Below are 57671 nucleotides of genomic sequence, written 5' to 3' on the forward strand. Positions count from 1 at the left end.
CTGTAAGGTTTGGGCATGAAATGATTGCGATCGCGCCGAAGGAGGATTTGGGACTACTTCCAGTTTATGTCATAACCACCTTGGCGGTTGCTATACCTTTTGATGGATTGTATTTTTAAACTAAAAAATACATACTGCTAAAGCTAGGGGATGCCCACTCTTCAAATCGGTATTGTTTAGTTTTGAGCAGTGTATAAGATGCCAAATGTTGATAAAACTAACTTTCAAGTCACTGATGAATTAGCAGTTATGCGGCAGCGTGTGGCTGAGTTAGAGCAATCAGAAATATCTTATCAACAAAGGCAAGCAACGCTTGAGGAACAACTAACAAAACTTGAAACAGAACTGGCAATAGCAGTACAGAATTCTCAGATTAAAGTTGTCGAGTATGGCATTAAATCGCATCTTCAACAGGGAATATCTACAGCCTTCATGCCAACAGATGTGGCGGTGAGTTTACAGCAACTCCAACAAGAAATTGTCCAGCGACAGCAGGTAGAAGTCTCTCTGAGGGAGAGTGAAGAACGGCTCAGGCTAGCTCTAGATGCTTCCCAGATGGGCTTGTGGGATTGGAATATTGTTACCAATCAAGTTATCTGGTCTGAAAATCATGAAGTGCTTTTTGGTTTGCTTCCAGGGAGTTTTGAGGGCACTTATGAGGCGTTTCTGAAGTGCGTTCATCGTGAAGACAGGCAATCTGTAATGCAAGTTATTACCCAGGCTTTAAGACAAAAGACTGACTACAACAATGAATATCGCATAGTTCGATTAGATCAAAGTGTACATTGGATTTCTGCCAAGGGAAAATTTATATATGACGATCAGGGACAAGCGGTGCGAATGATCGGAGTTTGTATGGAAACTACTGTGTGCAAGCAGGCAGAAGAAAGTACTCGTGAACTAACAACCCAAGTCCAAGAACAGGCAAATATTTTAAATGCTATCCTCACTGCATCAGTAGATCATATTTATATCTTTAATCGCAGAGGTTGCTATCAGTATGTCAGTCGTGATGGAGCTACTCTACTAAGCTTAAAGCCCCAGGATATCATCGGAAAAACTTTGCAAGAACTGGATTTACCCACAGACCTTGTAGAGCAGGTAGATAATCAACGACAAGCTGTGATGAAAACTGGGCAGCCGATTAAGGATGAGTGTGAATATCTTACCGCCGATGGATTGCATTATTATGAATACATCCTCACAGCATTACGGAATTCTAATCAAACTATTGAAGGCGTAATTAGTGTTTATCACGATATTACCGAACACAAACGGGCAGAAAAATCATTACGTGAAAGTGAAGCGCGATTTCGGCGTTTATTTGAATCTAATCTGATCGGGGTCGCTTTTTGGAATGTGGATGGCTTTATTATTGATGCCAATGATGCCTTTCTTCAACTAGCTGGCTACACTCGTGATCAGTTTGCCACCTTAAGTAGAATTAATTGGAGAGAACTTACTCCTGTCGAGTATAAGGATTTAGACGATCACGCCCTCTTGGAAGTGCAAACCACTGGAGTTTCCAAAATTTATGAGAAAGAGTACCTCCACCCCAACGGGAAGCGAGTCCCAATTGTTTTGGGGATAGCCTTGCTGAATGACTCCCAGGATAATTGTGTTGCTTTTGTACTGGATATTACCGATCGCAAATCAGCCGAGAAAGAATGCGATCGCCTCCTCGAACGAGAAATGAAAGCACGCCAACAAGCAGAAATCGCCAACAAAATCAAAAATGAATTTTTGGGGGTTCTCTCCCATGAACTGCGAACTCCACTCAACTCCCTTCTGGGGTGGTCAAAAATGCTGCGGACTCGCAAGTTTGATGAAAAAACCACTAACCACGCCTTGGAAACCATTGAACGCAACGCCAAGTTACAAACCCAGCTAATTGAAGATTTGTTGGATGTGTCTCGCATCCTCCAAGGAAAATTAAACTTGAATATCTGTCCGGTAAGCTTGGTAATGGTGGTTGAAGCAGCACTAAAAACAGTACAACTAGCCGCACAAGCTAGGTCAATTCAAATTCAGACCATATTTGATCCCACTTTGCCAGAAGTGATGGGCGACCCAAATCGGCTTCAGCAAGTTGTGTGGAACTTGCTCTCCAATGCAGTAAAATTTACACCAACAGGAGGACAGGTAGAAATTCGACTCATGGAAGCTGGTAACCAAGCTCAAATTCAGGTCAGCGATACAGGTAAGGGAATTTCGCCAGACTTTTTGTCTTATGTGTTCGATTACTTTCGCCAAGCTGATGGCACAACTACTCGGACATTTGGTGGATTAGGTTTAGGATTAGCGATCGTGCGTAAGGTTGTAGAAATGCATGGGGGAAAAGTTCAAGCCGAAAGTCCTGGAGAAGGATCGGGTGCCACTTTCACTGTTGAACTACCGCTTTTAGTCAGAAGTGAACATGTCAGGTGTGAAGAGAATGAGTCTTTAGATTCTGAGCCGGAATCCTCGCTGCTCTCAAACACTCAAGTTTTGGTGGTGGACGATGAACCCGATATCCGCGACTTAATTACCTTTATTTTGCAAGACTACGGTGCAGAAGTAACCGCCGTATCCTCAGCACAGGAGGCATTACAAGCACTATGTGAGTCGATCCCAGATGTTTTAATTAGTGATATTGGAATGCCAAAGACAGACGGTTATATGCTGATGCGGGAAGTGAGGGCGCGATCGCCTCAACAAGGAGGACTTGTACCAGCGATCGCTCTGACGGCTTATGCAGGCGAAATGAATCAGCAGCAAGCGCTAGCAGCAGGATTTCAAATGCATATTTCTAAACCAGTAGATCCAGATACATTGGTGAAAGCGATCGCTGATTTAATTGAGCCAAGCTGATATAAGTAAGCGTCCCAAAGGCTTTCCATAACTTTAGTGTTGTATTAACATTGTCAGGCGATACAATCGCATTGTCAGCCGATACAATCACATTGTCAGCCGATGCAATCGCATTGTCAGCCGATACAATCACATTGTCAGCCGATGCAATCGCATTGTCAGCCGATACAATCTCATTGTCAGTCGATACAATCGCATTGTCAGCCGATACAATCGCATTGTTAGCCGATGCAATCGCATTGTCAGTCGATACAATAATTTGCTGGTGCTAGCGTTCTTCTACGGCGACGGTTCGTCTAGAACATCGATTCAGTAATCAAAAACCAACCCCCCAACCTTTGTAGGGTTGGGGAAGCCAAACTCCCCTCTCCGAAACGGAGCTACGGTGTATACACAAGTCTGAAATAGCTGATGATTAACCAAGGTTTTACCCCACCCTAACCCTCCCCTTTACAAGGGGAGGGAACGAGAATCTCTTATTTCCCACCTTTCCAAGGGGGGATTAAGGGGGGTAATTCGACTTGTGTGTACACTGTAGCAAAGAGAGGTTGAGGGAAAGGTTCTTCCAGGATTACTGAATTGGTGTTCTAGGAGTGTGAGCCACTGCTACCTCCAGAACCAATACAGTTGAGTTAAGCATTTTTTCCTTCTCTCTGTGTTCTCGGCACGGCAGTTGCTTCAAGTCGGGGAACCCGCCCAACGCACTGCCTTGCCTCTGCGGTACCCTGCGGGAAGCCGCTTTGCGTCTACGTTAAAAAAATTGACTTTGATAAAGAGTTTTAACCTTAACCTAAGCGTATTGCCTCCAGAACGCGATCGCCCAGATTTATAACACTACTAACGATACTGGTTATCATGCATGAGAATCGCTATAAAATGAGTAAAAAGGTCTTTTTTATCAACAATTTCAATCTTAAACACCATGAAGTGTCCTAAATTAAAGACAGCTATCTACCGTTTGCATAGAAATGACTGAGCAACGTGATGCTGACTCACCGTCAACTGATTCTCAGCAATTGAGTAAACCGACCGATGGAGCAACAACCAAGTCGGTCGATAATTCCTGGACAAACCGCATTGCTGGTGTCTGGAACAACGCAACAACACGCTTAACGCAACTCTTACCCGTAGAACAAGTGGCACAAACGGTTGTTGAATGGTTTAGTGTAAGCGAGGCTCAGGTTGCAGAGATTTTAGAGAAAGTCCGAGCCGAACTGCCAACCACAGAAGCCCTCGTGATTGGTAAACCACAAGCCGGAAAAAGTTCAATTGTCCGGGGATTGACAGGAGTATCTGCCGATATTGTCGGTCAGGGATTTCGTCCCCATACGCAACACACCCAGCGCTATGCCTATCCTTCCAATGACCTGCCGTTACTGATTTTTACTGATACGGTGGGACTGGGTGATGTTAAACAAGATACTCAGGCAATTATTCAGGAGTTAGTTGGCGATTTACAAAAAGAGACTCGTTCCGCCAGAATCCTGCTTCTCACCGTTAAAATTAATGATTTTGCAACTGACACACTACGACAAATTGCTCAACAGTTGCGCCAGCAGTATCCAAATATTCCCTGTCTGCTGGTAGTTACCTGCTTGCACGAAGTTTATCCTGGCAATATCGTCGATCATCCTGCCTATCCACCAGATTATCAGGAAGTCAACCGCGCATTTAGCGCAATGCAACAAGCCTTTGCCGGAATAACTGACCGCTCTGTACTAATTGACTTTACCCTAGAAGAAGATGGTTACACTCCGGTATTTTATGGCTTAGAAGCGCTGAGAGATTCCCTGGCAGAATTACTCCCAGAAGCCGAAGCCCAGGCGATTTATCAGCTATTGGATCAAGAAGAAACTGGTAAGCAACTTGGCAACCTTTACCGAGATGCTGCCCGCCGTTATATTTTGCCATTTTCGATTATGTCTGCCACCGTCGCGGCTGTACCTCTGCCATTTGCCACAATGCCCGTACTCACTGCCTTGCAAGGATCAATGGTGGGTCTGTTGGGCAAATTATATGGGCAGACACTTACGCCATCTCAGGCGGGAGGCGTTGTGAGTGCGATCGCCGGTGGTTTTTTAGCACAGGCAATTGCTCGGGAGTTAATTAAATTTATACCAGGTTTTGGTAGTGCGATCGCAGCCTCTTGGGCAGCCGCCTATACCTGGGCACTAGGGGAAGCAGCCTGCGTTTACTTTGGTGATTTAATGGGAGGTAAGAAACCTGATCCCCAAAAAATTCAGTTGGTGATGCAAGAAGCGTTTCAGGCGGCGCAAGAACGGTTTAAGGGAATCAAACGTTAAGACTCAAAATCCTTATCCAGCAGGTTTTTTGGAAATCCTGTGCGTTTACTTTGATCAACTATAGCAATCCTTTTGAGTTGTGAAAACTATCGAACCGCCATATCACTCTACGAGAGGCTTCTGCCAACGCGAAGCGTCTCCAAGAGTTGAGAAGAAAAGAAACAGAGAATTTCATAAATCATTTAGGACTGCTATATGGCTTCTAAAATTTAGCTGAAGAATTGTTCATTTAGTCGCTCGATTTAACATCTGTCCTACTTTCAATTGCTACTTGCTCTAAAGTCGGTTCTTCAAGCGTAAACTCATCAATTAGCGTAATTATCACCGCTGCCGCAGGCACTGCAAGCAGTATACCAATAAATCCAAATAGCTTACCCATTACCAGAAATGTCACAATTACCATTACCGGGTGAATATTAACTTGCTGACCCATTACCACAGGCTGAACAACATGGGCATCTACTTGATTCATTACAAAGAAAAGTATCAGCACAAATACTAGCTTTAGCGGTGAAATACTTAATGCTATTAATGCTGGTAAAAAAGCACCAATAATCGAACCAAAGTAAGGAATTATTTCAAATAAACCTGCAATAATCCCAAATGGCAGGGCTGACGGAATCCCCAAAATTAAAAGTCCAAAGGTTGCTCCAGCACCCAGAAATATCATTGCTATCCCTGTCCCAAAAATCCAGCCCCGCAATCTTGTCTCGCAAGCCTTAAGGATTCGTTTAAACCGCGGATGATGTCGCCTTGGTACTAATCTTAAAGTCCCTTTCACTAAGGAATTAGGATCGTAAGCCATGTAAAGCGCTAGAATTAACGTCGCTACCAACTCCACGGTTAAACTCAAAGCTTCACCTAAGAAAACTGGTACTCCAGCCAGTAACTGATCGGTCAAGTTCCGTAGTTGTATTAGTGCTTGGGAAATATCCGGAATAAAACTGAATCTCTGACGTAGTTGCTCAACATCTCCTGTCAATCTATTGAGATAAGTTGGTAATGTTTTTATTAATTTTTGAGACTCAAACGTTACACTAGGTAGGACTACAGTAGCTAATAATACAATAAATCCGACGATTAATCCAATTAATAACAGAACAGCCAGATCCTGTGATTTGACTAACTTTTGCAAAAACCGTAATAGCGTTCGCAAAATTAAAGCAATCAATGCTGCAATAGTTAAAAGTTCTAATACTGGTAAAAGTTGGTATAGGATGTAGAGTACCACAGCTACCATTACTGCCAATGGTGCACCACGAGTTAACTGCGACCATCCACTGTCTGTATCTCTAGGATTCGCCATTACTGTCACTTATTCTTCTGTTGATCATTATTTAAATTATGGTTCGATAAATTAAGTTTTTTACCGAGTTTTGCGTAATTCCTGTTACTGAAGTACACAAATTGGATCTCAAAGTTAGCTAAAAAGCCTGTTTTACTTCTGAATACTAGATTTGGACTGTCATGAGTTATTCCTTTACAGATTATGCACCTTGAAAACATTGTAAATTACAAGCTTAATAGCTATAAGTAATACTGCATGAATTAAATTTCCAGCAATATGAAATACCAATCTTGATACCCAAAAAGCAATCAGTGCAACAACAATACCCTAAAGTATACTCAACATAATATATTTCCTCTTGAGCAAGTGATTTTTATTGATTCAGATATTTTATCATCTAACTCGAGTCTTATTCCATTTGTCATAGGTCTAGAAATTTCAATCATCATTAATCACTTTCTTAAAGTTACAAAAAATTCTCCTACACTTTCTGCTTTGCTGCTGGCACAATGCCAAACTTATTTAAACCTGCATCAATGTTCTTAAGTGCTTTAAAATCCTCCTCTGGTAAGGGATAGTTGCTACTGCTGAACAAACCCCCACTGACAGCAGGCTGCTTTTCCAAAAAAGAGAAAGCTTGGCGAAACTGATGCGACTCCGCTTTAATCGGTGAATCAAAGTGGCAGGGAATAATCCACTCAAAGTCCCAACTAGCAACTTTATCAGCCCAGTCGATGGTTTCTTTGGGTGCGCGGTTGAGAATCAGCGTCTGTAAAATCGGTGCGACAAACAAACGCCCATTCCCTCGCAGCGCATCAAACGATCGCTGCCAATCTGACTGCCATTTAAAGGGATACAATCCAAAATAAGCTTTCCTTGAACGTTCTGGTGCTTTCAAGGCATCTTGCAACACCTGACTCCATTGAGGTATATCTAGTGCGTTTGGTTGAAAGTAAAAAGCAAACAGACAGATTCGCTGCCAACCCTTACGGCGATTTACTTCAATGTCTGCAACAATATCAGAAGCATGATCCTTGGCATGGAATAGCAAGGGATATGGATCTAATAGAACGATCGCAGGTGGATCTTCTGGGATAGAAAGCACAGAATCTGTTACTAAAAGAGTATGCGATCGCTTGTGGAAAAAAGCAACTTCCGCAAACCGACCAGGCCCAAGCTCGATGGGGCCCAGCATTACATAATCAAACTCGTCAGCAAAGGGTGTTTTGCTACTATCTTCTGGGAGTACTTGAGTGCGTTTTGAGGGTAAGCCAAGCCAGCTAAGGGGGAGATTTAGCGGGAAACTCCACTGATGGGGAGCCACAAACACCTGTGCAGTCCCAAAATATCTAGCGAAGGGACCGACGAAGACTTTGTGTTCTATAGCGGAGATAGTTGGCAGAATAATGTATTTTACGTTACCGTGTTCCGCCACCAACTCATTCACAAGCCGAATACACTCTGGGGTTGGTGCAACAGGCGCATAGACCAGAAGACCCCCGGCTTCGAGCTTAACCACAGTCATGCGAATCGGTACAACAACGTAGAGAATGCCCTGAATCTGGTCAAAATTCCAGATTGTGCCCTTAACCACTTCTTTGCGGATTGTCTGCCGCCTACCAAATGGGTAGAGTGGCACAACAGGCCATAATCTCCATGAAAAGTCTTTTGGATGTATCTGTTGTGCATTGACTATGCGTTGATCATCAGCCACTCTGCGACCCCCTCCAAATTCCCTGCTCAAATTGTTTTTATTTGCTCTCCACAAAGTTGGAGTTTAGCAAATTGTTGAGATAATCATACCAATTCCTAATTCGTAATGACGCACGTAAGTATTGCGGTAGCGACTGTACGTAGTATCTGAATGGCTAAGGTAATTCGTAATACTCGCCTTGTCTACGAGACGCTACGCGAATGGCGAGAAGGAAGCTACGTATTTATAATTCGTAATATCTCCGGCGTTGTTCATACACGATAAAAAATCATGAGCAAATATAAAATTTTAAAACCTGAGCAAAGTTACACTTTTAGTCAATATTTTTTGTTACCTAACCCAACAATAGATGTACTGGCTGAGTTTGAGTATGGCTACGATCGCACAGAGCTAGAATTACCAAGATACTTTGCTGATATTAGCTATTTAAAATTTTTACAAAATTATTTGCAGCGCAATATAAAGCTTTTTAACCCGATGGCTGAGATATCAATCAGAGAATTTTTGATTGCTCCTATCCTTGCTGAAATCTGCGATCAAACAAAAGCTCAACTATATAGTGAGTATCCACTTAATGTGAATGAAAAGCTCAAAGGTACTTTGGATTATTACTTACATAAATCTAACTCACTATTGGTGATTGAAGCCAAACAATCAGATATCAGAAGGGGGTTTACACAGCTAGCAGTAGAATTAATCGCTCTGGATCAGTCTCTAGATGATCAATCATCAATTTTATTTGGCGCAGTTACTAATGGAGATGACTGGAAATTTGGTACACTCAATAGACAACAGAAGCTCATTACAGAAGATATTAAACTTTTTCGTGTTCCTGAAGGTTTAGAAGATTTGGTACGAGTACTAGTAGGCATCCTTTCATCTGAGGTTTCACGGAATGACGGGAGTTGAAAAACAGCTTGAAGACTTATTGTTTAGGAAGATACTCTGACGCAGAGAGTTTTTTGTAGGAATGATTAGGCGGATATAATATGACTCATTACATTTTAAAAGCCTCAAAAGAAACCGTGCATTTGGGTGGTTTCTCCCATCTGCTAGAACCAGCACTTATTATTGATTCTGGCGATACGGTTGATGTAGAAACTTATACTGGTTACTACGTTTATGACAAAGCACCACCTGAGTTTGTTACACCAGAATTTCTCGATATCTGCCAAAATCTTCTACCAGAACGCAAAATTGCCGGGGGGCCGCATTTACTCACAGGACCAATTTATGTACGCGATGCCGAACCAGGGGATGTTTTGGAAGTACAATTAGATGCGATCGCACCTCGTTTACCTGTCGGCTTCAATGCTATTCGTACAGGTTGGGGAGCTTTACCACATCAATTTCCTCAACCTGCTTTGAGATTTATTTCTCTAGATTTAGCAAACAATATCGCTGAATTTCCGGCGGGTGCTGGCATAAAAATTCCCCTCAAACCGTTTTTTGGAATTCTTGGTGTCGCCACCCCAGAAACCTCTCGAACTTCTATCCCACCAGGTTCTTACGGTGGTAATATTGACAATCGGGAACTGCAAGCTGGTTCTCGTTTATTTTTGCCAATTTTTGTACCAGGTGCATTATTTTCTATTGGTGATGGGCATTCGGCACAAGGAGACGGCGAAGTAAATGTCACCGCCATTGAAACTTCGATGAACGGTAGAATCACCCTCAAAGTTCGCAAGGATTTACAACTGACAACACCAATTGCCGAAACTCCAACTCATATGATCACAATGGGCTTTGCTCAAACCTTAGATGAAGCCTTAGAACTGGCTTTAAAAAACATGATTTATTTTCTGGAACGCTTCATAAATTTGTCGCCAGAAGATGCTTATGTATTGTGTAGTTTAGCTGTAAATTTTCATATCACTCAAGTTGTGAACAGTCCTCAAAAAGGTGTGCATGGAATGCTACCAAAATCAATTTTCTCCGAAAATATTAATTTATAATTTGCAATTTAGCGACCATTTTTTATGTCTAATATCTTTATCCAACTGTTGTTAATCGGTTTAGTTTCTGGTGTTGCTGGCGGGATGTTTGGTATCGGTGGCGGTGCAATTATGATTCCGGCAATGGTGTTAGTAATTGGTTTGGATCAGAAGTTAGCTACAGGAACTTCTGTGGCTGCTCAAATTTTGCCAATCGGGATTTTAGCAGCCTTAGTTTACCACCGCAACGGTCATCTTAATATCAAATATGCCTTGATTATTGCAGTTGGTTTAATCGTGGGTAACTTCTTCGGGGCATTGTTTGCAAATCAGCCGTTTATTAGCACCGAGTTAATGAAAAAGCTGTATGGCATCTTTGTGTTAATCATAGGTATTCGTTATTTACTATCAAATTGAAGAGTTTAATTAAGCTTCAGCAATATCTTTGTTAAGCCATCGCCTAGCTTTTCAATGGATTGCTGCTGTTTAGGATCTTTTAACGTGTCATCAGCATTAAAGGCTTCATAAGCTTTGGGTACGGTTACCTGGTCGGGAAGTACCAAAACTTTCATGTTTCCCAAGATAGACCGCAGGTGAACCAACCCCCGCAAACCACCAAGAGCGCCTGGGGAAGCGCTCATAATGCTAGCAACTTTACCTACAAAAGCAGTCAAAGCCAAAGGCGCTTCATTTGGAGATGGACGAGATGCCCAGTCAATGGCGTTCTTCAAAACTGCTGTGAGGGAACTGTTATATTCCGGCGAAGCAATCAGCAATCCTTGATGAGAAATCATCAAGTCCTTAAAAGTGCGGGCGTTGGCAGGTAATCCTTCTTGAGCTTCTAAATTTTCATCAAAAAGAGGTAAGGGCAAATCGCGGAGGTCTATATAAGTCACTTCTGCGCCTGCTGCCTTCGCGCCAGCCGCCGCGATTTTTACCAATTTTTTGTTGTAAGAATCAATCCGGGTGCTGCCAGCAAAGGCGAGGATTTTGGGTGTATATGCCATAGTTCTCGGTTGAATGGGAAGGATTGGACAGTTCAGCTGCATTATCCTGTTTTCAGGCGATCGCTTTTTGCTACCTTTAGATTTTCTTTACAAACTTTCTCTAAGTTAAATTTGCATTTAATTACAAAATTACATAATTACACTAATCATAGTGAGGACTGAAAACCCTGCTTTTAGAGTCGAAATATGAACGCTCACAAGATAGAAGTCTTTTAAACTGAAGATGAAACTCTGATGCTGCGGGGTTTACCCTTTTATGCCGGGGATGCTGTGGAAGTGATTATTCTGGAAACTAAAACTCCATAGCACCAAGCAGCACCGAAACCCCAATTAAACCGCGTCCACCTTGAAAACTGTAGTTCTTTCCGTATGAACAGGAAAAACCCTCATCCCCCACCCTTCTCCCAATATTGGGAGAAGGGGAGCCAAAAATAAGTCCCTCTCCCTACTTGGGCTACGGTGTACACACAAGTATGACCAGCATAGGTTTCAACTCTTCTAGTTGTTTCGTAGGGTGCGTTATGGAGACGCCGAAATAACAAATGAGTTCGCCAAAATAACAAATGAGTTCGCCGAAATAACAAATGCGTTCGCTGAAATAACAAATGAGTTTGCTGAAATAACAAATGAGTTCGCCGAAATAACAAATGCGTTCGCTGAAATAACAAATGAGTTCGCCGAAATAACAAATGAGTTCGCCGAAATAACAAATGAGTTCGCCGAAATAACAAATGCGTTGGCGTAGCCCACCGCAGGCATCGCCATGATTGCAACAATTTAGCTTTGTAACGCCAGCGTAACGCACCCTTCTCCTATCGGAGACGCTACGCGTAGCTTGCTTCCCCGTAGGGTTATGGGTGACGCTCCTGCGTCGCTAACAGCAGTCGCCTGCTTCGGGAAACCCTACCAAGAGCGCTGCTTCATTGCAAATCTTTGGTGGATGAAGTTTTTCCGACTTGTGTGTACACCGTAGCCCTACTTGGGAGAGGGATTTAGGGTGAGGGCAAAAACTACAGTTCTCAACAACTTAGATACAACTGGAGTTTAGACTATATACTCTACTTATTGACATGATGCGGCCGCCCTGGCTTATACCCGACTGTGTGACCCAACTTTCGTTACCTTGGCAGACTACTAGCTTTGTCGCTCTAGTTTTTTTTAAATAGGAATAACTCTCCAAAGCACAGGTTGGTCTTTTGAGAATTTAGCAAATCCAAATATAATAGGTTCAAATTTATAATTTTGCTGTTTTGCTAATTCCTTAAGCCAGACCTTATTAGGATGATAGCGGTATAAAAAAACATCGCTAAAGCGCTTTAATTCTTCTACTGTTGGCAGATAAACTTTAAATGTGCTCGAAGGTTGAAGGAGAATTTGTACATTGGGGTTTAGTGAATGGCTTAAAGATAAAATATGACCTACTTCTGCATCGCTAATTAAAAGAGGATGAGTTGTCTGATTAACAATTTTTCCAACAGCTATATTTTCCCCATTATGCACTTTGTTATACCAACTTGTTGCTTGAGCGCTGATAGAACAGGACAAGATACTTCCCGAAAATAGGATAACTAAGAGTAATTGCCAAAATTTTTGATGCCAAGGTTTTAACGAAGGATTAGCTAAATTTCTTCCTAGCAAGTAAGCAATAGCTAGTTCAACTCCTAATAAACTAGGAATCATGTATCGTGCTGTTATGGAGCGCATTCCTCCAGAAATCAAATCTGGCACCATTAAAGGTAGTGTGCTAACGCCAGTCAGAAGGATAATCAATAACCAAACTGATATGGGTGTTTGACGACAGAGGCAATAAAAAGCATATACGACTAAGACTAATAACACTCGATGCACATAAAAATCCCACGGTTCTTGATTAATATCAAAAAAGATCCGACCAAGGTGCTGAATCCAGATATCCCTTAATTCTGAGTTTTTCGGATGGAATTTGAATGTCCAATCGAGATTTTTCTTAACTTGAGATTGATTAATGATCATAATCCAAGCCCAAGGAAGAAAAACCATAAAACCTAGCACAGATGCTACAAAGTAACCTTTGAGAATCTTTCGATGGCGAAATCCATAGATAAGTATTATATAAAGACCATGAGCGATCGCCACCAGTCCAGCCAGAGAAAATGTATAAAGGTTTATTATCAGAGTAAGTGTATAAATAACCCAGCTAATTCTAGTTTTTAGTCGTATTGCCCGCAGTAAAGCTGCGGTTGAAAGTAAAGTAGTTACAGTCCATAGGCTGTATTGTCTCGACTCCTGAGAGTAAAGCAGATGAAATGGCGAGACAGCAATTAGTCCTATTGTTAACCATGTAGGCAACTTGGAAGCGAAAACGCCTGTTTCAACAAATAGCTCTTGACACAGCCAATAAGTGCATGGGAATGCTAGGAGGCTAAGGAGCGCAGGTAACAATCTAGTTAATGCTACTGAACTACCAATACTATGGAACCAAAAATGTAGCAAACCATAGTATAGCGGTGGATGCTGCGGATCTTCTTTGGCTAGACTTTTGACTACATCAATAACGCTTCTTGTCCCATCAGGGTGCTGATATCGCTGGAGTTCCGTTACACTAACTACTGACTTTTCAAAAAAGTGTTGAGCAACTTCTTCTTCAGTATAACCAGAAGCTCGCAGAGATGTTATGGTTTCATCATACCAGTAGACTTTATACTCCAGGTGAGTAAAACGAAAAAATATACCCAATACCAGCACAATAACAAGTAAAAAACGCAATAAAAACTCCTATTTTCTACTGAATCAATTAGAAATATTGTCATGTTAGTAAGTAACTAACCATTATCTATAGGACTCCTATTTGGAGTTAGACAATATAAGCTGATTGCTATGAAAATAAACAGGGTCGGCAGGGCATAAATCCTCACATCTTACCAAATTAATCTCCTATTTAACGAGGGCTTTGTCAACCCCAGGGCAACGCATTATGTCAACAAGACTCTTTAATTATCAATAATCTTCAAGTTAGCCGCATTAATTGCTGCTTCTTGACAGAGATTTAGGCGTTGGCGTAGCCCGCACTTCTCTACGAGACGCTGCGCGAACGACAGAGCTCAGTGACCACCGCAGGCATCGCTTTGGGCTTGAAAAACAAATCAAACGAGAAACGCTGATTTTTTCGTTGATTTTTCAGATTGGTCGTGATCAACAGTAATTTAGATGCGTTTGCCCTGCCACATAACTATGGTATATGATTGTACTTGATACTCATATTTGGGTTTGGTGGTTCAGAACGATTCACGACTGACTAGATAACAGCAACATTGGTTGGGGGACAGTTTGATGCAGTCCTGTTATTCAGCTTCCGTTTAAAAGCAAAACCAAAACCAAAAGCAGCAACTGCCAGTGAACTGATTACTGAAGAAGATTCAGGGATGGGTGTTGCCTTAATGTTAGTTGCCTTAATGCTAGTTGTGTCACCTAAGAAAGTAGATTTGTCAGTAATTTTGTCATACAAAAAGAGGTTGTAATTAGTGCTACCATCTGCAACATTGTTACCACTGGGATCAACGTTGTTGCTGATGAAGTAGTACGAGTTCTGACTAGGTGTCTCTGTGCTGACATCTAATACTGGAAGGTTAGCAGTTAGAGAGTTATCGTAATCCAAACGCAAAAACATGTCATTTGAAATGCCGTTTATAACCGAACTACCACTTTGAAGAAGTGTATTAGTGGAGTCGAAAATGGATAGCGACTGAGATTCCAAAAATTGAGTTGAAAATGGAATATAGTCTGCACTAGTTTCTGAAAAAGAAGCCGGAGGATCAGTTTTAGTAGTAAACAAATCTTTGGCTGAATATCCATTGCTAAAATCCGCGCTGAATGCGAAATCAGCAGCCTGAACGGATGAAACTGCAAACACAAAGGGAATGGATGAACAAGTCACCATCGCAAGCAATACAGGGAATATTTGAAGTTTCATGAATAAACCTTGAATTATTGAATGAATAAACGCAATTTCGCAAAAAATCTCTCGAATGCCTATTCTTTCGTTAAATCCAGAGTCAGAATCTAGGGCTTCTGATCTCTGAATTTATTGTAGTATCGGTTATGAACCTTAACAAACTTGATTAGCAATCACTTAGATAAGTAGTAACGTAAGCTTGCTCTGAGCGTTTGAAAAGTTAAAGTGACAGAACAAATGTGAAAAACCTGTAGGCTCAACACAAATATGTTCTTTTATCCTTACTATTGGCTTGGTAAGAAACACTAAAAAAAACGTACCATAATCACATAAATATTTTATATAAATTTTTGATAAAGAAGTCGAGCAATGTATTAATAAATATTCCCGAAACCTTTATTTATTTTGTAATAACACAATACTTATATGTTAAAAACATGATTTTGTGAAATTAAAAAGTTTCAGGAATACAAGAAAAGTTGCAAATTTAAATTCTTTTAAAGCATTTTTTCCAGGAACTGCTTGGCGCGATCGCACTTAGGATTTTGGAAAAACTCACTAGGAGTAGTATCTTCTGCTAAAATTCCCTGGTCGAGGAACATAATCCGATTCGCAACTTCTCTTGCAAAACCCATTTCATGGGTGACGATCGCCATTGTGATTCCAGATAGCGCTAAAGCTTTCATCACTTCCAGCACATCTTTTACCATTTCTGGATCTAGGGCAGAGGTGGGTTCATCAAACAAAATCATCTCTGGTTCCATTGCTAATGCACGAGCGATCGCTACTCGCTGTTTCTGTCCCCCGGATAGTTTGGACAGATAGACAGACACTTTTTCCTCTAAACCTACCTTAGCAAGCAATTCTAAGCCATGTTCTTCTGCTTTTTGCTTGTTTATTCCTTTCACCTTTATAGGTGCGTAGGTGACATTTTGCAGCACATTCATGTGGGGAAACAAATTAAAATGTTGAAATACCATCCCCAACTGCTGGCGCACCTTAGCGATGTTTGCCTTGGGATTGGTGATTTCTTGCTCGTGAAAGTAGATTCTTCCTCTGGTGGGTTGTTCAAGTAAGTTTATGCATCGCAAAAAGGTAGACTTCCCTGAGCCAGAAGGGCCTAATATTGCAACCACTTCCCCCTGATAAAACTCAGTGGAAATATCTTTGAGTACATGGAGTTTACCAAAGGATTTACATAAGAATTCCGTGCGAATTACTACATTATTCACTTTGCCGTAACCTCCTTTCTAAAGCGGATGCACCCAAGGTCATACCCATTACCAAAACATAGTAGATTAATCCTGCAAATAGCAGTGGTTCAAAATAAATATACTTGTTTGCACCAACGATTTGGGCGCTGCGTAATATTTCCACCACTCCAATCGTTGACACCAGCGCAGAATCTTTGAGCAGTCCGATAGTTTCATTTACCAATGCTGGGAGAATGTTCTTCAATGCTTGGGGAAAAATCACATCCCACATCATCAACCAATAGGGAACACCCATAGACATCGCCGCTTCACTTTGCCCTTTATCCACCGCCTGAATCCCACCCCTGATGGTTTCCGACATATAAGCTCCAGAATTCAAGGTAAAAGTTAGCACCCCTGCCTGCAATGCTGAAATGTCATAGCCTGTAAGCTGGGGTGTTGCATAGTAAACCAACGCCAACTGCAATAGCAAAGGTGTGCCTCGAAAAACAGAAGTGTAGGCGTTAGCAACCCAGGTAAGCGGCTTGATGCCGATAATTTTTAATAGAGACAGGATTGTTCCCCAGATTAACCCCAAGGATACAGACAATAGCGTAAACAACAAAGTTAAAGGGATTCCCCGAAGAATAAAGGGAATGTCTGGAAGAATTCTGGTGAAGTCAAGATTCAATCCGCCTTTGGCAGGAGTTGAGGATGCAGGATTGGCGGTAGTGTTCTGTGAAAACCACTTGGCTACAAGTTTATTTAATGTGCCATTGTCCTTCATTTGTTGAAGGGCTTTGCTAAACGGTTCTACTAAAGAAGAACCTTTAGGAAAAGCGATCGCTGATCCACTTGCTTCCTCTGAGGGAATAATATTAAATTCTAAATCTGGGTTAGCTTGAGCGAATCCCTTAGCGACGGTATCCTCAACAATTGCTGCATCAATTCGCCCAGATTTGATTTCTTGAACTACTTCCGGCACTTTGTTGAGTTGTTTTAGCTGAATCCCCGCAAATTTTTTAGCAATTTTCTGGGCATTTTGTTCTTGTATCGTTCCTAGTTGTACCCCAACCTTTTTGCCTGATAAGTCTTGGGGTTGCTTCAGGTTGCTACCTTTAGGAGCGACAATCGTATCTTTAGCTTCGTAATAAATAATTGAAAAATCAATATTTTTCTGACGTTCTGGAGTCGGAGTCATCCCAGCCATGACAAAATCAGCGCGATTTGCTTGGAGTGCAGGAATTAATCCATTAAAATCTGATTCCATTATTTGAAGTTTAAACCCTAGTTTTTCAGCAAGGGTTTTGGCAATATCTATATCAAAGCCAACAATTTGGCGATCGCCTCCTTTAGTATCATAAAACTCATAAGGAGGATAATCTGGGGAAGTAATTATCGTCAGCGTGTCTTTACCTAAAGATGAGGCAGCTTTTAGAGAATTACTATGTCCTGTGATGATGCTGATTCCTACTACTGCTACAACCAGTATCGTTAATAGCCATACTTTTTTTTTCTTCATATAGGACTAATATTTGATTTCTGAAAAAGCTCTTTACATTTGAAGAGTGGCAAAATCAAAGGTAGTATATCGAATAAACCACTCAAACATCCACTTCAGATGAGAGAACAAAGGAATCAAAGCACAGAAACGCCGCACCCATGTTTTAGCTTGTAACCAAATATCCTCAATTTAATTTTGTGATAGGCAATTAGGAGCAAAGAGGACGCAAGTACTTAAGCTCGACTTTGTCCATTTTTTTAGCAAAGTGAACACTATTGCTGAAACCTCTGTGCAACAGTAGTTTTGCTTTTTTAACTTCATCGATAATCTGTGACGTGTAAAAAGTATTTGCCAAAAAGCCAGGGTTTTTGCCGGATAAAGAAAACCGAGTTCTTAATTTTGGATAAAGTCGAGCTAAGGTATTGATTGTTAGATTAGATAACTAAGTCGGCACGATCAAATCATGGTATGTTAAATTTTATGAAAACCCTGGATAATTTATAACCTTTTTTGCAGACTATAAACTACGCTATCTAGGTTGATTTTTTAACGCCAACTTACTTAAAATAATCGTTATTTCCTATAAAATAAAATGAAAATTCTTGTAGCTTCTGGTTTAGCTAGCCTATCGACCCTATCAGCCTTGACAATTGCTCCAGTGACTGGTGGTAATATGGATACCGTCTCGATCGATGACCAATCGTAATTTAACCCATAATTAAGATACAACAAAAATGGCATTATAATGCTTGGCATGTATCGCAAACCGATACTATTGGTAATCGTCGTTACCGTATTGCCAACCGTTGTTTTATTGATCATCTCTTATTTCCAGGCGATCGCCTATGCAAAGGGAAATTTAGAAGGCATCATCAAAATAGCAACGGTTAAGACTGATGGACTATTAGAAGATGCGGATGCAATCTTACATCGCAGTAAAGTGGATCTTCAGAATGCAGATACTCAAACCTCTGTCAAGATTCTGCAACGACAAATCTATAATGATTTTCGCTTTCGAGAAGCAGGCATCATCAATACAAAAGGATTATTGACTCTGTCCAGTTTGGGAGTTATGAATGCGCCCATACCTATATCTCCTATAAAAGCTCAATTTGACCCGAGAAATCCCGATCTGCAAATATTAGGACTGGGTAGAAGCCAGATCATGCAGGAACAATCCATTGTTTTTATGTTACAAGGTTCTGGAAAAATTGGCAGTATTTATCTGCTTGTCGATCCAGTCGTTCTCACCAGCTTTCTAGAAGCGATCCCCGATCTAGATTTAGGATCAAACGGCTTTATTGCCTATATAGCAAGCGATGAACGTCTTCTCAGTAAAATTGGTTCTTTGCCTCCAAACATTTATTCTGGCTTGCAAAATCCGTCTTTTAACACATTGCAAGTCACTAAATTGACTCGGAATGGCAGCATTACAATTGTGGGGGAGATCAGTCGTAAGTGGGTATTGCGATATTGGTTACAAGAATTGCTCGTTGGTACGCCGCTGACTGTTTTGATTAGTGGGGTTTTAAGCTATCTTTTTATCCACCAAATGCGTAAGGTTAACACACTAGATTATGAGTTAAAACGAGGACTTGCCCAAAATGAGTTTGAGATTTATTACCAGCCCATTATAGATTTAAACACAAAGCAGTGCGTAGGCTCAGAAGCATTACTGCGATGGCATCACCCTCAGAGGGGACTTATTAACCCAAGTCTTTTTATTCCCATTGCTGAGGAAACGGGTTTGATCGTGCCGATGACTGAATGGCTGCTTGAAAAGGTGATTCAAGATCAGGCCATTTTAGAACCTTTATTCCCATATCTGTACACCTCTGTGAATCTTTCACCCACTCAACTCAACACCGATGATGTAGACCGCCTGATTCAGATACTCAAAAAAGCTAACAATCACGATAAAGCCCCGATCACATTTGAAATTACCGAAAATAAACTGATTGAAGAACAGCTGCAAGTCGTGCAGGATGCGATTGCCCGCCTCAAATTGTGGGGAGCGCGTTTTGCAATTGACGACTTCGGAACCGGATACTCAAATATTGCCTATTTACAAAGTCTTAACATCGATCAACTGAAGTTGGATCAACTATTTATTAAGGGGCTAGAATACGGCAATCAAATGCCCCAGCTTGTGGATAGCCTGATCGATTTTGGAGATCGGGTTGGTTTAACCATCGTGGCCGAAGGTATTGAAACTGAATTACAATATCAGTACCTCAAAGCGCGCAGGGTTCGTTATGGTCAAGGGTGGCTATTCTCTCGCGCCCTACCTTTTGCAGAGTTTGAGCAATTTCTTCAGACCCAAGCTCCCTAATTTTTTTATTTGGAAGTCCGTTAGTTAATTCTTGGCGATCGCTAACTTTTTTGAGAAGACCTTTTTCTATAGAATTAATTTTAATATAGTAACCCAATGTACAACTTATTCTTAAAATCCCTCTCCAAACCTCTCCCCCACAGCGAGAGAGCCTTTGATTTTTACTCCCCTTCCCTTGCAAGGAAGGGGTTGGGGGTTAGGTTTGAGAGAAAGTTGCACATGGCGTTATACTAGCACTTTCAAGGTAACTCGTAAAATATCTTCTTTTCTCTGTGGTTCTCTGTGTCTCTGCGGTTTATAAGTTTTTTAACCACCGAGATGCAGAGTACACACAGTAAAGAGGAATTTTTTAACCAAAATTTTTACCCGCCATAAAAACTTCGGGATTGTCAAATTCTGACTTTGGTCGCCTCCAGCAGCTTGACGCTGGCATAAATAGCATCAATATAAGGTGTGGGAATTTGAGTGAGTTTTCCCAATTCTGCTACCGCGCCAACAATAGCATCTATTTCCGTTGTGCGTCCGGCTTCAATATCTTGTAGCATGGAGGTTTTGTGGGCACCAACATTTTCTGCCCCATTAATTCGCTGTTCCAAAGTGATGCCAAACTTAATACCCAAATTTTCAGCGATCGCTTGAGTTTCACTCATCATTTGCCGCGCTAGTTCACGGGTGAGGGGATAGCGACAAATATCCTCTAAAGTAGCACCAGTCAGCGCACTGATGGGATTAAATGCCACATTACCCCACAATTTGATCCAAATTTCCGTGCGAATTTGATTGCGGATTGGTGCTTTGAATCCTGCCTGTTTGAGAGTTTGCGCTAATAATTGGATGCGTTCGGTTTTAGTGCCGTCGATTTCACCGAGAGTAAAGCGATCGCCTTCAATATGTTTGATCACACCTGGTTCAATTATCTCAGTTGCTGGGTAAACAACACAACCGATGGCGCGGTCAGCACCGATACTAGCTTCAATAATCCCATCTGGATCAACAGATTGAATGCGTGTACCTTCATATTCACCGCCATGCTTGTGGAAGTACCACCAAGGAACGCCATTTTGGGCTGTTACCACCATTGTATGAGGATTGTAGAGCGCAGGGAGAGAGGGTGCGATCGCAGGTACACTGTGAGCCTTGACAGTTAAAATTACTACATCTTGTGGCCCCGCTGACTGAATATCACTAGTTGCCATCGGAGTGGCAATTTGGCTGGAACCGTCTGCCATGAGTAACTTCAGCCCATTTTTTTGAATTGCCTCCAAATGAGAACCACGCGCAATCAGCGTTACTGCTTCACCTGCCAGTGCCAGTTTTGCCCCTAAATATCCACCAATCGCACCCGCGCCAACAATACAGATTTTCATTTTTTTTAGGGATAGTTAGTAAATAATTAACTAGTTATTTACCCTCAAACAGCTAGGCTTTGCATCGCCGACAGCAGGTCTTGATGAACAGATTTTGAGGCAGCTACTATCAATCCAGGCAGGCTATAGTTTTTACAAGTGTGCAGTGGCGGTAAAGTCGAACCGTCCAAAGTAGTTACAATCCAGCCAGCCTCTTTCGCAATAAAAGCGAGTGCAGCACTATCAATAAATTTGCCCGATTTGATGACTGCTCCACTCAAGTCGCCACTGAGAATACCATTGAGATTGGGAATTTGAATATCACTAGAGTAATCAGTCGCTATATCAATTACTTTATATTGATCTTTTAGTAAAGGTGCGACAGAATTCATTCCCCATCCCAACAAAATAGAAGGTTTGGCAGATGTTATGTGTAATGGGGCACAGGCTTCTAAGTTCATCTCCAGCGTCCCTTTAAAAGCACCTTCGCCTCTAAAAGCGTAAAAATAAACATTTTTGGCAGGGGAAATGGCGAGTACTGCTTCAAAGTCATCCGAATTTAGAATACTGAGAATAATTTGGTAATTAGAATGTCCATCCATGTAAAACTTCGTGCCATCGATCGGGTCGAGCGTGACTAAATAATCACCTTCGGAACCGAGTTCTATAGCGCGAAAATACTTGGTGTTGTTAGAACTTTCATACTCTTCCCCAAAAAAGCGAATCTCTGGGAAAGTGCCCAGTAATACTACTTCTATTAGATTTTGAATAGCCACATCTGCATCAGTAAGGGCGGCAGCAAAAAAGTTTTTGCCTTGTTCTTTAGCCGGAAGTGCAGCAATTTTTGGTTGAAGAAAATTGGCATAAGCTGCTGCTACTTTGAGATGGGGAAGTAAAGTCTCCAAAATTAGTCGGGTAGTTGGTGTTGTGGACATTGCAGCAAACTCCTTTCAGAAATAATCTACCGTTGGCAGGGCGATAGAATTCTATATCTAGACAAAATTACGGGATCATTTGGATGCAATGATACCACCGTTGCTATATTATTCTAATCTGTGTGTCTCAAAGAGCCTATAGGTAAATTTCAAATCCCAATCGCTCTTTCAATAAGCCTCTATCAAGTTTGGTTGAGTAAGCTTCTACTTATCTAGCCTTTACCAGTTGTGCTAAAGCCTTGCTAAATTTATGATGGGGTAAGGCAGAGGTTAGACCTAGAAAAACAACCTTTTTGCAGGTATTTCAAGCTTTTCAATAAATTTTTACCCCAGTTAAAGCTAAAACAGCTTTAGTAACACAATTGAGAGAAGCGATCGCCCAAACCACAACATTCTGTATGCAAAAAGGCATTGATTTTGCTGTACTGGAGTCAGCACAAGGTTTTGCACGCACCAAATTTTGGGCAGATGCAGTGGAATCCATCATTATTAATAATGATGTCAAAAAAACTTATCTCTCCCTAACAGGTAACGCTAACAAACTTTACAAAGCCATCCTTCCAGATCCTGGTGCTAATGAGTTTACTCCTATCAATACTCATTTACAGGCAATCAAAGACCAAATTCTGGCAGAAGTACCAGAAGTTGATGTGTCCGAAGTGATGGAACAAGTGGAGGAACTGTTGGATCTGTCCATCACTGCTGGAGAGTTTGTTATTCAGGAATCCCACAGTCAACGCATCGACTTAAGTCAAATCGACTTTGTAGCGTTAAAAAATAAATTTGCTAGTACTGACTACCAGAGAACAGAGACAGAAAAACTCAAAACTGCGATCGCGCAAAAACTCCAGCAGATGGTGAGGTTAAATAAAACTCGCATCAACTACCTGGACAAATTCCAGCAGATGATAGCAGAATACAATGCTGACTCACGCAACGTGCAGATATTCTTCAATGATTTGATTAACTTTGCTCAAGAATTGGGTGTTGAAGATAAAAGAGCGATCGCAAAAAATCTCACTGAAGAAGAACTAGCAATTTTTGACTTACTGACTAAACCAGAAATTAAACTCACTAGGCAAGAGGAACAGGAAGTCAAACAAGTTGCAAGAGAATTACTGAAAACTCTCAAAAAAGAGAAATTAGTTTTGGATTGGAAGAAGAGACAGCAAACCAGAGCATCGGTGGAAGTGGCAATCAAGGATAATTTGGATAAGTTACCCCAGAGTTATTCTGCTGAACTGACTGTATGAACAGAAGTGTCAGGAAGTTTATTAGCATGTTTATGAGAACTATTCTGGGCAAGGAAGTATTTATGATGCTGGTGTGTAAATTCTGCAAATTTAAATTCCTGGCAATATACAATATATTAGGGGGTAAATGAGCAATCGATGCTGATACCGTTAGTGAAATATTTCTAAAACGCTGGAAGTCTTTGTGCTGTCCTGGGAACCCGCCAACGAAATTTTCCAAAAATTACCCTTCCAATAAATTCGCCAACGGCATCTTCAGTACTTTTGCCCCTAGTCATGGTTATTTTTTTGTATAAAGCTTTACAAGACAAAGCTAATAGGGATATAACTGACGAAGACAACATCAAGACAAAATAGATAAAATCAGTAGCACTTACCCGAATGTGTCTTTAAAGTAATGCACTACCTGCTACTATATACAGCGACAGAGTAAACAAACATTAACTAATAAAAACATAAAAATGCTAGATAGTCTTTCTTTAAAAAACTTTAAAGGTTTTCAGGATCTGGAAAATTTAAATACAAAACCAATAACCGTTTTGTGCGGAACTAATAGTTGTGGGAAGACATCCATTTTACAAAGTATTCTTTTATTAAAGCAAACTTTAGAAAGCCAAAACCCAAGCCAAACCCTACTTCTTAATGGTAGATTAGTTCATCTTGGTACTTTTGAGAATATAATTTTTGATAAAAATTTAGATAACAAAATAGAATTAAATTTGAGATTTAAAATTTCAAAAGATGACCAGCAATACTCATCTAGTTCTAACCGATTGAAGATGAGGATGTTTCTGGGAGAGTTTTTATCTACAAGAGAAACACAACTTGCTTCACATAATATTAATTTTAAAGTTGTATTAAAATCTCACAAAAATCAAAGTAAAAGCAAGAAAAGTTTAAAAACAGTTATTGTTGATCAAATCTACTTTAAATTAGAAACATTAATCCCTGATAAACAAATAATTCCAGGTGCTTTTATTAAATTAGAACTTATTGATAGTGATCTGTATAAAATCCAATGGGAAAACATCACTAATCGAATTATGTTAAGACAAGATAGTGAGAAAAAGGGAGAGGTTAATGTAAAAATAAAATTTACAAATTTATTTTCAATGAGAATAATTAATTCTGAAAACACTGAAGAAAAGGATGTACGAATACCAGATATAACTTTTCTTCTTTATACAATCAATAATATGTTACAGTCTATTTTTTCCTCATATACTTATATTGGTCCGTTAAGAGAGGAGCCATCAAGAAGATATATTTATGAAGATGAAATTTTAGAAATCGGCATAAAAGGTGAAAATGCAGCTTACATATATTCAACCGAACAAGATCAAGATGTCGTAAATCATTTTTTTTATGATATAAAAAGTAATTCATTTCAACAAAAACCTTTGTTAAAACTTTCAGTTGCTGTTCAAGAATGGTTGGACTTGATGAATATTAAAGGTTTTAGAACAGCAACTTTAAATGAAATAATTTACTTAGAACTTAATTCTAGTTCAGCATCTAAAACCCGTGTCAACATAGCAGATGTAGGATTTGGGGTAAGCCAAATATTTCCTATAATTCTAGAAGGATTGAGGATGCCTTGGAGAAGTACTCTCTTATTAGAGCAACCAGAAATTCATTTACATCCCAACCTTCAGATGCAAATGGCAGATTATTTTATCTCATTAGCACTATCTGGTAAAAAGGTAATAGTTGAAACCCATAGTGACCATATAATAAATCGCTTAGTTAGAAGAATAGTTGAAAGCGAAACAAATCAATTCAAAGATTTAATTGCTATCTATTTTATAAGTAACACTGAAAATGGCTCGATATACGAAGAAATTAATATTGATGAAGAACGTGGAGTTATCAATTGGCCTTCAGGATTTTTTGACCAGGTAGCAAATGAACAGGAAAACATTATAAGGGCAGGATTAAGAAAAAGGAAATTTAATAGAAATAGAAATTTGTAAAAATTATGAAAACTGTCTTTGAGCCTTCATGCTTATTTATCTCTGAAGTTAAATGGGAAAATGAAATAAAAAGAGATGAATTTTTAGAGCATTTATTGGATAATTTAAGCAATATTAATAACCATGAAATTACAGAAGTATACTGGACAGATAAATTAGAAGAATTGTTATGGGATTACCCACAATTACCACCTTGGCGACAAGACAAAGATTGGAGTAATTCTATTATTCCAGTTATATATAGTTTGTTCAGGAATACACAAGAATTTCTGCAAAACACCAAAAATTTACCTGCTTGCTTAGTGCAGCCAGATTTAACCAATGATTCTTTCAGAGAAATAATTCTGAATTCATTCTTAGAATTAATGGACATATTAATTGATAAAAACGAAAACGTATATATGTGCTTAGGTGTTGACAAAATTAAACAAGAATATAAATTTTTCTGTAACTGCCATAGTTGTCTTTTAAATCCAAGAATGATAGAAAAATCTGTAGATTGGCTTGAATGCATTGATTTAACAGCAACTTATTGGCCAACTAGTGTTGACGATATAGATAAAATATCTAAAGCCTTAGATGTTCTTTTTGAAAAAAATAATATTAAACCTATTTATGAATATGAATTTAGCAAAACTTTCTTAAAAGACTTAATAAATGTTAGAAATCATAAGAAAGATATTTTACATAGTATTGCTAAAAGATTAACATTGACGAAACAACAGGCTGCAAAAGATAATGCGTTGCAAGATGAATATATTAAGCAAAAAAAAGAGTATAGATTTAGAGTAACCCAAAGACCTTATTCTACCCGCATTCATTACAAGAGTGTCGCAAACAAAATTATATTTTTAAAATATTATGATGAAGGTGAACATGATAATGGTTTATAAACTTGATTAGGTATCTATTGGGTTGAACTGTCCTATTTTGAACCATAACATAGCACAGTCACTAACACAAACAACGAATTTTCGCTATTGCATAATTCTAATTAGTGATCAGCCAAATATAATAAATGGGATAGTTCATTCCGATGCCTAACTAACAACAAAACTTTTTCCGTTACTAAAATCAAGCCAAAACAAGAAAGAACTTTATCTACCAATTAATATAGGATAAACACGTATTATTTTTGGATTTTTCAATAGTATCAATTGTTGATTTTACGCCATATAGTTCTCGCGAACTACACCAGTAGAATTCAAAAATTTAACAAGACACCGAATAGAGCGCGATCGCATCCTTGTCTTATTTACACAAGTGCTAAGAGTTAATGAACAAGGTGATCATGAGTAGCAGCATTCGGTACAAAAGCTACTTTTATCAGATCACCGCATTTTTTATTGACACAATTGCTTTGTAAGCGATCGGCTATCTTTTAATTCAACAAATTTATAACTCTGGCACCTGTAGGTTACGTTTATTACCTGCGTAATGCTTGTAAATAATTTCTGGAGAGTTACCAACCCACCTTCCTACATCCTTCGCATCAATATCAGCTTCCAGGCAAAGAGTAATAAAAGTGTGTCTGCATTGGTAAGGTTTGCGATATTTGGTGACTACACCCTGTTTTACAAGTTGAGTTACGATTCCATCTATATGTGTACCACGATGATTTTTGTAACCTTTCCAGGCATGATTGAGAAAATCTCCAAAATCTACTATGCCGCCTTTCTTGCTTCTAAAGATAAAATCATCTGGGTTAAAGTTCTCAGGTTTGATAGACTCTAAAATTTCACGTTGCTGATTATTAATCGGAAAACGTCTTTGGCTTTGGGTTTTTAATCCATCTTTGAGGGCTAACCCTTTAGTACTGATAGTAATTGCTTGCTCAAAAGTAATGTATTTGTCGCTAATATGCTTCCATTGTAAGGCGATCGCTTCTGATGGTCTGCACCCAGTAAAAAATAATAATTTTACTAAAGGAGCATAGTAGCTGTAGAATTTACTCTCCTCAAATGCTTGAATTATGCTGTCCCGTTCTTCCTTAGTAAATGGATTGATTTCATATTCTGCCGATTCTGACTTCGGCATCTGAATATCTTTTGCCATACCCTGGAAGGGATTTGATTTAATTAGCTGACTCTTAAGTGCCCAATCACAGCAAGCATTTATGTTTGTCAAAGTACGTTTAGCTGCATTAGCACTGAGATTTGCAATCAGATAATCTCGAATTGCGATCGCATCATCTAAGGTTTTAGTTGGGAAACTGGCGATGTGATTGCGATACTTTCGATAGTCAACAGCGTAAGTAGAAGGACTAATCTGTGGTTTTTTAAACTCAGTGTATTTTTCCCATAATTCTCCCAAGTCATATTGGGGGTTAACTGAAGGACTAATGGGCGTAATTGGGCTAACAGTGCTTAATGAAGCTGCTGGTTTGTACTTAGCTAAACTGGCATCAAACTCTCCATAGTCAATATCTCTCTGAATTGTTGCCGCTAAAGTCGATGCTTGATGTCTTCCTAAAGTTGTATCGTAGTGCCTTGTCGAAAGGTAGAAACGCTTGGTTTTTAGCTCTCCCGTCGGCGTCACAATAGGATGAGAAAAAACTAATTGGAGGCTGCCGTTAGAGTTCTTAATCTGCACTGAACCCCGACGGGCAATACTTTGAGATTTTTGAGATTCCATAAGGGTAATTAACTGGGGTAAAGACCTTTATCCTTCCAGGTTACCCCAGTTTTACCCCAGAAATACCTATTGGGGTAAAAACCTCTATCTTACATTTTTACCCCAGTTTTACCCCAGTTGTTTCCCCAAACTACCCAAAATTACCCCAAAAGTCTCGAAAGTCTCTGGAAATAAGCTCCACAACTCCCATTAAAAAAGGACTTGGAAGCCCTGTAATGCTTGTATTTATTTAAAGGCGGCACCCGGATTTGAACCGGGGGTGGAGGTTTTGCAGACCTCTGCCTTACCACTTGGCTATGCCGCCACAGCGGAATTCCCTGAACTACTTTAATCTTCCTAAGGTATCTTAGTAGCCATTCAGTAGCCATAGGGCGCTAGTTAACCCATAATAGCATAGGATTCTGAGGTAGAGATAGTGGGTTAACTGGATGTTTCTGGTAGTCTTTAGGCGATCGCTAGGAAGGTTGACCATAGCACAAACAACCCTTAGCAGATTAATGGAAGCTCTGGAGTCTGCCTGGATTTCTGGTGATATATATTTATTTATCCATAAAAACAAATCACCGGGGTAATTTGTAACATCCTGGGTTGTTTCCGGGTTCTTCCTGAGCTTCCCTTAATAGCATTAATATGTCATAGCCAATACATAATATACACAAATAGCTATCAGCAAATAAAACCAAACTATCTGTATATTGACTAGGCTAAAATCCTCTTTCCTCCTACCTTATACCAACAACAAATGAGTTATAAGTTTTTATGTTTCACTCCTCAAGGTCACTTGTTACACCTTCACTTCATCGGCAAAATTACCCCAGCGAACAAAGTGAAATGGCCCGGCGATAGAACCCCACAGACGTTCATCAGTGTCTAAATCCCTTCCCCGGTCAAGGCTAAAAAATTCTTTAGCGTCAATCTCAAATTCGTTATCCAGATAAGTATTTTTGCCGTCACGAACCACAATGCAGCCTTTACCAGGTTCAACCCTGCCTTTGAAGCTATTACCTGTCCATTCTACAACCATGTTGCAACCTGACATTTTTTCCAATTGGTCAAGGGATAAAACTTTTAAACGTTCCCGGTCACGAGATGCACCATAAAATTTTTGTTCTTCTTTAACCGTGTAGTGTTCAATAACAATGTGGTTTTCTGCCGGAATCAACTTCATTACCCGCATCCGATAGGGTTGATTGAGCATAAAATCATAAGCTTGTTCGAGAAACAAACTTACCCCTGAGAATAATTCCAAGGGAAGGGGACGGATACATACGCGAATGTGGGCATAAAAAGGCGGATTTTCAAAAGCTTGTTCTTGATTGCTAAAATCAGCTGCCATCAAGCGGGCTAAGGTGGCGATATCAGTAGAATGAGTCATTACAAGATGATCAAGTAGTTGCTTAAAAATTATCTAAGATTATTTTGACACTTGCCAGACTGAAAAATCCTGGCTGCGATCACTTCTGGTGCGTCCGCTACACGTAGCAATCGCATCCGGTAGGGAAGGGTACGGTGGGCTTCTCTACGAGACGCTGCGCGAATGCCTATGCAATTTTTTAATTAGATATTACGATCGCTCTTAGTTCCAGAGTGGTTAAAATCCCATTGCCTCCGCTACTGCGCCCAGTTTTGCTGCAATACCCTGTTTAAATTGACTGTGATTGTGTTTAATGGCTGTATCTGGGTCTTTTAGACCATTCCCTGTGAGGACACAAACCACTGTCGCCCCTGTCGGAATTTGGTCTTTCACCTGCAACAACCCGGCTACAGAAGCGGCGCTAGCAGGTTCGCAGAAGATACCTTCTGATCCTGCCAAAAGTCGATAAGCGTCGAGAATTTCTGCATCGGTAACGGCGTGGAAATTTCCCTGACTTGCGGTTTGCGCTGCAACAGCTAACTCCCAACTAGCAGGGTTGCCAATGCGAATTGCTGTGGCTAGGGTTTCAGGATCTGCCACTGGCTGACCGTGTACTAAGGGGGCTGCACCTGCGGCTTGGAATCCCATCATCCGGGGTAGGCGATCGCACTTCCCATCTTGATGATATTGACAAAATCCCATCCAATATGCTGTTATATTCCCTGCATTGCCCACGGGGATACACAGCCAGTCTGGCGCATCACCCAGCACATCGACAATTTCAAAGGCTGCTGTTTTCTGCCCTTCTAGACGATAGGGATTGACCGAATTTACCAAAGTGACCGGATAGCTTTCGGCCATCTCGCGAACAATTTCTAGGGCTTGGTCAAAATTACCTTTAATTGCCAATACTTCTGCACCGTACACTAATGCTTGGGCTAACTTGCCCAGCGCCACATAACCGTCGGGAATTAGTACGAAGGTATTCATGCCCCCACGCCTTGCGTAAGCGGCGGCGGCGGCTGAGGTATTGCCGGTGCTGGCACAAATTACTGCTTTTGCCCCTGCTTCTTTGGCTTTGGAAATTGCCATAGTCATCCCCCGGTCTTTGAAGCTGCCGGTGGGATTCAGACCGTCATATTTTACAAAAACCCGCACTTGTCTGCCAATACGTTCTGCGATCGCTGGCACTGGGATTAGGGGTGTGTTTCCCTCCAACAGAGTCACAATCGGTGTTTTTTCGCTGACAGGCAAGTATTCGCGATAGGCTTCTATCAGTCCGGGCCAGGGTTGGCGATGAGATTTAGCAACAGACAGGCTCAAAGTCACAGGATTTAATATTTCTTAATGTAAGGATTGGATATTTAGAGAGGATGGTATAGGGAGGGAAGGGCAGAATGGGAAAGAGGAAGAAAGTGAATTTTTCGTTGCCAGTTAAGAGTTAAGAGTCCCCTAATTCCAAAAGAATATTATTTATTGTGGTGCAGGCGTTTGACTTGCCATTTCTATTTTATTTTGAATGTCAGTTTATCATAGACCGCCACGGCGACCTTCGGTTTAACGAATTAGCCTGGGGATGCTGACGGGATGAAAAATGATCGGCAAATGTATGGGACTTAGGTTAGAACTCTCTTAAATTCTTATTTCTACCTTACGCGATGTGCAACTTATTCTTAGAACCCCGCTTCCATTCCTCTCCCCGAAAGGTCGAGAGGCTTTGATTCTTGCTCCCCTTTTCTTGCAGGGAAGGGGCTGGGGGTTAGGTTTGAAAGAAAGTTGCACACGGCGCTACCTTGCAAAAAGCCACTTCTGTGCGAGATGCTCCGCGAACATGTCTATGTATATTTTCCCATGCTATTCGCTCCAACTGCCGGGGAAACTACATAACAGGCTGCCTTTCCTTTGCGGTAGTCTTCTTTATTACCTTCTCTACGGGACGCTGCGCCAAGCAAGCTTTAAGAGAAGGGGTGCGGCGAGTGCTGCACCTTACATCTTTTCATGATTTAGCGTAATTCTTGATATAGTCTACATGTAATTTCTTGCGTAAATTCCCAAAAAACCGCGATAATAATTCATATAACCATAATTGAATTGACAGATTCTGAATTAAGTATTGCTAAGTACCGTCGAGTGGACGGAAACTTTGCATACTTGGGGCGATGTTTTCTTTGGAACACAGCCATTATGATCACCGTCTCTTATGATTGAACCTAAAATCCATTAGAGTAATTGATTGAAAATATCCAATATCGTAATAAAGCTTAAAAGAGGATTATTATAATATTTCTAATGGTGTGAGTTAAGTTGTGGATTTAATTAGTGATGCCTACTTGTCTATCTAGTGTTTCCGATCGCGAGTCTCAGACTAACTGGGTCAGTAAGTTAACCAAGTCTTATTATCAAGACGATCAGCAAGCTAAGTTTATGCATTTACAAGCAGAGGTAGACTCCCTGTTGCAGCAGTTGGAAAACCTGAAGCACCAACGTCTAGCCGACAATAACCAAAAAGAATAAGTCAGTCTAGTAGAAAAGCGATCGCTTTTCCCCTCTCTAATTTAAATTTGAGAAAGGGTAAATTTGAGTAAGAGGCGTGTTATTCAAAGCGCTGATTTTTCTCTGACCAGCGTCTCAAACTGTAGTTATGAGCATTTTCTACTAATAAAGCTAAGGATTGCACGCCTGAAAGCTTGGCGATCGCAGAGAGTCTTTGGAAGTAATTTCCTGTAAAATCAGTGTAAATGACTTCATTGCGATCAGACAAAATTATAGTCCGGTCACGGTGTTGCTCTGTGTTTTTCTCCTGAATTCCAGATGTAGGCTGATTCAAGAATGCGATTGCTGCTGCTGAGATAGTCAGTATTATTTCTGGTTTAGCGTTATTTGTTAAATCAATCACTTGAACCGGCCAATCACCCAACTTTTCCTGCATCTGTTCAAAGCTAGGAATAGCACCAGCTGAAACTTCACTAGATTGTTGTAAAGATTGCCACACAGTTGATAACATTACCTTGACCGCTTGGGGATTTTGTTGATGCAGTTCTTGTAGAGTTATTGGAGATGGTTGCACCCATTCCAGTGCTGCATTTGTTAAGGCTAAAGGTTTGGGTTGAAGAACATCGTTTTGATTCTCTGGAATTTTTGGGCCAGCAGCTAATAGGCGCAAAACTTTACCCCGTAGTTGCACCGCTTTGATAGCGGCTATAGTAATTTGTTGTTCTCCATTTGGCAACCAGACCACAATCTGGATTTCAGGGTCAGAAGTGATTCCCAAAGTTTTCCAGAAAAATTTGGCGGCGTCAGTTTTGGGTGGGTTCAAATTCTCAAAGGGGGAATTTAGCCAGCGTTTCCCGTCATGAAAAGCACTCACTTCCACCTGATACCAAACTTGGTTATCTGTGAGTTTCAGGTTCGTTGGGGAACTTGGTTGCAGCCATTCGGTGCTGGTAACTTGAGTAATTGGTTGCACTGTACCGACAATTTGACTAGGGTGAGTAGAGGATATTTGCGACTTTATACCCTGATTATTGAGTCTTGCTAACAGACCTTGAATATAGGCAAGATTATCTTTTGTAATTTTTGGTTGCGCCTTTAACCAGGAATTAACATGTTCTTCTCCCTGCTGAACTGCTAAAATCAAAGCAAACCAAGCTTGCACCTCTAGTCTATTTGGGTTTACCCGCAACGCCGCCGCTGTGCGATTCCACAACCGTTTTTTATCAGCTTTGAGTAGGGTAGCAATTTCTTGGGCATTATGTGGCGACGCTTCAAACACCTGTAAAGCTTTCCCCCAACGACCATCAATCAAATCTGCTAACACTTCTTGACTAGGACTTGCCCAATTTTTATCAGCTTGGGTTTTAGTAAGTTGGGAATGCAAGCGAATCAAATCCATTTGCGCTTGCGCCACTGCTGGCAAAACTTCTTTGCGTTGTTTTTTGATGAATTTCAACCATTCAAAGGCTGGTGTCCACAGTCCACTACGGGCAATCGACAAGGCATTTTGGTATGCAGAATCCTTGAGGGCTGGTGATTGAAGAGTAATTGCCTCCAATTGAATTGGTTTGAGGAATAACTTCAGAGGCTTGACTTGGTAAACCTGTAAGTACGGTTCTAAACCTATAGTTTGATCAACAACTAACTCTTTTGTACCATCACCAGTTACCTGCTGCCATTTGGGCAATTGTCCGTTAGGACTAGTCCAAGACAACATTTGTAGTAAATTGGTGCGTTCTGGATTGTAGTATACGATGTCACCGTAGGCGAACGCACCAGTTCCTTGTTGGCGTTGACCCCGCAAATTAAACCAAACCCCTGATAATGGTGTGCCACCGTCAAAGCGTTGCACTTTAGTTAAAGGTAGGGGAATGCTGATATCTTGGGGTTCTGATGTCCCATCAAGTAAGGGAGAAATCACGAAGGATTCTTCTGGTTCAGTTACAGATAATTGAGTTGCTAAATAGTAGTAATTTTCTGACTGAGATTTAAACTCTAACTCTTCTGAGCGCTCGTAAACCCTGAGTTCCACAAGTTGTTTACAATCAGATTGACAATTAGCACGCTGTTGAAAGACTGGCAATAAAAATGAGTCTTTCGCATCCTGATGTAAAGGCAGAGTTTCCCCAAATATTTTGTTTTCTTTACTCAAATTGAGTTGAATTTGTTTGAGAGTTTGAGGACGTTCGTGCTTACCAAGGGGGATTTGTGCCCATGCGGGTAAAATTTTATTTAGCCAGCTTACCTGGTCTGGATTGAAGATGAAGAGAACGCTAATCCAGGCAAAAGCCATAATTAGACTAGCACTACTCAACAGAATTGCGATCGCTAGCGTTGACGACAACCAACTTCCCCGTTTGAGCTTTTTCTGGGGTTTTTTGGCGATGCGTTTCATCGCACCTGCATGAGGTTTATTTAGTTTAGAGGCTTTTGGCGTCAGCTTGCGTGAGCGGTTTGCCATATTAGTATTTCAATCAATCAAGTGGATATTTTTGGGTATTGAGCACTTGTACTGAGCGAACGCAAGAGCGTCTCGTAGAGAAGCCGTTGGCGCAGCCTCTCCAAGAGTTGTATTGGGTATGGGGCATAGGGCATTGGGCATTGGGTATTAGTTATTTCTCCCTCTATCCCCTGCCCCCTCAGCCCCTCTGCCTCTTAAAAGTCCCCAGTACTTAATACCCTGTTATACTCGTCCTTTCAGAAGTTGCCCAGAAGGATTAAGGGACTTCCAAATAAAAAAATGTCCCAAAACTGACGCAAAAACCCTCTCATTTCCCCTCTCTCTGTGTCGCGCCAGTTGCTTCAAGTCGGGGAACCGCAAGGGCGCACTGGCTTCTCTGTGTCTCTGTGGTAGCCTGCGGCAAGCCGCTGCGCGTCTACGTTTATTTGGATAATTTATTTCTTGGAAGTCCCTAAGTCTAATTTTGGACAAAATCCGTAAATCTCCCCATGTAAACGCTAGATGATCGCGAATACACTCTTCACTTAAGTATGTGAGCAGAGTGTAAAAAGTTGAAATGTAGACTTATTAACCGCAGTCATCGCAAAACCTGGATGCTCGCATGGTTACTAATTGCGGGAGTAAATGGAGTTGCACAAAAAGCGTTAGCACAAGAGTACACAGACACAGAAACTACTCAGGCGCAGGAGAGTATAGATTTAAATTCTCCTCCCCTCTCCCCAGAAAATTCGATGGCGCAAGTTATATCGGTTTCTCAACTCAAGGACGTACAACCCAACGATTGGGCATTCCAAGCATTACAGTCTTTGGTAGAACGCTATGGTTGTATAGCCGGCTATCCAGATAGCAGCTATCGCGGTAATCGTGCCTTAAGTCGCTATGAATTTGCCGCCGGTGTGAATGCTTGTTTAGATAGAGTCAACGAATTAATCACTACAGCCACCAGCGATTTAGTCACTCGCGAAGATTTAGCAATATTACAAAAATTGCAATCAGAATTTGCCCCTGAGTTAGCAACTTTGCGGGGTCGTGTTGATAGGTTAGAAGCCAAAACCGCCGAAATCAAAGCCAACCAATTCTCAACAACAACCAAACTCAGTGGACTATTAATAGTTGGCATTCAAGGACGGACAAGCAATCGTGGTGATGTGAATCCTAGAGATGGACAAAAAGATACAGATGATACAGCGACAAACACTAATGTCATATCCCTGGCGCAGCTGTATTTAACTAGTCAAATCACTCCCCGTAGTTACTTGTTTACAGGTCTTTTAGATGGTAAGGGAAAAAGTTCGCTTGGATTTACCAATAGTGTTTCTCGGAATAATGTTTTACTTGGCTACGAATTTCCTACAGATAGCTTGATTATAAGTGACCTCAATTTTCATTGGCTGGTGACAGATAAATTAGCAGTAATGGTGGGAACAGAAGGCGTAAGTATGCCAGCTGCTTTCCGAGGTCCCAATCGAGTAGAAAGTGCTGCAACAGGGTCACTGTCTTATTTTGCCCAAAGAAACCCAATTTTAAATATGGGATACGGTCACGGCGGTATAGCTATTGATTGGCAATTTGCTAAACGCGCTAGTTTGCAGGCAATTTATAGTAGTTATCAACCAGGAAATCCCGGTAAAGCTAGCGGTTTATTTGATGGAACCACCACTACGGGTGTGCAATTGCTGCTGACACCAACCGATGCTCTAGATTTAAGTTTGTATTATGTTAACAATTACTCTTCAGATGGTTGTTTACTAACCTTTGTTGGCGATGAATGCTTAACTACAGTTAATACCGCTACTGGAAAATCAGCACCCTTGCAAACTAACGCTGTGGGTGCGACTGTAACTTGGCAAATTTCCCCCCACATTAGCGCAGGTGCATGGGGTGGTTATACTAAATCTTACATTCCTGGACGATCAGGAAATGTAGAAACGACGAATTATATGGTGTTTCTAAATTTCCCTGATTTATTTGCTAAAGGAAATTTGGGAGGAATTTATGTTGGTCAACCTCCTAAAATCACCAGTAGCAATTTACCTGTAGGGAATAATGTCCCTGATTTTATCAATACTGGTTTAGGACGTGCAGGTGGACAACCAGGAACGACCACTCAAATTGAGGCATTTTATCGCTTCCAGCTAACAGATAACATCAGCATTACGCCAGGAATAATTCATATCATAGAGCCTGGTAACACACCAGATAGTGACTCAATTACTATCGGTCTTCTGCGGAGTACTTTTAGTTTTTAATTCTGCTTAATTCTGCTTGCACATAAATATTATAAAACTTAAGTATTGACCCAATAATTATTAATTATGTTGACAAGCGCTTATACCCAATTGGGTGCAACAAACAATGAAAATCTCTTTTCCAATCCCCCATACCTAATTTTAAAAAGATATAAAAAAAGGTTTGGCTCACCGCCAAACCTCTATATAAATCCAATGCATAACACAATACGCTTGGGTTAGTGATAATTTTGCCCCGGAAGATCCCCGACTTCCTAAAACTAGTCGGGGATCTGCGGGTTGCAATTTTCACAAATCAAATAGGATTGCTACACATCATAGTTTGGTTGTAATATAATGCCAAAATGCCAAATAATTAGCAACAAAAAAGACGGGGGTTAGCCCGTCCTCTGTATAATAAGTAAAAACATCTTGGTAATTTCTGCAATATATCAAAAGACTCTAATCACAATCTGCCAAATTGCCAAATACTTACCAATAAGACACGAATGTTAATTTGTCTGTAATTTCATATTTTTATCAGCTATAAATTTTACTATCAGCACAAATTAATCGTTACTTAAAAGGTCTAGTTATGAATTGCAGCAAAAAAATATAGTTTTATATTGTCGTTAATTAATATTGCATAAAGTGTGCCGCTTTGGGACATCAAAAAAAGCCTGTGTAGGCGTAGCCCATCGGAGACATCGCACCATGAATTGGATATACTTACGGTTTCTCTATATTGAATAATATTTTAGTTTTTCAAAAATATTTTTACAATGCTAGTGAATCATTTTGCCACTTGCCAAGCTCCAGCAAATACTGATTGAACTTTTGTAGGTAATACTATAGGAAAAATTACTGGCGACAAAGTTGATCATGAACCTAAGTATAGTTGATGATAAATTGCAGATAGAATTTACGTTTAAAGAGCAACTGCTAGCTGTTCGCTTGAATAAACTTTGGCAAATATCACTAGCTCATATTGAACAAGTTACAACAGCCGAATCCGAAAGTAATTGGCGAGAATTGCGTCCCCCTGCTAGCTTTAGACCTTAAGCGTCATTACGAATTACGAATTATTTTAATCAGCATTCCCAGTCTGAGACTGGGAACGAGGCAATCTCTCAAAGGTTTGTCTAGTCAGCCTTCTACTTTATTTGATGTTCTCTGTATTAACCACCAGCGACAGCGGGGACAATACTTACTTCATCACCATCTTTCAAGGCTGTGTTAATACCATCTAAATGGCGGATATCTTCGCTATCGACATAAAAATTTACAAACCGACGTAGCTTGCCTTCTTCATCGCACAACCGGGATTTAATACCAGGAAAGCTTTGTTCTAAGGAGTCCAATAATTCAGCAATGGTGCTACCGTTGGATTCTAGAGTAGCTTGATTATTAGTCAAATTCTGAAGAGTAGTAGGAACTAAAACTGTTACAGCCATACAAGTACAAAGTTAAGAGTGAAGAGTGAGGAATATAGTTAAGAGTTAGGAGTCATGAATAAAAAAACTTATAACTCCTAACTAAATCCTAACTAAACGAGGACTTGTTGCCATTCCAAGCGATCCAGAGTACGCGATCGCTCTAGCGCCCGTTCAAAACTATCGAGTTTGGCATCAATAGTCAAGGGTTCGCCAACGTAGCCTTGTAATGCTTCTTGGGTTTTCAGACCATTGCCAGTGATGTAAAGCACGGTAGTTTCATCTGGATCAATTTTGCCAGCTTCTACTAGTTTTTTCAGCACAGCCACGGTTGTACCACCAGCAGTTTCTGTGAAGATGCCTTCGGTTTCTGCCAGCAGCTTGATGCCATCAATAATTTCTGCATCATTGACTGATTCAATGTTACCACCAGTTTTCTGGGCTAACTCCACAGCATAAATGCCATCTGCTGGATTGCCGATCGCCAGCGACTTAGCAATTGTATTCGGTTTCACTGGCTTAATAAAGTCGCGTCCTTCTTTGAAGGCTTGGGCGATGGGTGAACAACCTTCAGCTTGAGCGCCACTGAAACGAACATTCTTACCTTCTACCAAACCAACTTCTACAAATTCTTGGAACCCTTTATAAATTTTTGTAAATAGTGAACCAGAAGCTAGGGGAGCAACAACATGGTCAGGTAGTTCCCAACCCAGTTGTTCTGCGACTTCAAAGCCTAGCGTCTTGGAACCTTCAGAGTAATAAGGGCGCAGATTAATATTGACAAAACCCCAGCCATGTGTATTAGCAACTTCCGAACAGAGACGATTTACTTGATCGTAGTTGCCCTTGACGGCCATCAGGGTGGGACTGTAGATCAGACTACCCAGAATTTTCCCGGCTTCTAAATCTGCGGGGATGAACACACAGCAGTCTAAACCGGCGTGAGCTGCGATCGCAGCTGTAGAATTTGCTAAGTTACCAGTGCTAGCGCAAGAAACAGTAGTAAAACCCAACTCCCGCGCTCTGGAGAGGGCAACTGACACCACCCGATCCTTAAAACTAAGGGTGGGCATATTAACGGCATCATTTTTTATATAAAGCTTATTTAGACCCAGGCGACGGGCAAGACGGTGGGAACGAACCAAGGGAGTCATACCCGTTCCCACATCTATAACATTGTCAGTTGCGACAGGCAAAAAGGGACGGTAGCGCCAAATTGAATTGGGCCCGGCTTGAATTGTTTCACGAGTGACAGTTAGACGTAGGGCGCTGTAGTCATACTTGACTTCTAATGGTCCAAAACATAACTCACAAACATTACTGGCTTTGAGTTCATATTCTGCACCACATTCCTTGCACTTCAAGGCTTGAAAGTAGGCAGTGCTGGTTTGAGTTTGGGTTTGGGTTTGGGTTTTGATTGCCTGAGTCATAAACTAGCTTTCCCTGTTTGTCTGTCGCCTGATAGTAACACGAGCAAAAATACCAGTCAAACATACCCGACAAAAATTGTCGGGTATGTTTGGTATTCAAAGGAATGATTATTGTAAAACTTTGATATCAGTAATGGCTTGCTTTACTTAGTATTTGCACTTCTATTTTCTATCTAATAAAAACTCAGTTTTAACACTGAGGAACAATATGATTAAATTGCATTTTAATTATCGTGAATTTGCATTTATTTCAATCATTATCCCATTTAAGTGATCTGAATCACTTAGTTAAGCTTCTATTTTTATTTTTTATCTAAATGACTCCACAGCATAGTATGCATATATGACAGCAAAAACTCAAAAGCATTTACATATATAAGTTGTAGTGCTTTGAGCGTCTGATTAAATCACTAAAATTGCTATGTGTATTGCCAAAAGAAAGTTAATTTTTCAGCTTTGATGCACTCATTCACAGCTAGAGAAGTTACTTATTTATACGGAAGTTTTTTTTTGCTGCAAAAGTTACATTGCTACTTGCATAGACAATTCAGCAGGACACAATAGTAAGTTACCCCTACTTGCGATTGCCAGCCTTGATAATCAACGGTAAGCATAAAACAAGTAGGCAATAAATTTTCTGCGTATTGCCTCAATATAGTTTTTTAGGAGTGTCAATAAGTTAACTCCTCAAATACGCACTCCCCGAAACATTAAGGTTTTGGGCAGGTCTAGTCGGTAATTCTTTAAGGAATTGCTGAACTTTATCCTGTCTCAAAACCCAAGATACAAGTTCAGCAAATAAACAAACTACTTCTATGGTAAACCGAAAGAAATCTGTCAACAAGCAGCGTCTGCCTTACCAATCTCTAGTAGCAACAGCATTATTAACTGGTAGCTTTTTCCAATTTATTGCACCTGTATTAGCTGACGGAACTGCTGCGGGTACACCTATAAGTAACACAGCCACAGCGACCTACGAAGATCCCAACGCGCCAGGGAGTCCCATCAATTCCACATCTAATACTGTCACCGTGACTGTAGCAGAGGTGGCTGGTATTACTGTTACAGGTTCTGGGATTGCAAATCAAACTAACCCAGGTCTTAGTACTAAGGCTGGTGATACACTGGTTTACACTTACACTGTAACCAACGTCGGTAACGACCTCACCAAATTCCAGATTCCTAACTTAGCGACAACAACAGGTCCAGCCACAGTTTCGGGGCTATTACCTGGTAGTAGTACATCTGGTAACTTGCAATATAGTACTGATGGCGGTACAACCTGGATAAATATCCCTGCTGGTGGACTAACTACAGGTGCGATCGCAGTTAATGGTACTGTATTGGTGCGTGTACCAGTTACCGTGCAAGCAGGCGCTCAAGCAGGCGATACTATCACTGCCAGACTAGGACAAACTCCTGGTGATGCTCAAAACCAACCCCGGATTGCTGATGGTGGCGACGTTTACACTGTAGATAATAACAACACAGCAGGAGCGCCAATCAATGGTGTGAGAGAAGCCAGTGCTACCCAGCAGATTCAAGTAGGAAATACTGCTAAAACTAGGGCGTTAGCAACTATCCTCAAAACTAAGACAGCCTATGATAATGCTGGCACTTCTACTCCCCTGACTGATGACCTGCTAACTTATGGTTTGAGCTTGCGGGTTGAGGGTAACGACGTAACTAATACTGGTGTGACTCCCGCAGCTTTGGCTGGTGAAAATATCAGTGTTGATGGTGCAACAGTTAGCCGCATCTTAGTTTCTGATGCTATTCCAGCAAATACGGTGCTTAATAGCACTCCAATTGCTCCGTCCGGCTGGAAAGTAGTTTATACTACTAGCGCTACTAGTACAAATGCTGAAGCTGCTACGTGGTCAACTACCGCCCCAGCATCCTTGAGTTCAGTTACACGGATCGGTTTTATTAACGATCCTAACCTTGTCACTTCAGTTGGTACAGGGACAACAGTTAGCGGTTTTAGCATCCAAGTTAAGACCACTGGTGCAACTGGAAATGGCCCAGTAAACATTTACAACATCGCTCAAGTGGCCGGTACAACTGCTGGAGACCCGACCACTAAAATCTATGACAACTCAGGAGACCAAAACCCAGATAACTTTAACTCCACTGGTCAAACCTTTTCTACTACACCAGATGGTGGTTTTGTTGCTAATGGCACGGTGGTTCCTGCAAATCAAACTGACGCACAGAATAATAACACTGGTACTAATAGTCCGACTGGGGATTACAACATAGCGACCATCTCAGTACCCAATGCCACCTCTGTGTTGAATGGCCCAAATGGAGTACCTGATGCCGTTGGACCCACCAGCAACAATGATGACTTTACCAATAAATCAGCACTAATTCCACCCAATATTGCTCCTGGCTTAACAGTTAATCCGGCTGCGGTATCTTTTACTAACACAGTTCAGAATAGTGGTACATCTCCTGCCAATATTTCTCTGGTACCTACACCACCAGCAACACCAGGTGATTTGCCTAGTGGTACAGTGGTGACGGTATCCTATCAAGGTTTATCAGCTGCTTACACGTACAATGGCACAATCTTTACATTCACAAGTGGTGCGGGTACAGTCGGGGGGAACCCAATTAGTGCCACTAATCCAGTGCGAATTGATGCAGTTGCAGCGAATGGTGGTAAAGCTAACTATGGTGTAAGCGTTGACCTGCCTGCTGGTACGCCACTCTCAACTGATACTACTGCTCAAGGTGCAGCTGTCACAACTACTATAGAACGCGGCTTCCCCACATCGATTACGGCTTTCATTGACACAAATAGTAGTGGTTCACCTGCTGGACAACCCAACAACATCAGCATTGACCGTGTATACACTGGCTTCTTGCAATTGCTGAAAGAGTCACGAGTTTTACCAGGAACTGGGCCAGCACTGCCAGGAGGTAGCACTGATGGCACATTTAGTACTACAGCCAAAAAACCTGCCCCAGGAAATATCATTGAGTATCGGATTACTTACAAAAATATTTCTACTCCTCAAGTGGGAAGTGGAAATGTAATTCTGAATGTTGACAAGATTGTGATTACTGAAGATGGCACGCAAAGTCCTAACAACTGGGCGAAAGACAACGATAACAACAGTCAAATTGATACTAGCAACATTGTCAGTTCAGCCAAGGATTCTGGGACATCAACTATTCAATTCTTCCCTGGTAATGACCAAACTGGAACTACGGCAAACACAGATGTAACTAAGTATGTGGATGCTGTGACTGGACAGGTTGCACCGGGTATTCAAAGAACGTTTACTTTCCAACGCAAGGTTAATTAGATAGTTTGACCTCATCCTCTTTGTTTGCAAAGAGGGATGCCATTCGACCTATGTGTTTGTAGTTGGCAATTTAGCCCGAAAGCGCTAACTACAAACTGATTATTCCCTAGCGAAAACAGGGAAATATAAATCAACAATCAACATTCTGAAAGTGTTTTTGAGGTTATTGATATGAAGCGTCTTTCTTTTGCAAGTTTAGGGGCGATCGCACTCATTGCGACAGTTCCATTTGTCAGTCAAGTGCCTGGAGTGGCTTCTCTATGGCATTCTACAAGTGCGATCGCTCAAAATGTCAAAATTCAAGGGCAAATACAATTGCGCTTAGAGGCTGAGAAGCAAGTGGTAGCACAGGATCAACAAGGCAAGCAAAGCAAGACATGGCAACCTTTGAAAGGTCAAGTTGTGGTGCGACCAGGAGATGTGTTGCGATATACCTTGAGTGGTGAAAATAAGAGCGATCGCCCAGTGAAGAATTTGATTCTCAATCAACCTATTCCTAAAGGAATGGTATACGTACTTCAATCAACCAATGTTACTAACAATGCCAAAATTATTTACAGCATTGATGGCGGACGCAGCTTTGTAGAAAATCCCACTGTTAAAGTTACTCTTCCTGACGGCAAAGTCGAAACCAAACCAGCACCAGCGAATCTTTATACCCATATCCGTTTGCAAGTGCCATTAGTTGCAGCAAAGACAACAGTTAAAGCGACTTATCAAACCCAAGTGCGTTGATTTAATTTAATAAGATACAAAAACTCCGAAATTTAGTAATTCGTAATGAGAATTTTGAATTATGAATTACTAATTCTTTGGCGTGGAAAATACCGCTTAATAGTTATGGATTTTCCCAAAAAACTAATTGCTTTTATTAATAAAATTGGCATCCCAGAGGAAATGTATTCAGTGAGCCATCCTCAAAAACAAAAGCAAATTACTTCTAACAATATCTGGTGTAAAAGGTTAACAGCAACCGTTATTTTGGTAAGTTTTTTGCATACTACTATATCTATACCAGCCAGAGCGCAATCGACTAACAATCTGGCTGCGTCTTTGCCAATAACTAATCAAGCTACTTATACTTATACAGATTCTGCCAGTAATTATGAATATCAAGGAAGTTCTAATCAGCTTAATGTTAACTCGAATCCATTAATTGACCCATTAGGGCGAATATTAGGTTGTGCTGGCGCTATTTTACCTGACTATACAGGTTTTTCAGTTGGGGTATACGAACTTAACCCTAGTGACCCAACAGGGACAGAATTGGGCAGCTTGCTTGCTTTGACTCGAACAGAGTTACCGGATATTTCTAATAACAACGTTATTGGCGGTAAACCGCCAAATACCGAGAATAGTAACCCATATTTCATTACAAATAACCCTGCGGGTTTCTACAATTTTCTATTCGACCCAAATAAAGGTCAAACTGCTCCAGGTAGAACTTACATTTTTGTAGTCAATCCACCGCCAAATTCTATCTACAAACAACGGCGTATCAAAATTGAAATCCTTGGTAGCACGGGCACACAAGGTAATAATGTGGTGCGATATGTCGCTACTTCTTTAGATGGTCAACCAATCAATATCACAGGTGAGACTAGGCTAGAGCAAACAGTTGTCTTAGTTCCCAATGCAGAAACAGTGGGACTGGACTTATTAGCCTTTGAATTCACTACAAATATGTGTCAAGCCAATCAGTTGCAGATTATCAAAACAGGCGATCGCGCTGCTGCTGAACCTGGAGATACGGTAATCTACCGCCTCTCAGTAAAAAATCTAGCTGATGCTGGTTTAAATAATATAGTTATCACCGACAACTTACCTTTAGGATTCCAGTTCTTGCCTAAATCTGTGCGGGGAGAGTTGGATGGTCAAGCAATCACTCTCACCTCAGAACGTAATGGAAACACGGTGACATTCCGCACAGACATAACAATTCTTACAGAAAAAATCCTGAATATTGCTTATGCAGCTCAACTAACAGCGGATGCTCTGCGTGGTAACGGTCGCAACAGTGCGATCGTTAATGCCCAACGGGCTGATAACCGTTTTAGCACCAAGGATGGCCCTGCAACACACCAGTTAAAAATTCGTTCAGGAATCGTTTCCGACTGTGGCACTATTATCGGTCGCGTGTTTATTGATAAAAACTTTGATGGTGAACAACAACCTGGTGAGCCTGGAGTCCCCAATGCAGTGATTTTTCTGGAGGACGGAAACCGGATCACCACAGATCCCAATGGTTTGTTTTCCTTAGCCAATGCCTTACCAGGAAACCATACGGGTGTACTAGACCTCAGCAGTGTACCTGGTTACACCCTAGCTCCGAACGAAAAATTCCGCGAACGCAATAGTCAATCTCGTCTAGTGCGTTTAGAGCCTGGTGGTTTGGTACGTATGAACTTCGCAGTTACCCCCGCCTTCCAGGAGCCAGTCAAGAAATGAAGCCCAGACTGCACCATGCAACTATATTTCACCTGAAGATGATCGGGGTAATGCCAGTAGCTCTCAGCCTCGTTTTGTATCCTGCCATAGTCAAAGCGGAACCTGCAAGTGAAAATCTCTTTTTCCTCGATTCGCCTTCGCAAGCAGACAAGGGTGCCGAAGATCCTCACTTTTCAGGGAATCTAGAAAACCTTTCCCCTCTTAGGGAAGAGGCTTTGAATTCTTCCCCTTCCTTACAAGGGAAGGGAGCTAGGGGGTTAGGTTTCGCTCCAGATCATGTAAAAAGTCAGGTTGAAGATCAAGCGAATTGGAATAAAGTTGCTGAAAAAAGTACGGATTCAAATTCTCCCCATCTTTTGGGAAGTTCAGACAAGCAAGTTTCACCTCTCGAACTTCCCTCAACTTCTTCAGCACCAGTTACTGATACTTCAATTCCAGATGTTCAGTCAAGTGAAACAAAAATACAACCATTTCAACCAGCAACTTCTATTGATTTACCCACAGGCTTACGCAAAATAGCCGGAATCAAGAACGACGGGCGCAGAGACACTAAGACACAGTTTCAAGCTTCTCCAACAGAAATACAACCATTTCAACCAGCAACTTCTATTGATTTGCCTAGAGGCTTACGCAAAATAGCAGGAGTAGCTGAGGATGCAAAGGCGCAAGGACGTGGGGACACGGAGATACAGGAACAAGGGAAAAATCTTCCTGTGTCTCCCACTCCACCCATCTCCACAGCAATTAAAATTTTGACTCCAACGCCTGACACCGTAGTAGATGTACCAGCTACTACGGTGATTGTGCAATTTCCCGCTGGTAGTCAAGTGGAATTGCGAGTGAATGGCGCGTTGGTAGACCCCTCCTTAGTTGGACGGACGGAAACTGATACCACTGCTAACTTGGTAACGCAGACATGGTATGGTGTCTCGTTAAAAGAAGGTAATAACACCATCTCTGCACAAGTAATCGGAGGAACAGAACCTGCTGTAACGCTGCAAGTCGCAGTCCGAGGAGCGCCACAGCAACTAACCTTAGAAACTGTTGAGTCTCGGATTCCAGCAGATGGACGTTCTACGGCTACAATCCGGGGTCAACTCATCGATGCAAGTGGTAATCGCTCTAACCGTGATGCTATTATCACTTTGATACCCACTGCTGGGGAGTTTGTTGGCAAAGATTTCAAACCCGATGAACCCGGATTTCAAGTAGAGGCGAAAGCGGGGCAATTTACAGCGATTTTACGATCGCAACTGAAGGCGGAAACTGTCAGAATTCGCGCGATCGCTAATGATTTAGAAGCCTTTACCCAACTACAATTTGAAACAGCACTACGTCCGAGTTTGGTGACTGGGGTAATAGATTTACGTTTGGGCGCTAGAGGTACAAATTATTACGGCAGTTTCCGTGATTTCCTCCCACCTGATAAAGACAATAGAACGCAATTAGATTTCCATTCAGCGATATTTGCAACTGGTGCGATCGGGGAATGGTTGTTTACAGGTGCATACAACAGTTCTCGTAACCTCAATGAAGATTGCGACTGCGATAATCGCCTGTTTAAAACTTACCAATTCAGCGAGCAAAATTATCCTGTCTACGGCGACAGCTCCAAAGTTGATGCCATCGCTCCTTCCATTGACAGCTTCTTTCTGCGTATTGAGCGTTCAACTCGTATCCCCGGATCTGATCCTGATTATGCCATGTGGGGTGACTACAACACAGAAGAATTTGCGCGGCGATCGCAGCAATTTACTTCTATCACCCGTCAACTTCACGGTTTTAAAGCTAACTACAACTTAGGGAACTTACAAATTACAGGTTTGTATGGCAACCACTTAGAAGGGTTTCAACGGGATACTATTCCTCCCGATGGCACTAGCGGTTATTACTTCCTCTCTCGCAGACTACTACAACCAGGTAGTGAAAATGTCTTTATCGAGTTAGAAGAACTCAATCGTCCTGGGACTGTACTAGAACGCAAGCAACTTAACCGAGGCCCAGACTACGAAATCGACTACGATCGCGGTACCTTATTATTCCGCGAACCCATTCTTCGCACTGATATTGATCAAACTGGACAAGTCTTGGTACGCCGGATTGTTGTTAGCTATCAATATGACAGCCAAGACTCTGATGGCAATATCTTTGCAGGTCGCCTGCAATATAACCTTTCCCGCAAACTTAATCAGGAAAGTTGGATAGGTGCAACTTACGTCCAAGAAAATCAGGGGGTGCGTGACTTTCAACTCTACGGCGCAGATGCACTGATTGCTTTGGGTGATAAAGGTAAGTTAATTGCAGAATATGCCCATTCCAGTAATGATTCTGATCTGGTGGGAAAAGTCAGGGGTGATGCATATCGGTTGGAAGCTGAGGGACAAATTGCCAATGGGATTCTAGGTCGTGCCTATTATCGCTTTGCTGATACAGGTTTTGCGAATAATGCCACTATCAGCTTTGTCCCAGGACAAACCCGTTATGGAGCGCAGGTTACAGCTAAACTCACCTCAAGTACCAACGTCAGGGCGCAATATGACCACGAAGACAACTTTGGGATTGCTCCCCAACCCCTAGACACCTTTGAAGAACTGTTTGCACCGCGTTCTGAGGCCATACCTGGGAGCAATGTTGATAATTCACTGACGACGATTTCCGCTGGGATTCAACAACGCTTGGGTAGCGCTACCCTTGATGTGGATTGGATTCATCGTCATCGGGAAGACCGCATCCCCGACAGCGCCCTGAGTGGTAATTCTGATCAATTGCGATCGCGCTTTTCAGTTCCCCTTGCTAAGAACCTGACTTTTCAAGCCCAAAATGAACTGAGTTTATCTTCCCAAAAAGATCCTGTTTACCCAGACCGTACCATCTTAGGGTTGAATTGGGCAGCAATTCCTGGTGTCAATATTAGTCTGGCCCAACAGTTTTACACTAGCGGTCAATATTCGGGTAATTCCATCACCAGCTTGAGTGTCAACGGTGAACACAAACTCGGATCAGATACTACCTTGACCGGTCGTTACTCAATTTTGGGTGGTGCTAACGAAATGACTACCCAAGGGGCGATTGGTCTAAATAATCGCTGGACTATTGCTTCTGGATTGCGGCTCAACCTCGCTTACGAACACGTATTTGGCAACTTCTTCGGACGAACTGCGGCGGGTCAACAATATGCCCAACCCTTCGCTTTTGGTCAATCAGCATCTGCGATCGGATTTGATGGTGGCGATAGTTACAGTGTGGGGCTGGAATACTCTGATAATCCGCAGTTTCAAGCCAGCGCTCGTTACGAACATCGCTCCTCTTCTGGTGGTGGTAATACAGTAATTACCGCAGGTGTTACGGGTAAAATTTCTCCGGCTATCACAGCTTTGGTACGTTATCAACAAGCTGGTTCTTCCAATCAAAAACTTTCAGGATTGGGAGATACCGCTAACCTAAAGCTAGGTTTAGCTTACCGCGACCCCAATAGTGATAAATTTAATGCTTTATTGCGTTATGAATATCGCCAAAATCCATCAACTATCCCTGACACCATCCTCTTAGGTAGTGGTACGGGTTCCCAAGACCATACTTTTGCCTTAGAAGCTATTTATGCTCCTAATTGGCGATGGGAATTCTATGGCAAATATGCCTTGCGTAACAGCACCTCTTATATAGCCAGCGATTTGGCTGGTACTAACACAGTAAATCTGGCCCAATTCCGGGCAACCTATCGTTTGGGATATAGCTGGGATTTGGTGGGTGAGGCTCGTGTGATTAGTCAGTCTAGCTACAGCGAAACAGGGTTTGTCATAGAAACAGGCTACTACCTCACGCCTAACCTGCGCGTTTCGGCTGGATATGTGTTTGGTAAAGTTGATGATCGGGATTTCTCAGGAACACGTTCCGCGGGCGGCGCGTATTTGGGTATAAGCGTCAAGCTCAACGAATTATTTGATGGCTTTGGACAGCAAAAACCTGTGCCACGTCAGCAACAGCAGCCAAATCAAACAGAAGCGCAGGTGAAAAAAGATGGAGCAATTTAAATTTATTAATTATTACTTTTAGAATGACATCTTTATTTAGGTATTTAAAAGCGATCGCCACACTAAATCTGAATAGAGATGGTAGATTATCTACGACTTTGGGCAAGCTAAAGACTGAAGATTTGTTTGAGGTTAATCAGCCCTCATTGATGATTAGGGTTAGGGTAATCAACATCTTTTAAAGGTTATTTTATGGTGATTTACTAATGAAGAATTTATGGCAAAATTTTAATATTTTTGGCTGGGGGCTGCTCAGTGCGACATTAGTACTTCAACCTACGTCAGCCCAAGCTCAATATATCCAGCGATCATTCTTAAATCCCAGTTTTGAGCAACCTGTTTTTGGTTCTCCTGGTCAACAATGTTACGTTCAAGTGGATAAAAGTCTTATCCCTGGTTGGGAAACAACTCATACTCCAGTAACAGGAACAGGCAGCTGTTCAGGTTTTGTACAAACAACATCCAATCTCATCGAAATTTGGACTTCAGGATTTATTGGTGTTAGTACAGCAACCAATGCAGGGAATCAATTTGCTGAGTTAAATGCTGAACAAGCTTCTGAGTTGTATCAGAATATATGCCTAATTAAAAATGAGACGATCACATTCTCTCTTTTACATCGTGGGCGGTCAAGTGCAACTGTTGCTGATGTAGCCAATTTTTTAATTGGACTAAATACTGATTCAACATCAACTGTTTTTGGCACTTTTTCAACAACTAGTGATGGAACAGTTACGGCACAACCTATAGCACAGAATGGTGCAATTATTCCTAATGTAACTAACAATAATGCAGCAAATGGCTGGGTACGATACACTGGCACAGTGCCTTATACTGGTGCTTCTGGTAATCAACCTGTAGGATTTGCGGCTGTTTCCACAGCGGGTGGGAACAATACTGTAGGTAACTTCCTTGATGACGTGCAATTTGCTGGTAAACCTGTGCTTGAGTTTACAGCCAGTTCAGGTGGTGCAGCAGAATCGGAAACTACCCCTACTAGCAACCCACCTAAACTTAGGATTGTTGGTTTAGTGCCAACCGGGGGGATCAGTGTTCCGATTTCTGTCTCTGGTACAGCGGCTTTAGGTACAGACTACAATACGACATCAGGCACATCCACTTTTAATATCACTATTCCTGCGGGCAACTACGATGGTAATGATGCCACTAGTGTCTTTACCATTCCCTTTACTGTCATTAATAACAACATTCCTCAAGGTACGAGGACAATCGTATTCACCGTACAACCTTCAACTAGTTTTTTCGCCAGTTCGACAACGACTTGTGGTGCTTCCCCAACAATCGTTTCTAACTATACAATCTATGACGATGATTTTCTCAGCGGTAAGGTTTGGAATGATCTAGACAATAGCGCTAACAATACTTTTACTAATATCAATACTGGCTCAGAAACTGGTACTAATGCCGGTGGATTGTTAAATGCTATTCTCGTGGATTCTAACAATAAAGTTTTAAAAACAACACCTGTTGCAGCAGATGGTACTTACACCTTTCTCGATGTTCCCTTGAATCAAAACAATGTTAAAATTCTCTTAAGTACAATTGCTGGCACAGTAGGTAATACTGCGCCTACAGCATCGCTCCCTCCTAACTGGGTCAATACTAGCCCACTAACGACAGCTACTTTTAATACTGGTACAAACATCTCTAGTAAGGACTTTGGGATTAGGTCGACAACACCTAATGTCTTGCTTGTGAAACGGATTACAGCGATAAATGGCGGCACTACCACATTTGGGGGGGATTCTTTGGGCAGTTATATTGATGCCCCAACTAATCCCTACGATGATAATAACATCACCATTCCAACCCAACCCACACCAACAGACCCGCCCCAGGACACTGACAATTGGCCATCCTTAAATAGCTTCATGCTCGGTGGCATCAATGGTGGTTATGTCAAGCCGGGTGATCAAATAGAATACACTATCTATTTCCTATCCGCAGGTAAGGCAACAGCAAATAATGTTTTGATTTGCGATCGCGTTCCTGATAATGTCACTTTCCTACCAACTGCATTCAATAATTTCCCAACCAAAAACACAAGTGGTCTTGCAAGTGGCGATCGAGGGATCATTTGGCAAAACAATGGTGTAACTGAATCCTTAACTAATACCAAAGATGGGGATACAGCAGAATATTTATCCCCAGGCGTTGACCCCACGAATAATTACCCTAGTATCAAATGTGATGGTAGTAATATTAACGGTGTGGTGGTTGTGAATTTGGGAAATGTGCCAAATGCAACTGCACCAGGTACACCAATTAATTCCTACGGGTTTATCCGTTTCCGGGTTAAGGTGAAATAGATATCTGGTGACAAAGAATGTAAAGACTTAGCAGTGCTACGTCTCTACAAGGGTTCTGGATGATGCATATTTAATTTCACCAGATGTCTAATTCTTAGACAGACAAGGCTTGTCTCACTTCAATTGGTTCACCCGTCAAGCTAAAAGGGCGAACTTCGGTAATTTTTACCTTCACTAACTGCCCTTTCAATTCTTGGATATTGCCACTGAAGAATGTCAGACGATTACCGCCAGTGCGTCCCATGACTTGAGTTTGATCTTTGGGGTTTTGGTCTTCTACTAAAACGGATTCAATGCGTCCGAAGTAACGTTGCGATCGCTCTGCTACTTTCAAGTTTACTAAATGATTCAGGCGTTGCAGGCGATCGCTTTTAATTTCTTCACTCAGCTGAGTGTCCCACAAAGCAGCTGGTGTCCCTGGACGCGGCGAATATGCTGCTGTATTCAACATGTCAAAGCCAATATCTTCCACCAGTTTCAGGGTATTTTCAAATTGTATTTCTGTCTCCCCAGGAAAACCGACAATCGCATCAGCACTAATCGAAGCATCTGGCATATACTGCCGAATGGTATCGATGATCCGGCGATATTTCTCATGGGTATAACCCCGCGCCATCGCCTTTAAAAGTTCATTATCCCCAGATTGAAAGGGAATGTGGAAGTGTTTGCAGACTTTGGGCAATTCAGCACAAGCCTTAATTAATCTCTCTGTAAAATAACGGGGGTGGCTAGTAGCAAATCTTAACCTTTCAATCCCCGGCACATCATGCACATAATAAAGTAAATCTGTGAAGTTGTACAGATGCCGACCTTCTGCTGTTGTTCCTGGCAAATCTCTGCCGTAAGCGTCAATATTTTGACCGAGTAGAGTAACTTCCTTGTAACCTTGGTGTCCTAATTTTTCCATCTCAGCCCGGATAGCTGACGGTATGCGAGATTGTTCCACACCGCGCACATTGGGAACCACACAGTAGGTGCAACGTTCGTTACAGCCGTAAATTACATTTACCCAAGCTGTCACTTTACTATCCCGTCGCGGCTGGGTGATATCTTCAATAATATGAACCGACTCGGTTGCTACAACTTGGTTGCCTTCAAAGACTGACTCCAGCAAATCTTTGAGGCGGTTGGCGTGTTGTGGCCCCATTACCAAGTCTAATTCTGGGACTCGCCGCAACAGCGCTTCACCTTCTTGTTGGGCAACACAACCAGCAACAATCAGAGTTAAATCAGGCTGTTCATGTTTGCGCTTCGCCTGTCTGCCAAGGTAGGAGTATACCTTTTGCTCGGCATTATCCCTTATTGTGCAGGTATTGTAGAGAATCACATCTGCATTATTCGGATCTTCTGACCATTCAAAGCCCATGTCTTCCAAAACGCCAGCCATGCGCTCTGAGTCAGCTTTATTCATCTGACAACCGAAGGTAGTGATGTGGTAGTGGCGTTTAGAGGAGGTCATGGGCAATTATGCTTAATCAGCGTAATGTTGTATATAAGGTTTATTTTTATTCTATGTGCGTTACGTTGTCACTAACGCACCCTACGAAGACAAAATCTTGGAGTTATTAGTAACTTTTTACTTTCTACTAGAACGGAGGCAAATTATTCGGGTCAATACCGTGAGATTGCAAATAAGCAATCAGTTGTTCTTTTTGCTGACGTTCTTGTTCAGCGCGTTGACGTTCTTGTTCAGTGCGTTGACGTTCTTGTTCAATTTGTTCCACAGCCCAAGGTAACAAATTACCAGCTTCATTCCACCAGCGCAACCAATAACCAGTTCGAGCTTCTTTTGTTCCTTGCCAAGTTCCCAAAAATAAGCCCATTGTCTCAACCCAATGACGACCATTTTCGTCAGGTTGCTTTAACTCATAGCGTCTATTTTCTAGGTGATAAAATTCTAATAAACCGCTATCTGGTTCAAAAATCGCGTAGATGGGAACTTGCAAAATTTGCTCATAGAAAAACCATTTTCCTGGTGGATAAGTTCGCTTTACCGAATATTCCCCACCCTCAGTGTCGGATAGGAATTCTATAACAATCGCCGGGATATCACCTTTTAAATTGGGTGTATAACTTTTCCGATTACTTACAACTTCATTAACCGACGGCACATAAACCCAGTCAGGTGCTTTCGCAATAAATTGCCCGTTGACAGTCGCACAAAGACCAAAATTCGAGGCTATTAACATCTGGGGTTGAATGAATCCACTGATTTCTAGACTTTCACGCAAAGCACCAGCCAAAATTGGCTGACTCGTATTCTCCACTGGTTCATCCTCTAGTTGAAAGTCGTCGGGCAACGCTTCCCAAGATATTACCAGTTCTGTTGGTGATTTGGCTTTGCTGAGTTGGGTTGCCATAAACACAGCATGAATGTAAGTTTATTTTTTATTTTATCGTTTCCAGCATAGGGATGGGGGAGTATCCCAATTTTGCCAAAATACTTATCTTTAGATGATTTTGAAGAGATTGTATACACATCTTTGCTAATTGCTAAGTACAGTTTTGCATAATAATCGTAGCGTTTTTAAATGCAGAGGGACGCATTGGCCTTGCAGGGGGAGACATTGCCATTGCAGGGAGATGCATTGGCATTGCAGAGAGACACATTGCCATTGCAGAGGGAGACATTGGCATTGTAGAGAGACGCATTGGCATTGCAGAGGGATACATTGCCATTGCAGTGAGATACATTGGCATTGCCAAATTTAATTTTAAGACTTACGCAATAACTCTCTGAAACTCTTGTTCCTTTATGAGTTAAAAGTAAGTATTGAATTCTTCGCTTATAACTCATAACTTATAACTTTTATGCTGGGTTCCAAGTGCCGTGGAAGCTGTGGGGAATGACGCTAGGTAATCCTAGTTTGCAAACAGGTTCGGCATCCAGGCGATCGCTATCAAATACCCAAACTTCACTACTATGAGAATTACCATCGTAGACAACGGTTAATACCCAACTTTGCTCAGGATTTTGGCTGTCTTGGGCGTGGATGGGTTCTGAAGGATAACGGTTTTCTCCAAAGTCTGCTTCGGTGAGGGTTTCAGTTTTGTGATCAAAACGAGCGATCGCATTTAATATTTCTTGACTAATATCTGTTCCTGAGCGGAATGTTGACATATATGTGTACCGAGAAGCTTGCCCCACGTTTTGCTGTGGTACATTCGGAAATTCACAATGTCCGTTTAATAGTTGCTGAATTGACGTAACTTTGCCAGTTTGAGGATGCAGATGAACTCGCGTTAGTGTACTTTTAGCGGGGGTGTGAGTCTCACCTGTAGCTACTTCCTTGAGATATTGGTTAGTTTGAAAATCTTCATAACGGGCGATATCCACAATCACTGAACCGCTAGTATCTACATAACCGTTAGCAAAATGCCATTGATACCAAGGTTCGGTTTCTCCACGACTCACTACAGATAGAGTTTCCCGGTCAATAACTAAAATCTGAGTTCCTAATTTAGGTTGCCACTCTAGCGAATCACTATAGTTGTTTATCCCTATTAGCACGGGTAAGACATTCAACCGCACTGGCGGAAGGAAAAATACAATATACTGTCCTGCTAAAACAAAATCATGCACCAATGGTACACCATCTAGCTGGTATGCGGCTTGTTGGATAATCCGCCCAGTCGAATCGCTTTTGTAAATATTAAGCGTCGCATTTTGTCCAGGGCTGATGCCAAAGTTAAAAATCTCCCCTGTTTGCTCGTCACGCTTACAATGTGCGGAATAGCTTAATCCTTTAGTTAACCCCCCTAAATCATCTTCGCCCCAAGTTTCTAAAGTTTGTAAATTGAGGGCGTGGGGTTTACCACCTTCCCACAGTGCCAAAAGTTTATCTGGAAGTGCTAGCACCGAGGTGTTGGCAGCATTCTTGATCGGCTTTTGCCATTGATTCCAAATTGGCCCTGGTGCAGTCATACCATAATTGCCGTAGACTAGTTTACCTGCTGCGGCTTCTTCTTGATAGCCAGAGGTTTGCACGTAGCGATAAACCCCGGTTGCGACTGCATCGGTAAAATTTACAGCCAGAATTGCCCCATCTCCGTCAAACCAGTGTCCCATGTGAATGTCACCGCGTTCTAGCCGTGCTGCGCCATTGCGGTAAAGTGTGCCACGCAAGCCATCTGGGATTTTGCCAGAAAGAATTGGCAATTGCGTAGAGGGAAATTTTTTTGCTGGTTGTGCGATTGCACCTGCCCAGCCTTTTGTTGTTGACTTTCTCTCAATGGTATGCATATAAAATTGTTGCTTGCTAAATTATCGATGTACATAGCTACATTCTTACATTTTCATCTTTGCTGCAATTTTTCAACAATGCCTCTAGCTGTGGATGTATAGAGGCTTTGACATGATATTACTCGTTAACTGAGCTAGCTCATAGTAACCAATAAAAATAACCACTAAATTGGAATCAATCAACATTGCAAGTGGTTCAAAAAACTATGATTAGCCAACAAACAATAGATATCGTCAAATCTACAGCACCTATCTTAAAAAAGAACGGTAAGCAAATCACAACTCGGATGTATGAAATTATGTTTCAAAATCATCCAGAAATCAGAGAACAATTTGATATGTCTGCTCAAGCAAATGGTTCTCAGCCTGCGAGGTTGGCTACAGCAGTTTATGGCTATGCTACCCAAATTGATAATTTGCCTGCTTTAAAATCGATGGTGGAAAAGATTGCCCATCGCCATGTGCAGACGCATGTTACACCAGAACAATATCCTATTGTTGGAGAAAGTTTACTGCAAGCAATGAAAGATGTTTTAGGGGAAGCAGCTACAGAAGAAGTAATGGCGGCTTGGAGTGAAGCTTATCAGGCATTGTCTCAAGTTTTTATTCACAGAGAAGATGAGATATATATAGGTGAAGAGAGAAAACAACAACTTGTGCATTCCTAACCACAGAACTTAGTGTCATAACGACAGAACTGAGTACAGTATTTCATTAATACGTAGCAAATGAAATTTGGCAATACCCTACAATGCCAATACAAGCTGACACATTGTTGATGCATCGGCTTGCATTGTTAATGCAAGCTTTTACGCAAAACTGTACTTCGTGTTGTAAATCGAGCTTTAATTTTTCTAATAAAAGTTTTTGGTGTAGTGGCGACTAAAGATTTTCCAAAAACTCCTCAACAGAGACTCCAGATTGACTCAAAATACTCTTTAGCGTTCCAACAGCTATAGTTTTGCGATGCAATGGTACAACACAACCTACTTCAATCACTTTCTGTTCTTCACCTTCCTCTACAAGTTGTTTTTTCAAAATCACATGACTGCCACGTTGTCGTACCTGAACAAAACCTAAGCGTTCCAAAACACGTATAACTTCAGAAGCTCGAACTCTTGGTAGCTTAGGCACTAGTTACCTCAAATGTGGTTAGCAACCGACGAGGTGCTATCTCAAAAAGTGGGAACTCTTCTAAATAAAGTTCCGTTGCTTCCCGCAAATTAGCGATCGCTTCTTCTATCGTCTCTCCTTGGCTGGCGGTTCCCACCTCTGGACATTCAGCTACATAAACATCCTCTTCCCAGTGCAAGATTGCTGTAAAGGTTCGAGTTTTTGTATTCTTAGCCTGTTGTAATGAACTCATGGAGCGTTTATTTGGCTATCTTTTCATTTTTATATTGTTGCTTAATCACCTGGAACCAACAACATTCGCGCCTCAATTGCTTCCCAGGTTTGGGGTGACACCCGGACTGCTGCTTGTTTGCACTGGATAATGAGATGATTAGCGTAGAGATAATCGCCGAGTGCTTTCGCTTCTGCCTCAGATAAGTTGACCATTTCTTGGGTGAGATTGAAAGCATTAAGTAAGGTTTGTTGGAGGTTTTCCGCAAATGCTCGAAGTACTTCCCGTGACTGTTGCTTACCAGGAACTTTAACTTTCAGTGCTTCTAGTCGAGCAATTAGCACAGTAAAGTTGATGTTAT

At 41.4% G+C, this 57671-nt stretch carries 44 protein-coding genes, 1 tRNA gene and 1 pseudogene (1 of these 46 running past the window's edge); 21 read left to right on the forward strand and 25 right to left on the reverse strand.

Annotated features, from left to right (window positions below; all coding sequences use genetic code 11):
* Nucleotides 1–198 precede the first annotated feature (198 nt).
* From V7K49_RS24490 to V7K49_RS24500, 3 genes are all read left to right on the forward strand, one after another.
* On the forward strand, nucleotides 199–2850 hold the full coding sequence (locus V7K49_RS24490; RefSeq protein WP_335207922.1) for a hybrid sensor histidine kinase/response regulator: 2652 nt from the start codon (nucleotides 199–201) through the stop codon (nucleotides 2848–2850).
* Nucleotides 2851–2962: 112 nt separating this feature from the next.
* Nucleotides 2963–3166 (forward strand): hypothetical protein, encoded by a 204-nt coding sequence (locus tag V7K49_RS24495; protein WP_442948690.1) that lies wholly within the window; start codon nucleotides 2963–2965, stop codon nucleotides 3164–3166.
* Between the two features lie 652 nt (nucleotides 3167–3818).
* Nucleotides 3819–5153 carry a GTPase family protein gene (locus V7K49_RS24500; protein ID WP_335207925.1) on the forward strand — a complete coding sequence of 445 codons (1335 nt, stop codon included), beginning with the start codon at nucleotides 3819–3821 and terminating at the stop codon, nucleotides 5151–5153.
* A 229-nt stretch (nucleotides 5154–5382) separates the two neighbouring features.
* Here V7K49_RS24500 and V7K49_RS24505 read toward each other — a convergent pair whose 3' ends face one another.
* The 3 genes from V7K49_RS24505 to V7K49_RS24515 form a co-directional block, all read right to left on the reverse strand.
* The gene (locus V7K49_RS24505) at nucleotides 5383–6459 is read right to left on the reverse strand and encodes an AI-2E family transporter (RefSeq protein WP_335207926.1); all 1077 of its coding nucleotides are present in this window, start codon (nucleotides 6457–6459) and stop codon (nucleotides 5383–5385) included.
* Nucleotides 6460–6633: 174 nt separating this feature from the next.
* Nucleotides 6634–6765: a DUF5670 family protein gene (locus V7K49_RS24510; protein WP_335207998.1), complete on the reverse strand. Its 132-nt coding sequence runs from the start codon at nucleotides 6763–6765 to the stop codon at nucleotides 6634–6636.
* Between the two features lie 157 nt (nucleotides 6766–6922).
* Nucleotides 6923–8155, reverse strand: coding sequence for a DUF4336 domain-containing protein (locus V7K49_RS24515; RefSeq protein ID WP_335207927.1), 1233 nt, complete (start codon nucleotides 8153–8155; stop codon nucleotides 6923–6925).
* A 270-nt stretch (nucleotides 8156–8425) separates the two neighbouring features.
* Here V7K49_RS24515 and V7K49_RS24520 point away from each other — a divergent pair, with 270 nt between their 5' ends.
* The 3 genes from V7K49_RS24520 (at nucleotide 8426) to V7K49_RS24530 (ending at nucleotide 10506) form a co-directional block, all read left to right on the forward strand.
* Nucleotides 8426–9064, forward strand: a complete 639-nt coding sequence (locus V7K49_RS24520; RefSeq protein ID WP_335207928.1) for a hypothetical protein — start codon at nucleotides 8426–8428, stop codon at nucleotides 9062–9064.
* Between the two features lie 80 nt (nucleotides 9065–9144).
* Nucleotides 9145–10110: an acetamidase/formamidase family protein gene (locus tag V7K49_RS24525; RefSeq protein WP_335207930.1), complete on the forward strand. Its 966-nt coding sequence runs from the start codon at nucleotides 9145–9147 to the stop codon at nucleotides 10108–10110.
* 24 nt (nucleotides 10111–10134) lie between these two features.
* Nucleotides 10135–10506 (forward strand): sulfite exporter TauE/SafE family protein, encoded by a 372-nt coding sequence (locus V7K49_RS24530; protein WP_335067774.1) that lies wholly within the window; start codon nucleotides 10135–10137, stop codon nucleotides 10504–10506.
* A gap of 5 nt (nucleotides 10507–10511) precedes the next feature.
* On the opposite strand, the gene V7K49_RS24535 is transcribed toward V7K49_RS24530, so the two are convergent.
* From V7K49_RS24535 to V7K49_RS24560, 6 genes and pseudogenes are all read right to left on the reverse strand, one after another.
* The gene (locus V7K49_RS24535; protein ID WP_335207931.1) at nucleotides 10512–11096 is read right to left on the reverse strand and encodes an NADPH-dependent FMN reductase; all 585 of its coding nucleotides are present in this window, start codon (nucleotides 11094–11096) and stop codon (nucleotides 10512–10514) included.
* A 1158-nt stretch (nucleotides 11097–12254) separates the two neighbouring features.
* Nucleotides 12255–13841 carry a glycosyltransferase family 39 protein gene (locus V7K49_RS24540; RefSeq protein ID WP_335207932.1) on the reverse strand — a complete coding sequence of 529 codons (1587 nt, stop codon included), beginning with the start codon at nucleotides 13839–13841 and terminating at the stop codon, nucleotides 12255–12257.
* 529 nt (nucleotides 13842–14370) lie between these two features.
* Nucleotides 14371–15045: a hypothetical protein gene (locus V7K49_RS24545; RefSeq protein WP_335207933.1), complete on the reverse strand. Its 675-nt coding sequence runs from the start codon at nucleotides 15043–15045 to the stop codon at nucleotides 14371–14373.
* Between the two features lie 479 nt (nucleotides 15046–15524).
* Nucleotides 15525–16259: an amino acid ABC transporter ATP-binding protein gene (locus tag V7K49_RS24550; protein WP_335207934.1), complete on the reverse strand. Its 735-nt coding sequence runs from the start codon at nucleotides 16257–16259 to the stop codon at nucleotides 15525–15527.
* Complete coding sequence (locus tag V7K49_RS24555; protein ID WP_335207935.1) at nucleotides 16252–17742, reverse strand: ABC transporter permease subunit; 1491 nt, start codon at nucleotides 17740–17742, stop codon at nucleotides 16252–16254. The genes V7K49_RS24550 and V7K49_RS24555 overlap by 8 nt, the downstream gene beginning before the upstream one ends.
* A 33-nt stretch (nucleotides 17743–17775) precedes the next feature.
* Nucleotides 17776–17952: pseudogene (locus V7K49_RS24560) on the reverse strand (IS630 family transposase); the annotation flags it as partial.
* Between the two features lie 517 nt (nucleotides 17953–18469).
* Here V7K49_RS24560 and V7K49_RS24565 point away from each other — a divergent pair.
* On the forward strand, nucleotides 18470–20056 hold the full coding sequence (locus V7K49_RS24565) for an EAL domain-containing protein (protein WP_335207936.1): 1587 nt from the start codon (nucleotides 18470–18472) through the stop codon (nucleotides 20054–20056).
* Between the two features lie 389 nt (nucleotides 20057–20445).
* Here the strand turns inward: V7K49_RS24565 and V7K49_RS24570 are convergent, their stop codons facing one another.
* Nucleotides 20446–21423: a 2-dehydropantoate 2-reductase gene (locus V7K49_RS24570; RefSeq protein WP_335207937.1), complete on the reverse strand. Its 978-nt coding sequence runs from the start codon at nucleotides 21421–21423 to the stop codon at nucleotides 20446–20448.
* Between the two features lie 44 nt (nucleotides 21424–21467).
* Nucleotides 21468–22337: an inositol monophosphatase family protein gene (locus V7K49_RS24575; protein WP_335207939.1), complete on the reverse strand. Its 870-nt coding sequence runs from the start codon at nucleotides 22335–22337 to the stop codon at nucleotides 21468–21470.
* A 362-nt stretch (nucleotides 22338–22699) separates the two neighbouring features.
* Between V7K49_RS24575 and V7K49_RS24580 the strand changes: the two genes are divergently transcribed.
* The 3 genes from V7K49_RS24580 to V7K49_RS24590 all read left to right on the forward strand — a co-directional run bounded on the left by V7K49_RS24580 (nucleotide 22700) and on the right by V7K49_RS24590 (nucleotide 26456).
* Entirely contained in the window at nucleotides 22700–23590 is an 891-nt protein-coding gene (locus V7K49_RS24580) for a type I restriction enzyme endonuclease domain-containing protein (RefSeq protein WP_335207940.1), read from the forward strand.
* A 461-nt stretch (nucleotides 23591–24051) separates the two neighbouring features.
* Nucleotides 24052–25563: a DUF3696 domain-containing protein gene (locus V7K49_RS24585; RefSeq protein ID WP_335207941.1), complete on the forward strand. Its 1512-nt coding sequence runs from the start codon at nucleotides 24052–24054 to the stop codon at nucleotides 25561–25563.
* Nucleotides 25564–25568: 5 nt separating this feature from the next.
* Entirely contained in the window at nucleotides 25569–26456 is an 888-nt protein-coding gene (locus V7K49_RS24590; protein WP_335207942.1) for a hypothetical protein, read from the forward strand.
* 502 nt (nucleotides 26457–26958) lie between these two features.
* Here the strand turns inward: V7K49_RS24590 and V7K49_RS24595 are convergent.
* Complete coding sequence (locus tag V7K49_RS24595; RefSeq protein ID WP_335207944.1) at nucleotides 26959–28197, reverse strand: tyrosine-type recombinase/integrase; 1239 nt, start codon at nucleotides 28195–28197, stop codon at nucleotides 26959–26961.
* A 233-nt stretch (nucleotides 28198–28430) separates the two neighbouring features.
* Nucleotides 28431–28501: transfer RNA gene (locus V7K49_RS24600), tRNA-Cys, on the reverse strand.
* Between the two features lie 124 nt (nucleotides 28502–28625).
* Between V7K49_RS24600 and V7K49_RS24605 the strand changes: the two genes are divergently transcribed.
* The gene (locus tag V7K49_RS24605; RefSeq protein ID WP_335207946.1) at nucleotides 28626–28769 is read left to right on the forward strand and encodes a hypothetical protein; all 144 of its coding nucleotides are present in this window, start codon (nucleotides 28626–28628) and stop codon (nucleotides 28767–28769) included.
* A gap of 212 nt (nucleotides 28770–28981) precedes the next feature.
* On the opposite strand, the gene V7K49_RS24610 is transcribed toward V7K49_RS24605, so the two are convergent.
* Both V7K49_RS24610 and thrC (V7K49_RS24615) read right to left on the reverse strand, forming a co-directional pair.
* Nucleotides 28982–29572 carry a chromophore lyase CpcT/CpeT gene (locus tag V7K49_RS24610; protein WP_335207948.1) on the reverse strand — a complete coding sequence of 197 codons (591 nt, stop codon included), beginning with the start codon at nucleotides 29570–29572 and terminating at the stop codon, nucleotides 28982–28984.
* Nucleotides 29573–29788: 216 nt separating this feature from the next.
* On the reverse strand, nucleotides 29789–30880 hold the full coding sequence (thrC, locus tag V7K49_RS24615; RefSeq protein ID WP_334871235.1) for a threonine synthase: 1092 nt from the start codon (nucleotides 30878–30880) through the stop codon (nucleotides 29789–29791).
* Nucleotides 30881–31873: 993 nt separating this feature from the next.
* Between thrC (V7K49_RS24615) and V7K49_RS24620 the strand changes: the two genes are divergently transcribed.
* Nucleotides 31874–32065: a hypothetical protein gene (locus V7K49_RS24620; RefSeq protein WP_273767555.1), complete on the forward strand. Its 192-nt coding sequence runs from the start codon at nucleotides 31874–31876 to the stop codon at nucleotides 32063–32065.
* A 79-nt stretch (nucleotides 32066–32144) separates the two neighbouring features.
* On the opposite strand, the gene V7K49_RS24625 is transcribed toward V7K49_RS24620, so the two are convergent.
* Nucleotides 32145–34505, reverse strand: coding sequence for a hypothetical protein (locus V7K49_RS24625; protein WP_335207949.1), 2361 nt, complete (start codon nucleotides 34503–34505; stop codon nucleotides 32145–32147).
* Nucleotides 34506–35098: 593 nt separating this feature from the next.
* Between V7K49_RS24625 and V7K49_RS24630 the strand changes: the two genes are divergently transcribed.
* Both V7K49_RS24630 and V7K49_RS24635 read left to right on the forward strand, forming a co-directional pair.
* Nucleotides 35099–36754, forward strand: a complete 1656-nt coding sequence (locus tag V7K49_RS24630; RefSeq protein WP_334871250.1) for an iron uptake porin — start codon at nucleotides 35099–35101, stop codon at nucleotides 36752–36754.
* 861 nt (nucleotides 36755–37615) lie between these two features.
* Entirely contained in the window at nucleotides 37616–37795 is a 180-nt protein-coding gene (locus tag V7K49_RS24635) for a hypothetical protein (RefSeq protein WP_334871238.1), read from the forward strand.
* Nucleotides 37796–37911: 116 nt separating this feature from the next.
* Here the strand turns inward: V7K49_RS24635 and V7K49_RS24640 are convergent, their stop codons facing one another.
* Together V7K49_RS24640 and thrC (V7K49_RS24645) are read right to left on the reverse strand one after the other, a co-directional pair.
* Nucleotides 37912–38187, reverse strand: a complete 276-nt coding sequence (locus tag V7K49_RS24640) for a ubiquitin-like small modifier protein 1 (protein ID WP_273767553.1) — start codon at nucleotides 38185–38187, stop codon at nucleotides 37912–37914.
* Nucleotides 38188–38279: 92 nt separating this feature from the next.
* Nucleotides 38280–39596, reverse strand: coding sequence for a threonine synthase (gene thrC / locus V7K49_RS24645; protein WP_335207951.1), 1317 nt, complete (start codon nucleotides 39594–39596; stop codon nucleotides 38280–38282).
* Nucleotides 39597–40411: 815 nt separating this feature from the next.
* Here thrC (V7K49_RS24645) and V7K49_RS24650 point away from each other — a divergent pair.
* The 6 genes from V7K49_RS24650 (at nucleotide 40412) to V7K49_RS24675 (ending at nucleotide 51722) form a co-directional block, all read left to right on the forward strand.
* The gene (locus V7K49_RS24650; protein ID WP_335207952.1) at nucleotides 40412–42913 is read left to right on the forward strand and encodes a beta strand repeat-containing protein; all 2502 of its coding nucleotides are present in this window, start codon (nucleotides 40412–40414) and stop codon (nucleotides 42911–42913) included.
* Nucleotides 42914–43084: 171 nt separating this feature from the next.
* Nucleotides 43085–43648 (forward strand): hypothetical protein, encoded by a 564-nt coding sequence (locus V7K49_RS24655; RefSeq protein ID WP_334871240.1) that lies wholly within the window; start codon nucleotides 43085–43087, stop codon nucleotides 43646–43648.
* A gap of 162 nt (nucleotides 43649–43810) precedes the next feature.
* Nucleotides 43811–45361: a hypothetical protein gene (locus V7K49_RS24660; RefSeq protein WP_335208000.1), complete on the forward strand. Its 1551-nt coding sequence runs from the start codon at nucleotides 43811–43813 to the stop codon at nucleotides 45359–45361.
* Nucleotides 45358–49392 carry a TonB-dependent receptor gene (locus tag V7K49_RS24665; protein WP_335207953.1) on the forward strand — a complete coding sequence of 1345 codons (4035 nt, stop codon included), beginning with the start codon at nucleotides 45358–45360 and terminating at the stop codon, nucleotides 49390–49392. Before V7K49_RS24660 ends, V7K49_RS24665 begins: the two co-directional genes overlap by 4 nt.
* 23 nt (nucleotides 49393–49415) lie before the next feature.
* Nucleotides 49416–49574 carry a hypothetical protein gene (locus V7K49_RS24670; RefSeq protein WP_335207954.1) on the forward strand — a complete coding sequence of 53 codons (159 nt, stop codon included), beginning with the start codon at nucleotides 49416–49418 and terminating at the stop codon, nucleotides 49572–49574.
* Nucleotides 49575–49598: 24 nt separating this feature from the next.
* A complete protein-coding gene (locus V7K49_RS24675; RefSeq protein WP_335207955.1) occupies nucleotides 49599–51722 on the forward strand; it encodes a hypothetical protein in 2124 nt (707 codons plus the stop codon).
* Between the two features lie 94 nt (nucleotides 51723–51816).
* Here the strand turns inward: V7K49_RS24675 and miaB are convergent, their stop codons facing one another.
* The 4 genes from miaB to V7K49_RS24695 all read right to left on the reverse strand — a co-directional run bounded on the left by miaB (nucleotide 51817) and on the right by V7K49_RS24695 (nucleotide 55965).
* Nucleotides 51817–53181: a tRNA (N6-isopentenyl adenosine(37)-C2)-methylthiotransferase MiaB gene (gene miaB, locus V7K49_RS24680; protein WP_335207957.1), complete on the reverse strand. Its 1365-nt coding sequence runs from the start codon at nucleotides 53179–53181 to the stop codon at nucleotides 51817–51819.
* A gap of 127 nt (nucleotides 53182–53308) precedes the next feature.
* Nucleotides 53309–54082 (reverse strand): Uma2 family endonuclease, encoded by a 774-nt coding sequence (locus V7K49_RS24685; RefSeq protein ID WP_335207958.1) that lies wholly within the window; start codon nucleotides 54080–54082, stop codon nucleotides 53309–53311.
* Nucleotides 54083–54215: 133 nt separating this feature from the next.
* Nucleotides 54216–54422 carry a hypothetical protein gene (locus V7K49_RS24690; RefSeq protein WP_335207959.1) on the reverse strand — a complete coding sequence of 69 codons (207 nt, stop codon included), beginning with the start codon at nucleotides 54420–54422 and terminating at the stop codon, nucleotides 54216–54218.
* A gap of 109 nt (nucleotides 54423–54531) precedes the next feature.
* Complete coding sequence (locus tag V7K49_RS24695; protein WP_335207961.1) at nucleotides 54532–55965, reverse strand: carotenoid oxygenase family protein; 1434 nt, start codon at nucleotides 55963–55965, stop codon at nucleotides 54532–54534.
* Between the two features lie 206 nt (nucleotides 55966–56171).
* Between V7K49_RS24695 and V7K49_RS24700 the strand changes: the two genes are divergently transcribed.
* On the forward strand, nucleotides 56172–56633 hold the full coding sequence (locus V7K49_RS24700) for a globin domain-containing protein (protein ID WP_335207963.1): 462 nt from the start codon (nucleotides 56172–56174) through the stop codon (nucleotides 56631–56633).
* A 214-nt stretch (nucleotides 56634–56847) separates the two neighbouring features.
* Here V7K49_RS24700 and V7K49_RS24705 read toward each other — a convergent pair whose 3' ends face one another.
* The 3 genes in view from V7K49_RS24705 to V7K49_RS24715 are tightly spaced (at most 41 nt apart) and all read right to left on the reverse strand, a layout consistent with a single transcriptional unit that may run on beyond the window.
* On the reverse strand, nucleotides 56848–57099 hold the full coding sequence (locus tag V7K49_RS24705) for a type II toxin-antitoxin system HicA family toxin (RefSeq protein WP_335207965.1): 252 nt from the start codon (nucleotides 57097–57099) through the stop codon (nucleotides 56848–56850).
* On the reverse strand, nucleotides 57092–57331 hold the full coding sequence (locus V7K49_RS24710; RefSeq protein WP_335207967.1) for a type II toxin-antitoxin system HicB family antitoxin: 240 nt from the start codon (nucleotides 57329–57331) through the stop codon (nucleotides 57092–57094). The genes V7K49_RS24705 and V7K49_RS24710 overlap by 8 nt, the downstream gene beginning before the upstream one ends.
* Nucleotides 57332–57372: 41 nt before the next feature.
* Nucleotides 57373–57671, reverse strand: partial view of an NACHT domain-containing protein gene (locus V7K49_RS24715; protein ID WP_335207969.1) — the end only. It continues 1846 nt past the right edge of the window; the window shows 299 of its 2145 coding nt (coding positions 1847–2145); its start codon lies beyond the right edge, outside the window — the gene reads right to left on this strand; its stop codon occupies nucleotides 57373–57375.

It is taken from the genome of Nostoc sp., assembly GCF_036919675.1.
GTDB lineage: Bacteria > Cyanobacteriota > Cyanobacteriia > Cyanobacteriales > Nostocaceae > Nostoc.

What these genes read in the sequence shown, in the direction of transcription:
- V7K49_RS24565 (WP_335207936.1), top strand. Translation starts at nt 18,470, where the DNA reads ATGCTTGGCATGTATCGCAAACCGATACTATTGGTAATCGTCGTTACC.
- V7K49_RS24590 (WP_335207942.1), top strand. Translation starts at nt 25,569, where the DNA reads ATGAAAACTGTCTTTGAGCCTTCATGCTTATTTATCTCTGAAGTTAAA.
- V7K49_RS24500 (WP_335207925.1), top strand. Translation starts at nt 3,819, where the DNA reads ATGACTGAGCAACGTGATGCTGACTCACCGTCAACTGATTCTCAGCAA.
- V7K49_RS24695 (WP_335207961.1), bottom strand. Translation starts at nt 55,965, where the DNA reads ATGCATACCATTGAGAGAAAGTCAACAACAAAAGGCTGGGCAGGTGCA.
- V7K49_RS24660 (WP_335208000.1), top strand. Translation starts at nt 43,811, where the DNA reads ATGTATTCAGTGAGCCATCCTCAAAAACAAAAGCAAATTACTTCTAAC.
- V7K49_RS24605 (WP_335207946.1), top strand. Translation starts at nt 28,626, where the DNA reads ATGTTTCTGGTAGTCTTTAGGCGATCGCTAGGAAGGTTGACCATAGCA.
- V7K49_RS24655 (WP_334871240.1), top strand. Translation starts at nt 43,085, where the DNA reads ATGAAGCGTCTTTCTTTTGCAAGTTTAGGGGCGATCGCACTCATTGCG.
- V7K49_RS24595 (WP_335207944.1), bottom strand. Translation starts at nt 28,197, where the DNA reads ATGGAATCTCAAAAATCTCAAAGTATTGCCCGTCGGGGTTCAGTGCAG.
- V7K49_RS24490 (WP_335207922.1), top strand. Translation starts at nt 199, where the DNA reads ATGCCAAATGTTGATAAAACTAACTTTCAAGTCACTGATGAATTAGCA.
- V7K49_RS24665 (WP_335207953.1), top strand. Translation starts at nt 45,358, where the DNA reads ATGAAGCCCAGACTGCACCATGCAACTATATTTCACCTGAAGATGATC.
- V7K49_RS24670 (WP_335207954.1), top strand. Translation starts at nt 49,416, where the DNA reads ATGACATCTTTATTTAGGTATTTAAAAGCGATCGCCACACTAAATCTG.
- V7K49_RS24505 (WP_335207926.1), bottom strand. Translation starts at nt 6,459, where the DNA reads ATGGCGAATCCTAGAGATACAGACAGTGGATGGTCGCAGTTAACTCGT.
- miaB (WP_335207957.1), bottom strand. Translation starts at nt 53,181, where the DNA reads ATGACCTCCTCTAAACGCCACTACCACATCACTACCTTCGGTTGTCAG.
- V7K49_RS24635 (WP_334871238.1), top strand. Translation starts at nt 37,616, where the DNA reads ATGAACCTAAGTATAGTTGATGATAAATTGCAGATAGAATTTACGTTT.
- V7K49_RS24525 (WP_335207930.1), top strand. Translation starts at nt 9,145, where the DNA reads ATGACTCATTACATTTTAAAAGCCTCAAAAGAAACCGTGCATTTGGGT.
- thrC (WP_335207951.1), bottom strand. Translation starts at nt 39,596, where the DNA reads ATGACTCAGGCAATCAAAACCCAAACCCAAACCCAAACTCAAACCAGC.
- V7K49_RS24535 (WP_335207931.1), bottom strand. Translation starts at nt 11,096, where the DNA reads ATGGCATATACACCCAAAATCCTCGCCTTTGCTGGCAGCACCCGGATT.
- V7K49_RS24520 (WP_335207928.1), top strand. Translation starts at nt 8,426, where the DNA reads ATGAGCAAATATAAAATTTTAAAACCTGAGCAAAGTTACACTTTTAGT.
- V7K49_RS24640 (WP_273767553.1), bottom strand. Translation starts at nt 38,187, where the DNA reads ATGGCTGTAACAGTTTTAGTTCCTACTACTCTTCAGAATTTGACTAAT.
- V7K49_RS24625 (WP_335207949.1), bottom strand. Translation starts at nt 34,505, where the DNA reads ATGGCAAACCGCTCACGCAAGCTGACGCCAAAAGCCTCTAAACTAAAT.
- V7K49_RS24700 (WP_335207963.1), top strand. Translation starts at nt 56,172, where the DNA reads ATGATTAGCCAACAAACAATAGATATCGTCAAATCTACAGCACCTATC.
- V7K49_RS24530 (WP_335067774.1), top strand. Translation starts at nt 10,135, where the DNA reads ATGTCTAATATCTTTATCCAACTGTTGTTAATCGGTTTAGTTTCTGGT.
- V7K49_RS24610 (WP_335207948.1), bottom strand. Translation starts at nt 29,572, where the DNA reads ATGACTCATTCTACTGATATCGCCACCTTAGCCCGCTTGATGGCAGCT.
- V7K49_RS24555 (WP_335207935.1), bottom strand. Translation starts at nt 17,742, where the DNA reads ATGAAGAAAAAAAAAGTATGGCTATTAACGATACTGGTTGTAGCAGTA.
- V7K49_RS24585 (WP_335207941.1), top strand. Translation starts at nt 24,052, where the DNA reads ATGCTAGATAGTCTTTCTTTAAAAAACTTTAAAGGTTTTCAGGATCTG.
- V7K49_RS24630 (WP_334871250.1), top strand. Translation starts at nt 35,099, where the DNA reads ATGCTCGCATGGTTACTAATTGCGGGAGTAAATGGAGTTGCACAAAAA.
- V7K49_RS24685 (WP_335207958.1), bottom strand. Translation starts at nt 54,082, where the DNA reads ATGGCAACCCAACTCAGCAAAGCCAAATCACCAACAGAACTGGTAATA.
- V7K49_RS24570 (WP_335207937.1), bottom strand. Translation starts at nt 21,423, where the DNA reads ATGAAAATCTGTATTGTTGGCGCGGGTGCGATTGGTGGATATTTAGGG.
- V7K49_RS24710 (WP_335207967.1), bottom strand. Translation starts at nt 57,331, where the DNA reads ATGAGTTCATTACAACAGGCTAAGAATACAAAAACTCGAACCTTTACA.
- V7K49_RS24575 (WP_335207939.1), bottom strand. Translation starts at nt 22,337, where the DNA reads ATGTCCACAACACCAACTACCCGACTAATTTTGGAGACTTTACTTCCC.
- V7K49_RS24545 (WP_335207933.1), bottom strand. Translation starts at nt 15,045, where the DNA reads ATGAAACTTCAAATATTCCCTGTATTGCTTGCGATGGTGACTTGTTCA.
- V7K49_RS24650 (WP_335207952.1), top strand. Translation starts at nt 40,412, where the DNA reads ATGGTAAACCGAAAGAAATCTGTCAACAAGCAGCGTCTGCCTTACCAA.
- V7K49_RS24620 (WP_273767555.1), top strand. Translation starts at nt 31,874, where the DNA reads ATGCCTACTTGTCTATCTAGTGTTTCCGATCGCGAGTCTCAGACTAAC.
- V7K49_RS24690 (WP_335207959.1), bottom strand. Translation starts at nt 54,422, where the DNA reads ATGCCAATGTATCTCACTGCAATGGCAATGTATCCCTCTGCAATGCCA.
- V7K49_RS24675 (WP_335207955.1), top strand. Translation starts at nt 49,599, where the DNA reads ATGAAGAATTTATGGCAAAATTTTAATATTTTTGGCTGGGGGCTGCTC.